The sequence below is a fragment of the Tenacibaculum xiamenense genome, from assembly GCF_964513065.1.
GTDB classification, from domain to species: domain Bacteria; phylum Bacteroidota; class Bacteroidia; order Flavobacteriales; family Flavobacteriaceae; genus Polaribacter; species Polaribacter xiamenense.
The window spans coordinates 403,701-461,371 of record NZ_CAZEQU010000033.1 but is presented as its reverse complement, the minus strand read 5'-3'; the positions used below and the strand labels follow the sequence as shown (position 1 = coordinate 461,371).

Genomic DNA, 57,671 nt, shown 5'->3' with positions numbered 1-57,671 from the left:
TCCTGTTTTTTAATCGGGTAAAAAGGGTTCAAAATATGTTTCTAGGAGTTCTTTTGCTAATGTTGAGTATAAGAATAGGGAAGTCGGTATATATAGTCTTTACAGATAGGGAGGATGTGAATCTTTCAATATTACAAATCGGACTTTCAGGATGTTTCTTAATTGGAGTTTCATTATTTTACTATATAAAATCTTCTTTGGAAAATAAAGAAGCCATACCAATAGTATGGAAGCTTCATTATTTGGTGCTATTTTTAGTTATAGTCTCTATAGGAATTGTTTTACCGTACGAACTAAATCCAAAATTTTGGAAAAATTACTTTATTAAGTTTATTTACTTCTCTTGGGGAGTGTATTTACTGGCTTCTACTTTTGAAATTCGTCTAATATTGTGGCAATTGATTAAAAGAGAAAAGATATCGACTAAAGAGCAATGGCTAGCATCTGTTCTTTTAGGTAACCTCTTAATTTATGCTGCCTATATAGTAGGGTATTTTCATTTGTATTATGTTGCTACTTTAGTCTTTTCATTGGTGTTTTATGCTTTAGTAGTATTCCTTTTGTTTAAGAAAAATAGAAATATAATTTTTCAGGAAATTCCTGAAAAGTATCGTTCTAAAAAAATAGAAAAAGGAGAAGTTGAAATTTTAAAGAGAAAATTGAATGAGCTTATGCATGAAAAGAAGATATATAAGAATACTAATTTAAAATTGCAGGAACTTAGTAAACAATTAGGAATAACACCACATAAATTATCGCAATTGTTAAATGATAATATGGGAAAGAGCTTTGCTGAGTACCTAAATGAGTTGAAAATAACTGAAGCAAAAAAATTACTTACTGAGAAGAGTGATTTTACTTTAGAGGCGATCGGTTATGAAGCGGGTTTTTCTTCTAAATCAAGTTTTTACGCCACGTTTAAAAAAATGGTAGGAAAAACACCATCAGAGTTTCAAAAATCGGTTTAGAGGTAGTTATACGTCCACAATTATAATTCTAGACGCCTAAATTATAACTGAGAATTTAATTTTAAACATAGTTTTTCATTTTTGAATAGAACATAAAACTTAAAAAAATGAAACAAGTGTATTTTGTGATGTCACTCTTTTTTGTCAACTTAATTTTTGCTCAGAGTAACGAAAATCCCAATCTAAAATTAATAACAAACACCTTAAACCGATATATAGAGGGAAGTTCATATAACAACAGGGAACTTTTAAAAAGCGCCTTTGTGTCTGACGCCACATTGTACTTAACAACTAGATCTGGTTTTCAAAAGCTTTCGGTTGATCAATATGCAAACTTTTTCAATCCTGAGAAAAAAGAAGAGTTTAACGGTCGAGTAGGGAAAGTATTGGATATAAATACTTTCGAGGATATAGCACAGGCAAAAGTTGAAATTTTGTTCTCGAAAACAAATGTAGTTTATGTCGATTTATTTTTATTAAAGCAAACAGAATCAGGGTGGAAAATTATTAGTAAAACCGCCACACGTTTAAAAGAAAAAAGAAAAAAAGATAAGATTTTATTTATTGTGTCAAATGCCCATTTTTACGGAAACTCTGAATTAAGAACGGGGAATAGTTTTTCTGAAATAGTAAATGCATATGATGTTTTTACTAAGAATGGTTATGAAATAGATTTTGTTAGCCCAGAAGGAGGTGCAATTCCTTTAGCGTATGTTAACACTTCTGATGAGTTATCAAAGAAATATGTTTACTCACCTGATTTTATGAATAAACTCAAAACTACTTTAGCGCCAAATCAAGTAAAGACTTCAGATTATAAAGTGGTTCAATATATAGGAGGAGGGAGTTCAATGTTTGGTGTTCCAGAAAATAAAGAAATTGCTAAAATTGTTATGGATATTTATGAAAAACAAAATGGAATTATTTCTTCAGTGTGTCATGGAACGGCAGGTATTGTAAATCTTAAAACGAGCGATGGAGAATATTTAGTTAAAAATAAACGAGTGAATGGATACCCTGACGATTATGAACATAAAGACAGACCATATTTTAAAACATTCCCATTTTTAATTAAGAAAACAATTGAAGAAAGGGGAGGGATTTTTAAATTTTCTAAACCTAATACTCCTCATGTTGAAGTAGACGGTAGATTGGTTACTGGGCAGAATTATAAATCATCAAAACCTTTATCTGAAAAGATTGTTTCTTTACTCTCTGAAAACGAATAGATTTATTTCAAAAGGTTTTCTAAAGCTTCTTTTAAATCTGGAAACTCGAAGGTATATACGGATTCAATTTTATTTGCAGATATTCTACTTCCAGCCAATAATATGATTGATAATTCTCCAAGAACTGTTTTTAGAATGAAAGAAGGCACATTCAGTGGAAACAAGATTTTACCAGTAGCTTTTGCTAGTGCTTTAGTAAATGAAATGTTAGTTTGATGATTGTTGGTAGTGCAATTATATATTCCTGATAACCATGAGTTATTAATTGTTTTAGCGTATATTTTACAAAGATCATCAATATGGATCCAAGGGAAATACTGTTTCCCATTACCCAAAGCTGTTAAAAACAAGGGGGTGTTCATCTTAGAAAGAGCACCACCTTCTTTACTTAGAACAACTCCTGTGCGCAATATGGTAACAGGAATGTTAAGCGTTTCAAATTGTTTTGCTGCATTTTCCCAATCTATACAAACTTTAGAAATAAAGTCGTTATATGGAGCATCGTCTTCCTTAAAAATAGTATCAAAGGTATGAGCACCATAAAAGCCTATTCCAGAAGCTGAAATAAAGCCTTCTAGCTTAATATTTAATTTCTTTACATAATTGAATAAAAGATTGGCTGAGGCAACACGACTGTCAATAATTTCTTGCTTTCTTTTCCCACTCCATCGTTTATCAGCAATTCCTGCACCGGCCAAATGAATAATGTGGGTAATGTTTGCAAAGGCATTTTCATCGATTATTCCTTCCTTAATATTCCATGAAAACTCGTTTGCTTTTTTGGGATTTCTTGTTAAAATCGAAACTTCATGTCCTTTGCTTTTTAACAAGTTTTGTAGTTGCATTCCAACTAAGCCGGTTCCTCCAGAAATTAATATTTTGCTCATGTTACAAAAATACGAAACTTAACAGCGGTTGAGAAATTTATATGATTTGATAATTGATAAATGTATGAACATAAAACTTTATAATTTTAACTCAACACTCAACACTCAACATTCAACACTCAACATTCAACATTCAACATTCAACACTCAACATTCAACATTCAACATTCAACATTCAACATTCAACATTCAATTTACCGTGATTTCTGATTTAAAGCACACAATTCAATAATTTTTGTTATTCTATTTAGGCGTGTTTGCTCTCTTTTTGCTTGATTTAACCAATACAAATACCCTTTTTTATATGAAGGAGCGAAGTTTGTGTAATTTTCATATGCTTTTTTGTTGTTTTTGAAAGCGGTTTGCAAATCTTCAGGAACAACTAGGTTTTCAACATCGTCCAAAGAGCTCCATGATCCATCTTCTTTAGCCACGTTAATTTTAGACAGCCCTGATTCATGCATTAGCCCTTCTTTTATTAGCTCTTCGATATAGGTTTTATTAAGCTTACTCCAAACACTTTTTTTCTTTCTTGGAGAAAAGTATTGCTGTCGTTTTCCATTACCAAGACTTTTAACTGTAGAGTCTATCCATCCATAGCAGAGGGCTACTCTAACGGCTTCTTCCCATCTCATACTTGGTTCTTCACACTCCACTTTATAAAAGATTAAATAAATTCCATTGCTTTGATCGTAGTTTTTAGATAACCAATTTCGCCATTCGCTTTGTGTTTTAAAGTAAAATGTTTCTTTTATCATATGTTAGGTTAAAATAAACTTTATATGCGTTAAAAATATCATTTTAATACTTTAACTATTCCTGATAGTACCAAAATGGTATAATAACGTATTTTTTAAGGAGGGTATCTTTTTTCCTAAGAACTTTTCTTCTAACAGTCAAAAGATGCTTACCGTCTGATAGTCCTTTTGTAGGTAAATAAGTTTCAAACCCAGTTTGCCCCTTAATATTGGTACTAATTAGAAAATCCGAAGAACATTTTATTGTGTCAATATAAACTTCATGCATTGTATTGAAAACACTAACATATTTTCTGGCCAAGCTATCTCTTTTCTTTCTCGACTGAAAATTACTTCCATTTTGAAACTTAACCTTTGTTCTAAATCCTCTACGATCGTTTTTAGGTTTTAGCGTGGGATGAAATCTGTAAATTTTATCTTCTAAACTTTGACTAAAGGAAATGAACAACTTTAAATAAGGCTCAGTTATTGTTTTCGATTGAATGCTGGCTTTATCGACAATGTCTTCATCGTTAGTCAATAAATCTTCATACTTTGCTTTATCTAAATAAAGCATTGAACTCGTTTTAATATTATCTAAATGATTTGAAGTTTGGTATCGCGAAGATGTTAAGATGAAAATAAGAATATACATAGGAACTAAGAGAAAACTAATTCTCTTTGTAAATTTATCATCCAAAAAATTATAAACTAAAGCTCGGTATAGAAAGGATAGTGTAATAAAGCTAAATACCCAATAAAAGGGGAAATATATTTTAGAAAGCCACTTTTTCTTTTTAAGAAAACCTTGTGTCATAAAATCGATAAAGGTTAATATCATACCAATACTTATAAAGACAAGTAAAATGGCACCTATAGCAACTCTAGGACCTTCTGGCAGGCTTTCATTCTCAATAAAGAAAAATACGACCGCAATTATAGACAATACAACGAGTGCAATTGATATCACATAAAAAATAAGAAGAAAGGAAATAGCGAATAAAACACTACAATAATTTTCGAGTGTGGCTACATATTTATCAAAAGAAACAATTTTCTTTTTTAAATACTTCGTAAATCTACTATGGTACTTTAAATCATCAAACTCTATCTCACCAGACACGTACCTCAAACCAAGGGCACCAATCCACAACCCTCTTAATACTACATGAATTAATAAATTGAATAACAATATACCACAGGCTACTTTTGATATAAGTAACAATACGAAACTATAAATTTGGTCGTCGGCTTCAGCTTTTATCAAAGCAACTTGAATTTCTGGAAATGCACTTATGAGACCGAAAATAGCAAAACCTGAAATTATTAATTCGAGTTGCCAACTTTCCTGTTGAAGTTTATCAAGTAAACTTTTAAAGTCTTGATTATCATGGTTAGCGCTCATGGTTGTTTTCTTTTGGTTAAAGATACATAGTTTTATAAAACAACAAAACCATCACTGATTAGAGATGGTTTTATTGTTTTAAAAGCACGTGTATACTATTCCTTTTCAAGGTTTTTAGTAAGGTGAGACCCTATAAATAAACCAAGGCCTCCCATAAAGAAAATTAAGGCTGGGTAAATAGCTTCTTCCTTCAATAAAGTATATGTTGTTAAAATAAGTGCTAAAAACACGCCTAAACCAATTCCCATTAGTAATAAAGAAAGATTTAAAACGATAACTCTTCCTGTTAAGGTTGTTTTTCTTTGTCTTTCACCTTGCATGAATATTTTCGCATCCACACCTTTTTCAATAAGAGCTAAACGTTCTTTGTTTCTTGTGGAATAGAACAAATAAAAAACTCCAAAGATTACGGCGAATAAGAACATAAATACAATTGCAACTTCCATAAATATTATTTTTAATGATTATTTTATTGTGTTTGGTGGTATGACATTATCTTTGTTGTAAAGGTTACAAAAAAAATAAAAAATATTTTTTGAAAAAAATTGTAACCTTTTTTGAAAAGGAATAGTCAAAACAAAACAATGACTATTATAAACGACCAAACATATATTGACAAGACTCTGAATGGAGATGTAAATGCTTTTTCTTATCTTATTGAAAAGTATAAAGTAATGGTGTTTTCGTTGGCTATGAAAATGCTAAAAAATAAGGAAGAAGCTGAAGAGATAGCTCAAGATACTTTTATAAAAGCTTATAAAGGCTTAAAGAAGTTTAACGGAGAATCGAAATTTTCAACATGGTTGTATAAAATTGCTTATCGAAATTGTTTGGATAGCTTGAAAAAGATTACAAGAAATTATAATACAGAGGCTATTGATGAAACAAATAGTAATAAGATAAAGGAAACAACTGATATTTTAGAGTCGATTGAAAGAAAGGAGCGAGCCAAGGTAATGAAAGCTTGCATGGAAAAATTACCTGAAGAAGAACGGTCTATACTTTGGTCTTTTTATTTTGAAGAGTTAAGTTTGAATGAAATTACGGAAGTTACGGGATTGTCTATAGCAAATGTTAAAGTAAAGCTACACAGAGGTAGAAAAAGGCTTTTATCTATAGTTAAAAGAAATGTTGAACCAGAATTAATAAAGCATTATGGGAGAAAATAAACATGTTGATGAGCTGGATAATTTTATGAAAAAATATGTAAAGGAAATTGAGGTTGAATCTCCTTCGATTGACTTTACTAAAAATATAATGAATTCCATTAATACTATGGAAAATAGTGAGGTATTCAAAGCAAAACCATTGATTTCAACAAAGGTTTGGATTGTTTTGGGTGCGATTTTAATTGTATCAATGTTTTTCGTATCAAAAGGACAGTCATTCAGTGAAATGGTTACCATTCCAGAATTAGAAAACCTTCCTAGTTTTGATATTTCTAATATTTCAATACCTATTAATGTTTCCGATACCATGTTATATACCTGCTTCTTTTTTACCATTATGGTATTTGTTCAGATATATATGCTAAAGGATTTTCTTACGAGAAGGTCTAATTTATAAAGTGTTGTACAACTTATAAATGAAACTTTTGTAAATAGTATCATTACATTAATATGGTTACTACCAGAACGAATATCAAAGTTGTCCTATGTTTGCATAGTGATGGTTTTATTAAATTTTACATTTAAGATTTAATAAAAAAAGTAAGAAACGAACAGGTAATTAGTTCCTAAAGCAGTTCTAAATGTTTGTTCTTTTTCCTAAATGCGTAAAAGCATGAAAAGCTCATTAGATAAAAAGCCTGAATTTATTATAGAAATTTAATTAGTTATATTTTGATTGGTGTTACATTTATATGGGCATCTTGAATACCCTCGCATTTTCCTTTAAATGTTATGAATTTTGTTTCATTTGGTTTTAGTGTTATTATTTTACCTCTAGACTGAAATTTGTCACCTAAAGAATACATTTTTCTACCCAAATCAGCAACAATTCCTCCTAAGCCTGATTTTGTACCGTAACTTTCTATTTTTGCGAAGGTTTCTAATTTAAATTTATACGTTTTTTTTGAAGTGTTTTTAATTTTCACAATCATAGTATAATTTGTTCTATAATTTAAATCATGACCTTTATTAATTACTGCCCTATACCTATCTTTTCCAAATAAAACAGTTTCTTTTTCAAAATAAACCTCGTTATAAGAAGGAATTATCTTAGTATTATAATATACATTAGAAGATAATCTATAACTAATATCTTTTAAAAAGATTTTTCCTTGTATGTATTTATATTTTTTATTGTAAACATCATCAAAACCATAATATGGACTATATTTTAACTTCAATTTTTTAGGAGAATAGTTTTCTATATATGCTAATGAATTGTATTTTTTGTTTTCGTAATTTTTATAGAAAACTTTATTTATTAACTCTGTCCTTTCTTTAGAATTAAATGTGCTTTTTTGTTTTCCAAACACTTTTGTCGTAAACTCAAAAAAAGAGACATTAGAAACAAATTTTAATTTTTCAGCTAAACTTAAATCATCATAGTATTTTCTTAAATAATTTTTAATTTCATCTATGGTACTTTTATCCTCTCTATATTGAAAAATCATAAACTCCTTTAATCTAACATTGTTCTTTAGTAATGTATCTATTTTGAAAGACATAGAATGTCTATTTGAAGGGTAGAAGAAGTAAACATTTTCAAAATTTTCCCCAAAATTAGGGCTCCACTTGCCCTTTCTTTTTTCTTCTAGTATATAAACATATTTATACTCTTTTTCTTTTTTAGTTAAAGGTTCAGCTTCAAATACAACTTTCATTACCTTATTGCGAGGATAAGGTGTTTTTACCCATCCTTTTTCTGTTTGAACGAAATATGAATTTTCTATATTCTTTGAATATCTAGGAAAAGAGGCAAGTTTATTTTTTAACCTTTTAGCATAAGAAGAAGAAGGGTTTTTATCGATATATTCTTGAATGCTTCTGCGAGATTCTTTGCTAATGATACTATCAAATTCTTGTGCTTTTTTTATTTCTTTTACTTTTTGTAGGTTTTCTTTTGCTTTTTGTAAGTTTTCACTAGAAACTTCAGAAGAATATTTATTAATGTATATATTATATTCTTTAATGCTATTCTTTTCTAATGCTTTTTCAAAGTCTTTTTTTTCAGTTTTTATATAGGCTTTTCTTTTATTAAACAAACTACCATTTTCTCTAAAAATCAATATGTACTTACTATAAGCTTTTAGCTTGTTTTCCAAGAGGTTTTCATTAGCTAAATAAAAATTTTCAATTCTTTCAGTTTGAGAAGGGAATGCATAAATTAAAGCGTTGTATTGTGAATATGTGGCCTTAGAATTTAATAAGTATTTTGGTAAAATAAATTTTTTAACTTTTTCAATTTTTATTGAATCATCCGTAAAAACTCTCAATTCTTTTATATTCCCTAAAGCTTCAGAGGGAATGGAATTTTGTAAAGTAGAAAATTTTTGTAGCGCAAATAGATTGTGATTTCCTTTTGGATAAGTATCAAAGTAACTCTTTAATTCTTTTCTAGTGGAGGATTTAGAGATCAACATTAATTCAGTTTGCGATTTAATTTCTTGATGATTTGGACCATCATTGAAAATGTTTAAATAATTTTTATTAAAATCATAACTATCAATTTCAGTTAGAAATTCTAATATATGAGCTTGAAGAATCTTTTTATAATATTTATCTTTCTTCCCATTAGGGTATTTAATTAAGTATATTAAGAATAGATACTTTCTAAAAGCAACATAGTCCTTAAATTTTTCATCTCCATTTTTAAATTTCCAATCGTCATTATGTTTTTTTAAAGTCTTGTTTATCTCTCTTCTTAATTCTTTTTCTTTATACTTTTCATAATTTTCTTCTATGTAATAATTACTCTGACTTTTACTATAAGTGATTTGTCTTTCCTTCGAAAAGAAAGAAGGTGTTACATATAAGGTAGTTTTTGGGGAGCAATTATATAGATTAAATTCACCAAATCGATTTGTATAAACTTTATTTAAACTCCCATGTTTATCAGTGTATTTAATTTCAGTATATGAAACAGGAATATTATTTATGAAGATTCTACCTAATGAATTAAAATCCTGGCTATAAAGATTGTTAGCTAATACAAGCAACAAAAATATATAATTTTTCATTTGAAGAGTTTTATACACATGTCTAGTACTTGCAATATAATTAATTACCGTTAAGATATGACTTAGTTGTGGAATTATCCGTAGGGTTATTCCGTTTGGAAATCAGTCTTTTATTTTTGCATGGTATAAAACCATAAATTATAACCGCTATAAGAAATGTTTTAGTAAAGCTGTCCTAAATAGGTTTTGATCTCACCTTTCTCGACTTCTTTAAAATATGAGATGGTTGTATATGAATTATACATTAGGTTATATAGCATTGTCCCAATAACAATAACACTATTGTCTTTTAGTTTTATATAAACAAAATTGGGATTTACAAATGCAGTGTTTTCTATATCGAGCTTTTTGAATTTCATATTATTTTTTTTTTCAAATTCTGCAATATATTTTTTTCTTGGATCGGTAACAATTTTAACAGATTTGTCAGGGTTTTCCTTATAATTTCGTACATAATAAGTTATCCCAATAATATTTTTACCGTCTTTATGATGTACCAAATACTTTCTATTGTCGATATCACCTTTACGTCCAAACTCATCTATATTAAAAATATCTTTAGCTTTATCAAAAGTGATGGGAAGTTCAAACATTTTATCATTTAACTCCAATGCACTTTCCACAGACTGATTATCAAAATACCCATTTTTTTTCTTAGGGTTGCATGAAACTACTATCAATCCTGTAATTAGAGTAATTATTATATTTTTCATATTAATTTATATACTTTGTTGTGGTGTTGTTTCCTAATCTAATAATTAAATTTTCGTCCAATCAATTTTTATTTTTTAGTTTTATTCTTTCCCAAATTTTATGTTTGGACAAATTATCAAGTTCTACTAGCTCATTTTTTTTAATAAAATGATACAATTGTTTAAACATGTCTAAACATTCATTCAAATACTTTATTTCAATTTCCTTATGTTCAGTTTTCTCTAAATAATCTAAAGACCTTTTCACAAATAGAATTACTACATCATATTGCCTTCCCTGAGTTAGAAAAAATATATGATTAACGTAAGTTAGAAATTCGTATTCAGGTATATTTCTTTTAAAATATTTTCGAGGTGTTACTTTATTTATTCGTTCTATATAATAATCAATATTGAAATTAATAGGAGACCAATCTAAAAATAAAAATTGATCTAAATTCTCACCATTCAGGTTCGTTAATTCTGTATAGTGTCCGATGGGGACATCACAATCTGGCCCATAAAGTTTTTTTGAGTATATGTTTATTTTCGTAGCTATTATTGGATGATTGTCTTTATCTATTTGAAATTCGTACCTACCAAATTCGAAAATTAAATCAGTTTTTTTATTTCCTTCTAAAAAATCGATACCGAGTTCTTTGTCAAACTCAATACAAGCATCAAGCTCGTCATGAACAAACTTTAAAGCCTTTTCTTTAAGAAAATGCTTTTCAGCAAATTGCAGTAATTGATTTTGAATTGTCATATTCAATGAAAGTTATGGTTTAGTGTATGGTGAGTAGGGCAGTAAAAAGTGAAAACCTCACAAGTTTGTATTGAGCTAAAATCCTATGTTTGGCTTTTACAGTCCTATTTGCTATGTACTGTGTTTTTTCATTCTTTTTTTGTGGTGATATTGCATATATCGTTTAGTAAAATAAAGCATAGCCTGCCGATAAACGGCTATAGTTTCATGTACTTTTAAGATTGGTCTTTACTAAAATCGGTCTTTGATGTAGGCCAAGATACCCAAACTGCCATGGCAAAAAATATTATTAATCCAATAGTACCTGATCCTGGTATAATATAACCACCCCATGGGCTCGGTATCATTTTAACTACTAATATAGGGATTAATACCATTAACAATGGAGAAGCAATTACCATCCAACGTGCATAAAGTGTTTTTCCAGATAGGATAAGTACAGCGATCCATAGTGAAGATAAAATTACTGTAGGCATAATTATCATATGAGTACCGTCAAGAACTTGCATCAGCTGTTCGCTTAGTAAGCTATTTGAGCTGTTATTTGCGGACTCAAATCCGAGGGCATACAATATAGCAGCATAATGGTAACCGGGGAATAGAGCAAGTGCATATCCAAGCAAAATTACTGGTATTGTTGCTAGAACTCGTCCAGCGGGCTCTAATGCACGATAAAGCGGCCATAACCCTAATAAATATAAAGGCAAAGTAGCATAGCCTAAAAGACTTCCCCAGTAAAGAGGTTCATAAGCTAGCTTACCTGTACGGATTACATCTATGATACCAACTGCTGATCCAGGTGCAAACTCACCCCGAAGCATGTGGTCAGAAATATAGGTAAGAACTCCTCCAAAAATTGCTAGAAGCCCTGCTGTCTTGAATAAAGTTGTTTGTTTTTTCATTTATTAATTTTTTCATATTTGTTCAATAGCTTGCAGGTAACAGTCTCTTAATAGTCGTCAGTTACAGGTTTAATTGCTTTTTTTAGATTAAGAACTACCAAAGTTAGTAATTCCGAGGAGATTCGAACCTAGTCGTATCCGCAGTAATTGCGGTTAGATATTGTTACTCACAGTATTTTTTAATTTATTAGTGTCAATTCAATTGCAGGTAAATGATATTTATTCTCAAATTTTCGACTTGTACTTTTACTTTGCCAAACCTTTCTCCATTTACCTTGGTTGAATATCCAACTATTTTCATCTGTCTCTGCTGGAATAGTTCCGATTGCAGGCTCATAAGATATTCCTTCAAGTTTTTTTCTTGAATCTTTCATTGTATAATTATACTCATGTTTATTTTCTTCAATTATAAGCCATTCAATAGCTATAAAAAAACCTCTTTCAGGAAATTCAATATTTAGCTCAGAAACATCTATTTCAGTTGTTTTCTTTCCTTTTTTAGCAATTCCAACTATATTTTGGTCATGAATATAGTTTTCTGGTTCTCCATTTTTGTTTATGTTATAAAGACGAATATTAAATTTAGAATCTTTTACATTACTTTTTGTTAGAATTCTTATTTTTTTCAAAAAAGGCGTATTTGCATATTGTTCATTATATTTAAAAAACCTAGCAGTAATCCAAGGTTTTATTCCACAACCAAAGTAATGATTGATTTTAGACTTTTTGAATTCTCCAATTGTTAATTCTTGTGTTGATTTTTTTGAACTGATAATTATCTCGTCCAATTCAGTTGTTATAGGTTTTAATTCAAGAGGTTCTTTTATTGAATCCGATGATATTTTTTTTGTCTCAAAACCGATTGCAGAAAAAATAATAATTTTTGTATCATCAATTTCTAATTTAAATTCTCCTTTTTCATTTGAAGTTGTTCCAACATTTTCATTTTCTACCCAAATATTTACGTAAGGTATTTTTTCCTTTGTTTGGTTATTAATAATCACCGATTTTAACTGACAAAAACTTAGAATTGGAATATGTAAAAATGTTATTACTAGTAGTTTTTTCATATTATGGGCAACAATAGTGTATTGTTATTTGAGAATTTTTAGTTGTAAAGTTAATTATACACGATGTTGTAGCAAGTTTTTATCGCCAGTACTTTTCGTATTTACTCTTTAATTATTTTATAAACCGATTTTTGATTAGAGCTTTTATTTTTAAGAGAAAAAAGATAAATACCTTTGGTCAAAAAAGATAAGTCTAATTTCTTTTCCGATGTTGTTTTTTTTAGAATTGACTTACCATTTATAGAAAATAACTCTATATCATAGATTTTTCCTTCTTGATTATTCCAACTTATAGAATGTAGAAAAGGATTAGGATATATTTGTAATTGATTCAGATTATTATCATTTACAATGTCTTCAATATCGAGAGTTCCAGAAACATTATTGTAAACGGAAATTAATCCTTGAAATGGAGAAAAATTGTCTATAAACAAGTCTTTTTTACCATCATTATTATAATCATATAAAAGTAAATCTCCTCTTGGGTTGGGGTCTGAAAAGTCATATGAAGCTGAGTAAGAATCAATTTCAACTTTTGAGAAGCTTAAGTAATCTGTTGTTGTATAATAAAAAACATTGTTATTGTAAGAAGTGTAATTCCATGCATATATTTCATTAACTCCGTCACCATCACCATCATAAAATTCGATGTCTTCAATATTTAAATCCTCAATGACAATTGATTCAAAGTTATTATTTCCATCATTTTTAAAAAATAAAAATTTAGTATCGTAATATGGGTTCGGATTTGTGTTATATATAAAAAAATCTAAATCACCATCTTGATCAAAATCATGAGTTTTTATATGACCTCTGCCATAATCACCACCAATAAATAAAGCAACACTACTTGCAAATAAATTACCATTCTGATTCTCTAATATGCTTACTTCTGTATACCATTGATTATTTTTATAATAATGACTTAAATCTAAAATATCTATTTGATTATCATTATTGAAATCAGCGAATGCTAATGAGGTAGATGAAATATTATCTCCATTATTAATGGGCAAAGGCTGTAAATCGTCAAAATTGTTTCCATTATTATTTCTTGACCAATTATATACAGTACGACTTTCTTCATCTCTACCTGAGAAGAGGAAATCCTTAAATCCATCACTATCAATATCAACAAAAAAGATGTCTGCCGTTAAATTATCTGTAAGAGAAATTGATTGAATAAATTCAAAATTATCATTACCTAAGTTTTTATAGATTTTCGCGTAATTGCCTCCCATAAAGTCAATAACATCACCTAAGCCATCATTATTGATGTCAGTAATATGATTTATAGTATAAGTAGATGCGTTAGGATTAGATATTACACCTATTAAATTTCTCATGCCACTTAATTCGCCGCCAGTTTTTTTCTCGAAAAAACCTAACCCATTTTGAGTACCTACACAAATATCATTAACGCCATCTCCATTCATGTCTATAACAGAAAAATCGTTTGGTCTAACGAGTTGTTGAATACAAATAGTTTTATCAATTGGATTATTTATATCATTATTAATGAAAATCATTTTGTTTTCATTAAAGTTTGAAGTAAAAGTGAAATCTAGATTGCTATCATTGTTAAGGTCTAAGAAATTAAACTGGTTTAAATTAAATGAATTTATTTCAAAATTAGCCAATACTATCTCGGCATTACTAAATACACCATTCTGGATATTGAATTTATATATATTATGATGGCTCTCTGTAGTTAATAATGCAACATAAACTGAATAATCTCCACTTCCTTCATTTTCAATATAAATTGAACGATTATTTTCGTAATTGGTGTTGAATGGAATATGGTCAACAACCATTAGGTCATTTAAAACGATAAATTCTTCTGTAATTGCATCAAAATTGAAATATTTTGCCCAAACGGCTCCATTTTTCATATATAATATATCCTTGTATCCATTTCCATCTAAATCAATTAATCCAAATGACTCCAGAGAAGATGTAGCATTTAAGTTAGTTGGTTGAATGAAACTATCAGAATCTTCATCATATAAGTGAATTTTTAATTCATTATAATCCCATATATAGAAATCTAAATCACCATCATTATCAAAATCTTCAATTTTATGGATATAGTTGAATGTTCCTACTGGAATTAAAAATTCAGCGGGTTCCAATCCGCCTGACTGATTATTAAGTAGTACATAAGCGTCATTGTTATTATTAATGGTAATCAAATCCATAAAACCATCACTATTATAATCAACTTTTATAGGGTGAATTGTATATGAACCGTTAAAACTTTGAACGTTTTGTTCTTCACCAAAAGTATCATTTTGTAAATTATATAAAACGCCTATGGTATTATATTGTTTGTAAGTTATTAAATCGGGAAAACCATCATTATTTAAATCTAAAGATACAATAGGGTTTATGCCAGAACCAAGAAATTTTGATGGATTAGTATTAAAATCACCCCTTTCATTCTTTTGAAGCAAAAAATTCCCAGAACTAGTACCATGTTTTATTAAGTCTAAATCACCATCAAGGTCGAAATCATCGTAAATAATATTAACGCTTAAAGAATCATAATCGTAAATATTGATTTTGTTTTCAAAATTTACTTGTCCAAATACTGTGTTAAAAATGAATAGCATTGAGCTAAAAAGTAGTATTTTTTTCATTTAATTTTTTTTAATTATTATTCAATAAATGCTGCAACGTTTTGGTTAAGCCGCGTTTTAATGCAGTTTAGTTTTTCTTAGCTATAGATATTTATTATTTCAATATTAGAATAAATCGTTATCTGAACTTACTTAATTGTAAGGTTACAACTTTCTTATTTTGCATATATTCCTGCAAGGATAAAAAAAATAGGTGTAATAATTAAAAGTGCAAATCCAATTTTTCTAATTAATATTTTCCTATTCAATTTATCAATGATTTTTTCATCAGAAGTTAAAGAAATAGCTTTTCTAATATGTTTGAAACCATAATGAGGTTTATTACAAATTATTTCAGAGGTTTTTATTTTAGATATAACCAAACTTGGGTTTGATACTTGAACTAAAAAAAATCCTAAAACCCAAGAAGAAATCATTAGTATAGAAAATATTTTATTCATTTATTTATAGCAATGTGTTAATACATGAAAAGGAGCGAATTTAAATCGAAAATTTTCATAGCAAATTGAATTTCAAATTTAGTAAAATGTTTTATTCAGAGTATAAATAAAGCAATTTTTTTAAGCTTTTGTGAGCAAATGTTACTTTGGTTTACTAATGAAATAATCTAATTCTCTAGATATTATTGAGTCAATTCCATTTAATCTTCTCAAACTAAGATTCAATTTGATAGTGTCTTTCAATTTCTGATCTATTATTTCAACAAAACTTCCATATTCATATTTAACTTGTCTACTAAATTTATAACCATATTTTTTCAGGTTATTATTTAAATCAATGATGTTTTCGTTATCAATTACAGTTGAACATAGCTCTTTGAAGCCCATATTTTCTTTGACTTTTAAAGTGTCTAAAAAATAAACAAATCCTTTAGCTACAACATTATTTAAGTCGTCAACATAGACTTGATAATAATTCCTTAACCGTCCTTCTTTCTGTTGTAAATTATAATAACCACAACCTACACTTATTTTGTCATATCCATCATTTTTAAGATCTCTAATTGAAATGTCAAAGATGTCATCAAAAGCATTATAGGTGGGAGAGGGGTTGCAACTATTTGATATTATTAGAATTAGTATTACCAGGCTCTTTTTCATTTGTTGAGAATATTTTCTAACGTTTAGTTACATGTTTAATTTACAAAATTTAGAATTAAACAACTAGCTTTATAAAAAATCACTTTCCTTTGGTATATCAAGGAATAGCAGTTAACTATAAACTTTATTAGCTTTTAGTTGAGACACATTTGATTGAACACATATTATTATTACTATTATTCCGCTTTTCAATTTCACAAACTTGCTCAAATTCTGCATGAATTATGATTCCATTCTATTCTATCAATGTTATTATAATATGGCATTATTAATTCCTCTAATTTTTTTCATTGTGATTTTGTCAAAGAATGTCCTTTCGCTGGATACGTTTTGGTTGGTCTAATAGCCAATTCAATTAGTAATTCTTTTATTATTTCGTTTCGGTCAATTCCACGTGATAATATTTTGAAGGTTGTGTTATTCTGAATAACAGGTCTGTCCCAATTCGAATTCTCAAAGAGTTGGGAAGAAATTGAAAAAACATGAGTAACTGCAATCCAATCATCAGGAATAATCTCGATAATTGCTTTCACATCCTTTCTCGAGATGGAATGATTTGGTTCGTTATTTATTTTTTCGGTTATGATTTTCATTCTTTTGAACAAATAAAGCTAACTTTTAGTGTAAAATGCATTTTTTACATTTTTACACCTTATTATGCGCAGATTTTATTCGTGTTTTTCGTAATAATACTTTTCTATTTTAAAGTTCATTCCGTTTCCTAATGATACTTTTGAGGTTAAATTATTCTCATCATCGTATTCAAATTTTTCTTCCCATTGTTTTAAAACAATTTTCTTTCCATTTAGTATTACATTTCGTTTTCTATGATACTTTTTTCTAATTAATCTTCCTTTCGAATCATATTGATAAGAAGTTTTATATTTCTTTCCATTAATCTTACTGATTAACTTTTTTAATTTTCCGTTTTTATATTCATATTCGGATTCTGAAATTTGTTTACCAGTTGAATTAAAGCTTTGGGTACTTGAATATAAATTATTATTGTTGTAATTGAACTTATAGCTCAAGTAAAATTCGTTAGTTTTTTTATTAAGGTTATATAGCTCAATATTTTGATCTTTTTCGTTATAGGTCCTTTTTTGATGTCCTAATACTTCTCCATTTTTCTTCGTTTGTTTATATAATATTTGATTACCATTTTTATCATATTCATAATGTAAAATCGAAGACACTGTTCCATTTTCTTTATATCCAGTTTGCTTAATCATTAAATCTTTTTCGTTGTGCTCAATAATGTATTTAAAAACAATTTTATTTCCTTCTAATCTTAAATCCTCTATATGATTTCCTTTTTTATCGTAAATATCAATTCCTGTTTTAATACTGTCGCCTTTTTCATTGTATTGATAAGTTGTGATTTTTTCGATATTGTTTTTTTTAATTAACTCTTTTTTCTTGTAACTCTCATTTTGGGCATTAAGAAATGAAGTAGATAGAAGTAAAATTATCAGTAGATTTTTCATAAAAATTTCATTTGTTTTTGGAATTTGCACATAACGGTATTGTATAAGAATAATAACGGATTTTATGCACTTACTTTTCGGTTTGTTACTGTCTTCTGATTTATAAATTCATTTATTTTTAAGCGATTAAACCGCTATTATCTCTATACAATGTTGTGCTTTCGTTATTTTTTTGATTTATTAAATTCAATATTGACTATTCGAATCTTAACTTCTTCATTAGTTTTTTCCACTCTCCAAAATGAATTATCATTATCAATAAATAAGTTATCTGAAATAGTGTTCAATTCAAATTTTGTACTATCAATATTTGTTTGATAAAATAATTTATTGTTATTGTCAGAAATACTGATTATATAATTGGGATAATCATTATTTGTCCATTGTCCTATTATGGAGTTGTTGTCATTTAAGTCAATTCGTAAATTACTTTTCTCCAAACTGTTATTTAATAAACTGTCTATTTTTTTGAGTATTTTCTGAGCCCTTATTTTGTCTTTCAAAATAAATCCAATATGTTGACTTACTAAAACATAATAATATTTCGCCTCATTTTTGTACCTGAAATCATTAAGCATAAAGTCTATCATTTCATTATTTTGATTATCTGGTACTTTTGAAGAATACCATTCGTAATTATTCACTCTTTTCTTTTCATTCTCAATTGAGATACTTTTTATAAGTTCTATGTAATCTTCATTAAACTTATTGTCGTAAAAATTGCTTAATGCGCTAACTGTGGATTTATATTTATTTGGTATTGAGTTAATTTCAGAAATTAGGTTATTATATGCAACTCGTTTTTTTCCTCCTCCTAAATACCAAGTAGTGGCATTAGTAAGATTTGGGTAACTCGATTTCGAGTAATCTTCATAAGTTAGTTTTTCGTTTATAATTAAATCAAATATTCTTTGCTTATAAGAGTAAAATTCGAGTTGATTATTAGACATCGCAATAAAATACTCTAAATCTTTGGCTACTTCCCTCATCAAACTAGTAGTCCTTTTTTCTACTTGATAATCCTGATTTTTATTGTTGATGTATAATGCGATTAATATTCCCAAAACCACAAGTAAAATCTCTCCAATAGCATATTTTAAATACCTTCCGATTTTTTTTGTCATTAATAAGTTCTGTCTAATTTTTCTAAAAAGTGTTATCATTGATTAGCGATTTGTCATAATGAATCACAACGTTAAGTGTATGATTAGTTGCGCTATTTTTTCTCAAATGTAACTAAAAATTAATAGCTTTAGTTTTAGCGGATACTTTATAAAGTAACTTAAACCTAGCAATTAATTATACATTTTGCTACCAACTTTTTACTTTTCAAATTCGATGTTTTCAAATTGTTTATTTAAAAAAATAAATATCCTATTCCATGAATCTATTGAAGCTAAAGCGTTTCCTTGAAAATTGCCACCTGATTTCCAAGTTTTGATATTTGAAAAATCTACTTGCGGTATAAATGGTAGTTCATCAAATTGGTGACCTGCATTTTCATATGAATAATGGTTAATTTCATATTTAAATTTATACTGTTTCGCCCTAGCTTGAATTTGGTTACTCATCATTGTAGATGGCCATTGTTGGTCATCTTTTCCAGAGAGTAATAAAATCGGACATTTTATATTTTCTACTTGAATCAAACTTTCTTTAATCCTTTTCGTGTTTTTAAATGCACTTAACATATAGGGAAGTTGACTTTGTGTTTTACCTTTGCTACTCTTTAAGTATCTAATAGCTTCAATTAATCCTCCTCTAGCTCTAGGTATACTTTTATCTTTATATTTCCAAGAGGACTTGAAATAGCGTTTAGAACTCCAAGTAACACTTGAACCAACTTCAGAAACTAGAGCGTTAATGTCATTGTATTTTGATGCATACAACAAAGCATACTCGGCACCTTTAGATCTACCAATAAGTGCAATTTTAGAAGAGGCAACACTTGGCTGAATTTTTAACCAATTTATAGCATTATGAAGATATTCTAAAGGAACATCCTCTAATTGTTCAGGTAGGTTTTTTGTGCCAAAATATTTTAAATCCAATACATTAAATCCTTTAGATGCTAAATATTTTGATTTTCGATGTTGAAAATTACCACCAGAGCCTGCTAATAAAACAATTGTAGGTCTTGGACTATTTGTTTCATTCTGATAAAAATTGGCAACTATTTTATTACGAATTTCTGTTTTTGAAATGTTGTAATTCTCTATGTTTTCATAACTTTTTCTTAGAATCGAAGTAGCTAACGTGTCTCCGTTTGCTGTGCTAAAAACAACATTAAATAGTAAGTTGGTATTAAAATTAAATGAACTTATTTTTTCAGGTTTTAAAGACCAAAAAAGACCCATTGAATGAATTCCCTTGTATGAACTTGCTTCTAGAGGTTCTTGCCTTTTAGGATTTATTTCTCCCAACTCATTTGCCTGAAAATAAGCTGTTGATTGCCAAAGTATATCTTTCGAATCTCTTACAGATAGTTTCAAAGACCCAAGTTGAAACGGTTCTAATTCTCTAACATGTATATTTACTTTATCGTCAGCATATGAAACTTTTGGGGTTATGGTTAATATTCCTTTTTTACCAGTTTCAATTTCTAAGGTTTTACAGGGTTTTGTATTAGAATTAAAAAGTTGACTGTTAATTGGGGAAGAAGGATAAGGCGTAATACATATATAAATTAGACTCATTAAAATGACAACCAATAAAATGGTAAGAGAAATAATTTTCAATACATTCTTTATAATAATTAATATTTTCATTAATTCATAGTCAATCTGTTAATGCCTCTTGTGTTTTAATTGCTGGTAACTTGTTATATCCCCACAGATATAACCTTTATCCTCTATATATTTCCGGATAACCACATAAAACCATTGTTATTATCCGAGATTTTTATTTTACTAAATTATGTCAAAAACCTATTTGTTTTATCTTATAAATCGAACACTGGTAATTTTCCCATTATTCATTTCATAGATAGCAACGGCTGTGAATTTACGCCCATTCGCCGTAACCAATTCTTCATCTATTACCACATTCCCTTTTACAACTCTCTTGGTAACATGTGCATTTAAATCTGTTACTTCTTTGAATTTTGTTCCATATCTTTTTCTCATTTCATCTTTTCCAACATAATCTAAGGTATTTGGAAATGTGTATATCTTTACCTCATTTGCAAAAGGCTTTAAGAAAGCTTCAATATCTCTATTGTTGTAGGCATCTAGTTGTTCTTGTGCTAGGGCTTCGGGTGATTTTTCTGCAACCATGGCTAATTTTGTTCCGTTTTTATTAACTGTTATTCTTGAAATATTATAGATATTCTTGTTCTTGAACTCGTAAAAAAGGGTAGGAGTCATATCTTTTTTAGGGCTAAACTGTAATAGTTTGGTTCCAGAAGCTATTAAAAGCGTTCCATTGGGTAACCAGCATACATCTTGGTTATTACCAATATTAACTATCTTTTCAGTTTTAAGAGACTTTGGGTTTAACGACCAAACCTCCCAAGATTTTCCAACTTTTTTCGTAAAACTAACCAACTTGGTATTTGGAATTTTATGAATAGAACGTCCGGATTCCTTGGCAACAAGATAGTTTTTCCCTTTTTTAAGGTCACTTTTATACAGGTGTAAAGAATCATTAATAATTACCGAAGAAATCAATGTTGATTTATCATACCAAGTAGGGTAGGCCACAACAAAATCTTCAATCAACATTTTGTGATCTCCTGAATTGTAATTGTATTCATATATGGCTTGTTTTCCATCGCTGTCAAGACGCACTGCCGAAACATTGTTTGAGTTGGGAATGCGTTGAGGAGAATATTCGCCACCTTGTTCAGTTTTATTTATAAACGATGTTTTACCATTTGAAATTGAATATTTTCGAATGTCTGGATACTTATTTCTTTCTGAAGAAAATAAAATCGTGTTATCATCATAAAAATGAGGTTGACTGTCATAACCATCATTATTCGAAATATTTATTGGGTTTGATAATACCCATTGATCGTTTTGGCTTTCCTGAAGGTCAAACAAATAAATTTCAGTATCTATTTGAGCATGCATGGATACTGTTAATAGTATGAGTAAAGAAAAAGACAACTTTTTCATATATGTGCTTTAGTTGATTAAATTATGAGTCAATAATATATAAAATCGAATGTTTATAAAATAAATTGATGTTAAAAAACATTATCACAACTAAAAGAGCTTACACTCCCGTTATGATGGTATCATTCAAGACTCGAAATTTAACGAATCTTTAGTTAAAATTAAGATTGTTATTTATGAATACCTACCCAAAAGAATGTTTTACCGACTAAATTACTTCTACTATAGATTAGAATTTTACTTAAATAAGTAAAGTGATTATTTCGTCGGAAATTTTAAATCATGAAAATACAAAAACAACTACTGCTATTATCTATTGCATTATTTATTAACACTGTTTGTTTAGGACAAATTTCTTTTGAAGCTCGTGTTAATCTAGCTTATGAAAAATCTTTTAATTCTGGTGAAAACCATATTAAAGATTTAATTAAGGATTTAGAACATGAGTTTTCGAAAGATAAAAACCTCAGAGACGCACATTTTATCGCATATGCACATTATCGTGAGTCTAGTTTTCTGAAAGATAGAGATGAGAGTAAGGCCTTTGATACATTAAAAAAGGGAATATCTCTTTTACAAGCTGAGAAAAACAAGAACTCTAATGATTATGCTTTATTAGGATTAATGACAAGTTATTCCATAGTGTTTCAATATGAAATTGCTGCAATTATATCGTCCAAAGCAACGAAGTACTACGAGAAATGTTTAGAGCTAAACCCAAATAATTTTAGAGGGTATTTAGGTCTTGGTAAAAGTGATTTATTTAGACCCGTTCGATATGGAGGAGGGTTAAAGGTCGAAGGCTATTTAAAGAAAGCACTCTTATTATTAAATAAAAAAAACAACAGTTCTGAAGATTTGCAATGGGGAAAATTTGAAGTATACTATTATTTGACTAGCTATTATATAAAATCGAATAAAATTAGTGAGGCGAAAGTTTATGGTAATCAAGGGCTTAAGAAATTCCCGAAAAACAAGCGTTTAATAAGTCTTTTAGAAAAAATAAAGTAATGAAATCAATATATTTATCTTTCTTTTTTCTAGTGGTTTCTTATTGTACATTTGGACAAAATATAGTTGAAGGAAAGATTATAGACAAAAAAGGAAACTCAATTCCTTTTGCAAATATTTACCTTGAAGGAACCTCTGAAGGAACGATATCTGATGAAAAAGGGAAGTTTGAAATAAGAACAGAACTTAGTGGAAAGCAAAATTTAGTGGCCAGCATGGTCGGATATGAAACAAAAAATATTGAAATCATTATTATTGAGAATGAAAAAATAAATGTTACAATTCAACTAGAAGAAGGTACTACTTTATCAGAAGTAGTTATTTCTACAGGAGTTTTTGATGCAAGTGACGAAAAGAAAGCTACTATATTAAAGCCATTGGACATTGTAACAACCCCAGGAGCAAGTGGAGATATTTTTGGAGCATTGGCAACATTACCTGGCGTTGCTCCAATACAAGAAGAAACAGGATTATTTGTTAGAGGCGGCGAAGCTTCTGAAACCAAAACAATAATTGATGGAATCTTGGTTTCTAAACCTTTTTTAGGCGATACACCTGATGTACCTGGAAGAGGAAGATTCAACCCTTTTTTATTTAAAGGAACTATGTTTAGCACTGGGGCATATTCAGCCCAATATGGGCAGGCACTATCTTCGGTTTTGATATTGAATACGAACAACATTCCTGAAAGGAATAGGGTAGGTATCGGAATAAATATGGCAGGAGTCACCGCCTCTATCGTGAATGTTTGGAATAATAAAACAGCGCTACTTACCAATATTGGGTATTCTAATTTAAAACCTATGATGGATTTGATACCTCAAAATAGGAAGTGGATAATGGCTCCAAATGGTGTAGATGCATCTTTCGGTTATAGGTATCGTTCAGATAAAGGAGATTTGTTTAAGTCTTTTATACAATATCAATCGAATGCTTTAGGATTGTATTTACCTAATAATGAAAACTTAAGTACCACCATTCCTTTTAAAAGTAAAAACCATAATCTTTTTTGGAGCAACTCTTTAAAAGGAAGGTTAACAGATGAGTGGAAGTATCAGTTAAATGGTGCTTATAGTTATGATAAGAGTGTTGATAAATATGATATCTATAATAATGAGATTATTGAAAATTTAGCACAAGGTAGAGTTACACTAAAAAGAAATTTTGAAAAGTTGACGTTGACTTTTGGAAATGAATCGCAGTTTTTGTCAAAAAAATACCGTTCTTCTTCCATTAATTTAAGCAATAATCAAACAGCTTTTTATGTTGAAAATGATGCTAAAATAGCTGACAAACTCGCTTTAAGAATTGGATTTAGGTTTGAATATGCAAGTATTTTAAAGAAATGGAATGCTATGCCTAGAGCGAATATGAGTTATAGATTAAAAAATAATTCAATGGTATCACTTGCATATGGGAGGTTTTATCAAACACCTGATTATGACATTTTTTTAGGACAAAATAACTTAGATTATGAAGAATCAACCCATTATCTTATAAATTATCAATGGAAATCGAAGGGGAAAACTTTTAGAATAGAGGGATATTATAAAGATTATGACAACCTTATACTTTTTGAAAATAGTACAAATAATGATGGTTATGGGTTTTCCAAAGGGATAGATGTCTTTTGGAGAGATCAGGAAACTATAAAAAACCTTACGTATTGGTTTACATATTCTTATATAGATTCTGAACGATTGTATAGGGATTTTCCAACACAATCAACTCCAAAATTCATTTCTAAACACAGCTTTAATTCAGTTTTTAATTATAATCTTAATCAAAGAACAAGAGTAGGGTTTGCCTATACTTATGCTTCAGGAAGACCTTATAATGACGTTAATAAACAGGAATTTTTAGCAGAAAGAACTATTGATTATCATAATTTAAACATAAGTGGTAGTTATCTCTTTCCTTTTTTCGGGAAATTTAGCGTTTTATATATGTCTTTAAGAAATCCTTTTCAGATAAAACAAGTTTTTGGATATAGATACTCTTCCGATGGAGTTGTGAAAAAGCCAATCACTCCATCAACAAATTGGTCAATATTTGCAGGGGTTTCTATTAGATTAAATTGAGTAAAACAAAATGAAAAGAAAAGTTTTTATACATATTGCTTTTTGGTTGGGATGCTTAGCTGTGTGGAGTGCTCAAGACTTGGCCTATTATCCTTATTATAGCAAAAATATTGTAACAAATTTATTTAAGTTATTTCCTTATTTACCATTTGTGTATATAAATCTATATTTTTTAGTACCTAAATTTTTACTTAGAAAAAAAGTGAACCACTATTTGTTATTGAGTAGTTTAGGGGTAATTTTTACAACCTTTCTAACTTCTTGGAGTTTAATTTTTTTTTATAATTATATTAGAAAATATAAAGGTAAAGCCGTTTTTTATAGTAGTTTGGAAGGTGGGCTTTCATTGTTAAGTGATGTTGTTATAATAGTGTGTTTATCAATGATATTGTTACTTATAAAAGAGTGGTTTGAAAAGGACAATTATACCAAAGAAATTGAAAAAAAAAATATGGAAGTCGAACTTCAAATGCTTAAAAATCAATTAAATCCTCATTTTTTATTTAATGCACTCAATAGTATTTATGTAATGCTTGGAAGAAAAACGGAGGTAGGTAAAGAAATGTTATTACAGTTTTCTGATTTACTGAGTCATCAATTATATGATTCTCCTTTAGAATTTGTACAACTTCAAAAAGAAATAAATTATTTAAAGAGTTACATTTCACTTGAAACAGTTAAACACGAGGATATTGCTAATGTTAAGGTTAATTTTTCAATCTTAGATTCTAATTTAAAAATAGCACCAATGTTGCTTTTGCCACTGGTTGAAAATGCTTTTAAGCACGGGCAAACCAGTAAAGGGTACTGGATAGATATTGAAGCAAAGGTTGAATCTGATAATTACTTGCATTTTATTATTGAAAATAGTTATATAAAAAATGCCGCTTCAAAAGAATCGAAGGGGATAGGGTTATCGAATTTGAACAAGCGTCTACGCTTATTATATCCAGGTAAACATAGAATTTTGGTTGAAAAAAATAATGACACTTTTAAAGTAAACTTAACTTTAAAGCTTAATGAGGTATAGTTGTATAGTATTAGATGACGAGTTATTAGCGCGCAGAGGAATAGAAGATTACATTGCTAAAACGTCATATTTAGAACATAAGAAGTCTTTTGGAGATCCAGAAGAAGCATTGAGGTATCTTAACTTAGAAAAGGTAGATGTGCTTTTTTTAGATATTCAAATGCCTGATATAAATGGTTTTGAGTTTCTTAGCAAACTTAAACAAGAAATAAATATAATATTTACTACTGCACACAGAGAATTTGCCTTAGAAGGTTTTGAATCAAATGCATTAGATTATCTTTTAAAGCCAATCTCTTATGCTAGATTTTTAAAGGGCGTTGGTAAGCTCAGAAATAATGAGAGAAACGAGTTAATAAAAGATGAAGAACATCAAATTTTTATTAAATCTGATGGAGTAATCGTAAAGCTACTTTTAAAAGATATTACCCATTTTGAATCTGCTAATGATTATATTATTGTACACAAAAAAAATGAAAAATATTTGACGCTTAGTTCGTTTAAAAAAATAGAGGAAAAGATTCCTGAAAACTCCTTTTTAAGAGTTCATAGGTCTTTTTTGGTAAACCTTAAGTATATCCATAAAATTGAAGGGAATTTACTCCATATAGAAAACAAAAAAATCCCGATAAGCAAAAATTATAAAAATGAGGTATTAAAAACGATCATCGGTGATAAATTAATAGAAAGAAAATAAAACATATTAGATATTTAGATACCCAAACATAATTAAAGCCATCTTTATTCAGAAGATGGCTTTTATATATAATTTAAACAGGTTCAATCAGATTATTTTTGATAAGATTGAATCCACTTGTCTATTTTGTTTTCTAATAAAGCTAAAGGAATGCAACCCGTTTCTAATACTTGATTATGAAACTCTCGTATATCAAATTGATCACCTAATGTCTTTTTAGCTTTGGCTCTTAATTCTCTTATTTTCAACTGTCCTATTTTATACGAAAGTGCTTGTCCTGGATTAGCCATATAACGTTCTATTTCTGAAATAATACTGGCCTCTGGTTCGGCCTCATTGTCTAAAGAATATTGAATAGCTTGCTCTCTTGTCCAGCCTTTTGCATGTAATCCAGTATCAACAACCAGTCTAATTGCTCTGTGCATTTCCATTCCTAGCATACCAAAATATTGGTATGGATCGGTATACAAACCTAATTCTTTACCAAGATTTTCGGTATATAAAGCCCAACCTTCACCATAAGCACTATACCACAAGGTTTTTCTAAAGCTAGGAAGATTCTCGTTTTCTTGAGTTAACGAAATTTGATAATGATGACCAGGAATAGCTTCATGTAAAAATAAAGCTTCATCAGAAAACACATTGTATTTACTTGCATCGGGTATCGGTGTGTAGAATACACCAGGTCTGGTTCCGTCTAACGATCCTGGATTATACTCTGCACTAGCAGAAGCTTCTCTAAATTTTTCAGTTTGTTTAACAACGAATGGAGTTTTAGGCTTATTACCAAATAACTTCTCCAATTGAGGTTTCATTTTTTCATGAATGGCATTGAAGTTATCAATAATTTGACTCGGCTCAGTATAGGGCATAAGCTCTTTATTGCTGCGAACAAAATCAAAAAAATCTTTTAAAGAACCCTTAAAGCCAACTTCTTCTTTTACCTTTTCCATTTCCGAAAGAATTCTTGCAACTTCTTTTAATCCGAGTTCATGAATTTCTTCTGCCGTCATATTAGTCGTAGTGTAATTTTTAATGGCATGTTGATAATATTCTTTTCCTTGAGGAATTCCATCAATACCGCTACCTTCTCTTCCTGCCGTTAAATAATCTGTGCTTAAAAAAGCATGTAAGCTTTTAAACGAAGGAATCAATTTCCCAACCAGAAAGCTCGAATATTTCTCTGTTAATTTGTTTTTATCTTCTTCCGAAAAGCTATCCGGAAACTTCGTAATAGGAGTATAGAATAGGTGACTAGATAGGTCAACAATGCCTTCTTTGTTTTGATCAACTTGGCTTAAGCCTTCAAATTGAGGAATTACTTTCTTTATTAATGATTTTGGCAATACATAACCGTTTTGAATTCCTTCTTTCATTCTAGTTTCCGCCCATTGTAACCAAACATTATATTGCTGTAAACGCTTTAACCATTTTTCGTAATCTTCAACCGTTTTAAATGGTTGGGCGCTACTTCCGCTAGCAAGTTGCCCAACTGTTAAATTAATGGTCCACATTTGATTGATTGGCAATAAAACGTCGTTTTTAAAGCTTGCTTGTGCTAAAGCCATATCGCAATCCCAATTTAGCACGGCTTTACTCATTTTCTGACTTTCAGTTAAGTCTTTGTCATTAATTGTCTTGAGTTTTTCTTTGAATGAACTATAAAATTCATTTAACTTATCTTGATATTCATCTGAAAGAAAATTAGGGAATTGATCATTAAAACGATTGTCCCCAGCAAAGGTTGCATTAATGGGATTTAGCAATAATTTTCCTTCATTATAATCTTTTAATAATTTATCAAAATTCTCAGGAGCCTTAGTAGTTTCAATTGCCGCTTTTTTATGTTCTTTTTTACAAGAAATTAATAAGAGCGAAGCTATTATTACAGAAGCTAATATTTTTTGCATGATATTATTTTTGATCTGTAACAAATATAAATAAAAGCTTAATGATTGTTTTGTATCGACTTAAAATAAGCTATTTCCCTGAAATTAAATAAGTACTTACAATATCATTATTAAACAAAACATGAAGTTTATAACTTCCTTTATTTTTTAAAGAATAGCTTAGTTTAACCTGTTTTTTCTTGTGGTTAAAGCTAGTTTTTGGAGATATGAATTTTATTAAATTCCCTTTTTCAATAACCATATCAAAGCTGTCCGATTGCTCTAATTCACTTGTGAAAATAAACTCAGACAACTGCTTTGTTGGTATTTCAAGGGCTATTTTTGAAGGTGATATAGGAAATGTGCTATGTTTAAAAGTTTCATTATATATTATTGGAGATTCTAAATAGCTTGTTGATGACTCATTTGAGTTTAAAAGCCAAGTTTCATCTAAAGGGAAGTGGTTTTTAGAAAATAACTGAGGGCTGGTTAAAAAATACCCATCGTTGTAATCTTTAATAAATTGAAAAGACTCGTTAGCATAACCACTAGACCATGTTGGATCGCATAAATACCATTTATTGTTAATTTTTACAGCATTCCAGGAATGGTTTATTAGTTCAAACGAGTTTAGGTTTGTCGTGGCAGTTCTGGCATAACCATGAATAATCTTACATTTTATACCTGCTATTTCAGACATATACTTCAATAAGTAAGCATAACCAGTGCACATTGTTCTTTTTTGTTTTCTGAGTTTTTTAAAAACTTTTGGAAGCATGGATAGCTGCCATTCTTTTGATAATTCGGTTTTGTTTTTTAGTTTTTTGTTCTTGGCTAAAATTTTTTGAGATAATCTATGATCTCCGTTAATGTTAGCACATATCCATTTATATATGGCTCTAAACTTTTCTATGTCCGTTTTTAAAGAATGGGTAAGATTGTGAGTTAGCAAAGGAACGTTTTTCAAGCTTTCACTTTCATACAATTTAGCGAGGTTATCTGCTTTTGTAAAGTTAACATGTTTAAAATCCGAAACCTGAGCTTGGATGTTTATAACAGCGATAAAAAGTATGAAAGTAAAAGTTTTCATAGGCATATTTATTCTTGTTTCAGTTTGAAGGAGGGGATAAATTTTCAATACGATTTATAAATATATTTGTCGTGTCCTTGTTTGTTCGAACATAAAGACGTTTATTTTTAATTTTTCTTTTTCTTGGTAAATGTTTTTTTGATAGCAACTTCCCCAACCAATATAACTTCACCAAGTATGGCGTCATTTTCCATAACCAAATTGATGTTTTTGTTTTTTTTAGAAATCACAATTTCTTCAGTTTTTAACCCAACAAAACTAAAAATCAATACATCTCCATCTTTTAGTGGTTTTGGAAACTTGAAATTACCGTCAAAGTCAGTTTCTGCTCCTATAGTAGTTCCTTTTAGAAGTACGGCAACTCCAGATAGAACACCCGTTTCGTCTTTTACAGTACCAGAAACTATAAAGCTTTTAGGGTTGTGGAATGATTTTAATTTTTCTTTAGCCGTTCTTATTTCAATTTTAGGAGTGTTTTTTTGTGCCGTAAGTTGTTGTGGAAGAAAGAGTGAGAGAAACATCATTCCTAAAGCCTGAAAAATGCTATGTTTTTTCAATTGAGGAGGTTCTGCATAGAAAGTATTCAATTGACTGTTTTTAAATTTTCCACAGGTATTTTGCGAGTTATTTTGTTTAAAATAACTCAGTATTTCCTGAGAGGACATTTTTGTAAAATCGATAACTTCTTTTTGACAGGAATCACAAAAGCCTCCCTTTTGAGTAGGCTCAAAGCTTTCGAAGTTTTCTTGACATGGAGATTTGATTGAAATTGAAAAGTTCTGTTTCATATTAATTTGCATAGTTTTTAAGTTGAATATGAATCAAACTTATTTGATATTTATAAGAGATCAAATGCAAAATGAGTGAACGAGTAATACCATTACGTGAAGAGTTAATTTTATAGAGTGTAGTAGCTATATGTAGTACAAAAAGCCCCAATTCGATAGTAGATTTGAATTGAGGCAAGAGATGTGTTTTTCGTATGAATGTGCATTAATCGTTATGATTGTATTTATGCTTGTAAGCAGAGTAAGAATATGCACTATTGTGAGAATGTGTTAATTGCGTATTTATTGGAATAATGCTGCTCGTAGGAAGTTTAGTGTTATTATCTAAAGTAATAGGGTAGTTTTCGGTTTCAATTTTCTTAAAAATATTAATATTCATTAAAACCAACGTAGTATTGGTATATTGTTTATTGTCTTTGATTTCACGATATTGGTAGTAGGTAATAATATTGTCAGGCTTTAAAAAGTATATCATTAAAAGGATAGAAGAAATAGCCATTAAATGAATATATTTTTTTTTTGAAACTAACAAAAGACCATTTTGAGGTGTTTTTTGAGTTTCTAGAAAGGCTATTACAAAATTGGAGATAGTTTTGGTAACCGAGGTATTCAGATATGCAGTTCTTTAACTCGGTACATGGTTCTTTTGATTTGTTAGCTCTTCCTTCCACATGTTTCTCGTAGTAATTTTTCATTGTTTTCGCAGTAACACTAATATGCTTATATTTATCAAAAATTTGTTGTGTTAGTACTTTCTCTTCGAAGAAATCGAAGCACCCAGTTTTATTCTTTCTATGGTTTTCGGGTTCACTTTTAAGCTTTGAGTAAAGTTTTTCTAATAATTCTCGTGTCATCAGTAGGTTTTTATTTATTGGTTCAACCAAATGTAAGAAGGTGATTCATATTAACTTAAAGGAAACCCGTAAAAAATGGAAAATCTTTTCCATTTCTTTTCTATTTATTTTCCACACAGAACTTTACAAAACCGATAGTTTTGACTCAGAAACTAGCAATAAAAATTACTAGCTAGTTTTTACAAAAGATTTATCTGATGTCTTTAGAAGGGAAGTCTAATTTGTCAATCGGTATAATCTTTTACTTCCCATTTAAAGAGTTGTGCACCTCTTAAAAACAAATGCTTTTTGGGCATACTAAACTGAGTTGGTTTAGCCACTCAGCATGCAATTTTTATGCAAAAATTTTAAATGTAGGAAAAAATGAGAAAAATAGTTTTTATAGCGATATTATTGGTAACTGGTTTATTTACGGCATGTACAGATTCATCTGAGGAAATGTTAAACCAACCACAGCAAATTGATGTAGAAGAAATGAGTACAGGAGGACAAGGATCGGGAATTCATGATCCAGATCCTGAACCTGTAGATCCAAAAGAAGGAAATCAAAAAGTTGATAATTAAATGACTTTATAATTACTTTTATAAATGAATTCAAAGGAGGGGCTTAAATAATAAAACCCTCCTTTTCTTTTTTTGTATAGAAAATAATAAGTTTTATTTTTCTTTTATTGTTTTTTGTTTATGTAACACTTTAATATAGAGGGAATCCTTAAATTTAATTAGGAAATTAAGCGAATAGATTTTTTAGTGCCTTCAGAATTTAATATTTTAGAAAAATGAAACATATGAAAGTAATAATCCTTTTCTTTTCTGTTGTTTTATATGCTAATCTATATGGACAGAATAAAGAAAAAACGAACTACGATAAAATAATTGATAGTATAAGAAAGGAACTTATTGAAATTGATACTGAAGAAGAATTAGAATATAAATACTACTCACTAGGCTACTATTTTAATAAAATAAATCAATCAGATAGTGCTTATAAATATATATCCAAGTCGAAAGATATTTGTTTAAAGTTGAAGGATACCTTAAAAACAGTTCAAAGAATGTTTAGTCTAGCGAAGATTGAATCTAAAAAGGATTTTTTTTCCAAAAGTGACTCTACAGCAATTCAAGCTTTGAGGTTTTTAGGACGGAATAAAGGTCGATACAAAATAACTGTATCATTATATAATACTTTAGGAGTTAATGCCAATTATCAAGGAAATTACCAAGAAGCTGTTAGGTGTTATAATAAGGTATTAGCAATAGCTAAAGACTCCGTTAATATTATTTGGTATAAAAGTAATATTGCTTCGAATTTAACTTCACTTAAAAGTTATGTTAAGGCTAACGAAATATACGAAAATATTAAGTCCAGTCATTATTTTGATAGTATCCCCAAGGGCTTCAAAGCTGTCGTTTTTGATAATCATGCCTATACTAAATTATTAAATAATGAGGAAATAGATGAATCTGACTTTATGAAAGGTCAAAAGATTAAACGTGAAATTAATGATTTTGATGGGTTGATGACGAACTATCTTTATTTGTCAGAATACTATCAGAAAATAGAAGATATTAAGAATGCAAGAAAATATGCTTATTTAGCTCATGATTTGGCTTTAGAACTAAATATAACAAGCACAAGAATTATGGCGATAGATAGAATTTTATCCCTGGAACCAGAATCGAGAGCTAGGGAATTAAGTATTGAAAAATCGAATATTCTAGATAGTATTCAGAAACAGAGAAATGAATTCGCTACTACAATATATAATTATAAAGATGAAGTTAATAAACGAATTATAGCAGAAAGTAATTTGTCAAAAACACAGCTTCAAAAGCAAAAATGGATTTTTGCGGTTTGTTTTGTTATTGTCGGTTTTATTGTCTATTTCTTTTATAAAAGAGGACAAACGAAAAAGGAGAAAATTATTGAAGTATATAAAACAGAAACTCGTTTGGCCAAGAAAATTCATGATGAATTGGCTAATGATATCTTTTTGGTTATGAATAAAGTTCAACAAAATGAAAATTCTGATGGAACGGTATTAAATCATTTAGAAAAGATTTATATGCAAACAAGAAATATTTCGCATGAAAACAGCCCAGTAGTAACAGGGAAGAAGTTTGAAGGCTTTTTTAAACAGTTACTTTCAGAGTTTTCAACCAACCAATGTCGAATTATTAGCAAAGGTATTTCTGATATTCATTTAAATAAGTTACCTAAAGAAACGCAAATTGTTTTTTACAGAGTTTTTCAGGAACTATTAATTAATATGAAAAAGTATAGTAATGCAAGTTTGGTTGTAATTAATTTTAGAGAGGAAAAAGACCTTATTCATGTGACTTTCAAGGACAATGGGGTAGGGGTTGATGCAATAAAAATAAAAAATGGGCTCCAAAATATGGAAACCCGTATTAAATCTATAAATGGTTCTATTACATTTGATTCTGAAGTCAATAAAGGCTTTCAAGTGAAGTTTCAAATAAAAAAGTAATTATGTTTCAAAAAGTATTAATCGCCGAGGACACAGACTATATGTCAAGTGGAATAAAAATAGCTTTAGAAAGCTTTCAAATACCTCAAATAGAATACGCTCAGTATTGTGATGAAGCTTATTTAAAACTAAAAAAAGCTTGGTTAAGTAATGAGCCATTTGATCTATTAATTAGTGATTTATCATTCGTAGACAATTATAGTCCACAACAATTAACTACTGGTGAAGAATTGATAAAAAAAGCTAAAGAGTTACAACCAGATTTAAAAACCATTGTTTTTTCTATTGAAGATAAACCTTACCGTATACAACATTTATGTAAAGAATTACTTGTAAATGCTTACGTATGGAAATCTATTCATGGACAAAAAGAATTAAAGAGAGCTATAAATTCTGTATATGGAAATGATTTCTTTATTACTCCTAAACTAGCACATACCTTAAGAACTATCGAAACTTTTGAAATTACAGAGTACGACGTATCTTTATTAAAACACTTGGCCAACGGCATGGATCAAAGAGATATAAGTAAAGATTTTAAAGAAAAGAACATGAAGCCATCAAGCATAAGTTCTGTCGAAAAAAGATTGAAAATTTTAAAAGAAAACTTCAATGCCAACAACCCAACACAATTAATAGCAATAACTAAAGACTTCGGCCTAATCTAGATTGAGTTGCTCTGTGTGTTATAATTGTATATCTTACAGGGTGTTAATCAAAAATCTAGCTACAAATGAAGAAATTGTATTATGTAGTAATAGGCTTGTTTGCTTTTGCCTTTATCGCCTATTTATTTATTAAGAAAGAACCTTTACCAACTTATAATGTAGATAGGTATTATATTGAAGGAAAAGAAAATGAAATTCTTGCAAAATTTTTACTGGCTAAAGACAGTAGTGTTATTGAATTAGATGAAGGACATTTTTTGCTGGGTCAAAGTTTAATACTTGATGGAGTAAATAATGTAACCATTCGTGGTAAAGGAATACATAAAACAGTTTTAAGTTTTAAAGGTCAAAATAAAGGTGCGGAAGGTATAAGAATCTCAAATGCACAGAATATCACTCTTGAAAATTTAACGGTTGAAGATGCTAAAGGTGACAATATCAAAGTAATGGACACCAAGGGCATTATAATACGTAATGTACAAAGCTCTTGGGTAGGAAAAGTTAGTGAAAAAAATGGAGCCTATGCTTTTTATCCTGTATTGTGTGAAAACGTAACTATTGATGGTTGTATTTCTATTGGTGCCTCAGATGCAGGTATATATGTTGGACAATCACAAGAAGTTACTATAAGTAATAATACTGTATTTTATAATGTTGCAGGAATCGAAAGTGAAAATTCTACTAATGTCAAGATATTTGGGAACGAAGTGTATGAAAATACAGGAGGTATTTTGGTATTCGATCTGCCAGGTTTAACTCGATATGGAAAAAATATTGAGGTTTTTAATAATAAGATTTACAATAATAATATTAAGAACTATGCACCAGAAGGATCAATCGTAGGGCAAACACCTTCAGGAACAGGGGCATTGGTGTTAGCTACGGAAAATGTACATTTTCACGATAATGTGTTTACTAACAACAAAACTACTTCTATAGCATTATCAAGTTATCTTTTGATTTATGAAATGGGAAAAAGAGATGCTGAAGAAGAAAAATCTCCCGATGAATTAGGTAATGGTGTTGCTTCAGCTGATAAACTTAATGACGAGTTTTTAAAGGACAAAAAATACAATCCTTACAATCGGAAAATTAAAATAGGGGTCAATAGTTATTCGAATTCTCGTTGGTTTCCAACGCTCAACAATGATTTTGGAAAGCTATTACTATTTAAGAAACCATTCCAAACAATTGATATTTTATGGGATGGGGTTGTTTCTCCCAATACCGATTATACAATATGTATTGATAACACAAAGGATATCAATTTTTACAATGCTGATTTATTAAACGACTTCAAAAATGCTACTACCAATGAATCGTTATATAAATGCCGTTAGTTTATTCATACTTTTTTGTTTTAGCTGTAAACAAGTAAATTCCGAAAAAAAAGAGGTTTATAAGAAAAAGCAATTAGGAATTTCGGGCTTACTGACTCCAGCAGATACCTTGAATTCTTACGATATAGGATTCAAACGATTGTCGGATTATGATTTTTTTGAAAAGCCATTGCATCTATTAAAACCAGTGAGTAAAAGAGTGATTCCTTATGAATTAAACTCCCCTTTATTTACCGATTATGCATCTAAAAAACGTTTTATTGTAATCCCAAAAGATAAAACCATTTCTTATAAAGAAAATGGAGTCCTAGATTTCCCTTTAGGTACCATAATCATAAAGAATTTTTACTATACATCGAATGAGTTAAATAAGCCTAATGATCAAATTATTGAAACAAGATTACTCATTTTAGACAGTGCTTCTAAAAAGTGGGTTCCATTGCCATACATATGGAATGAAGATCAGACCGAAGCTTATTTATATATATTAGGGAAAGACATAGATATTGTTAGAAAAAATGAGAAATCTGAGGAACAAGCCTTCATGTATTCAGTACCAAACATTAATATGTGCAAAAACTGTCATGTAAAAAACACCAAAATAGTTCCACTAGGACCAACGGCAAGGCAAATTAATAGGTATAATCAAGTGTTTGATAGCAATCAAATAGATTATTTGATCACTAACAGTTTTATTGAAGGAATTAAAAGCTCAGCAAATAGCCCTAAAATCCCCAACTATTTAGATGAAAAAGTTTCCATAAATAATAGAGCAAGAGCTTATTTAGATGTCAATTGTGCTCATTGCCATCGGGAGGGAGGGTCTGCTAAAACTTCTGGGTTGCACTTGAATTATTTACAAAACGATATGTATAAGGTAGGTGTAAATAAGCCCCCCGTTGCCGCAGGAAAAGGCTCTGGTAATTTAGATTTTGATATCGTTGAAGGAAAGCCTAATGAATCTATTCTTATGTATAGAATGAAACATTTGGAACCGGATATTGTGATGCCCGAAATAGGTAAAAACACCTTACACAAGGAAGGGGTTGAGCTTATTGAAAAATGGATTATTTCTTTAGATAAAAAGAAATGACTTTTACAAAATTGAAATAGAACAAGAAGGTGTTTATTGAAGCTTTATTTATTTCAATGCTGGTATTTTTTATCAGTTTTAACAAATGTATTAATTGTTTGGTTTCTAGGTTTTTCAACAATATCGGCGTTTGTTTGTTAATTACTTTATAAGATTGCATTGGTAAAAAAATAACGTAAATAGTATATTAGCGGTTCATTCACGAATTTCAACTTTTTTATGGCTCAAGAAACAAAATATACCGAGGATAATATACGATCACTGGATTGGAAGGAACATATTAGAATGCGTCCTGGGATGTATATTGGAAAACTAGGAGATGGTTCTTCTCCTGATGATGGTATATATATACTTGTAAAAGAGGTGTTAGATAACTCCATTGACGAATTTGTCATGGGAGGTGGAAAAACTATTGAGGTATCTGTTCAGGGCAATAAAGTGATCGTAAGAGATTATGGACGTGGAATTCCTTTAGGGAAAGTGGTGGATGTAGTTTCTAAGATGAATACAGGAGGTAAGTATGATTCTAAAGCCTTTAAAAAATCAGTTGGATTAAATGGAGTTGGAACGAAAGCGGTAAATGCCCTTTCAACATATTTTCGTGTAGAATCTACCAGAGATGGAAAATCTGCTTCTGCGGAGTTTGAAAAAGGAACACTTACAAATCAAGATTTACTTGATGAAACTTCAAGAAGAAGAGGTACGAAAGTTACCTTTATTGCTGATGATAGCATCTTTAAAAACTATAAATATCGTCCGGAATACATTGTTAAACTTCTTAAAAACTATGTATACCTTAATCCTGGATTAACCATTGTTTTCAATGGAGAAAAGTTTTATTCTGAAAACGGTTTAAAGGATTTATTAGAGGATAACAACAACGTTGAAGACATGTTGTATCCTATAATTCACCTAAGAGGTGACGATATTGAAGTAGCAATATCACATAGTAAAACACAATATTCAGAAGAATATTATTCATTTGTAAATGGGCAAAATACATCTCAAGGAGGAACGCATTTGGCTGCATTTAGAGAAGCTGTAGTAAAGACAGTACGTGAGTTTTACGGAAAAAACTTTGACGCATCAGATGTTAGGAAATCTATTATAGGAGCCATTTCCATTAAAGTTATGGAGCCTGTTTTTGAAAGTCAAACAAAAACAAAATTAGGATCTACAGAAATGGGAGGAGACCTGCCAACGGTTCGTACCTATATCAATGATTTTGTTAAAAATAAATTAGATAATTATCTTCACAGAAACTCTGAGGTTGCAGAACAACTTCAAAAGAAAATACTTCAAGCGGAAAAAGAAAGAAAGGAACTTTCTGGAATTAGAAAATTAGCAAGGGATAGGGCTAAAAAGGCTAGCTTGCATAATAAAAAGCTAAGAGACTGTCGTATTCATTTTGGTGATACCAAAAAAGAAGCGTACTTAGAAACTACGCTGTTCATTACGGAGGGAGACTCGGCAAGTGGTTCTATTACTAAGTCCAGAAACGTAAATACCCAAGCAGTATTTAGTTTAAAAGGAAAGCCATTGAACTCATATGGATTGTCGAAGAAGATTGTTTATGAGAATGAAGAATTTAACCTTTTACAATCTGCTTTAAACATTGAAGATGGTATGGAAGGGCTGCGTTACAACAATATTGTAATCGCTACCGATGCCGATGTCGATGGTATGCATATTCGATTATTATTAATAACCTTCTTTTTACAGTTTTTTCCTGAGGTAATTAAAGAAGGACATTTATATATTTTAGAAACACCACTTTTTAGAGTTAGAAATAAAAAAGAAACCATTTATTGCTATTCTGAAGAAGAAAAACAAGCAGCAATCAATAAACTAAGAGGAAAACCTGAGATAACACGATTTAAAGGGCTTGGTGAGATTTCTCCGAATGAATTTGTTCACTTTATTGGTGATGATATTCGTTTAGACCCAGTAATGTTAGATAAAGAAATGTCTATTGAACAGATGTTAGAGTTCTACATGGGAAAAAACACACCAGATAGACAAAAGTTTATTATCAATAACCTGAAAGTGGAACTTGATTTACTTGATGAGGGAGCTTAAGCAAGTAAAAGCAATGCAAAACCAATAATATTTCCCTAACCTAAATAAAACGGAGCTTTTTTATGAGCGAAGACAACAACAATTACGAGCACGAAGAAGAAGAATTAAATACATCAGGAGAAAATACAGAAACGATTACCAAGGTTACAGGAATGTACAAGGAATGGTTTTTAGATTATGCTTCATATGTAATTTTAGAGCGTGCCGTTCCTTCTATAGAAGACGGATTTAAACCAGTACAACGTCGTATCATGCATTCTATGAAAGATTTAGATGATGGTCGATATAATAAGGTTGCAAATATCGTTGGACATACCATGCAGTATCACCCTCATGGAGATGCTTCTATTGCTGATGCCATGGTGCAAATGGGGCAAAAGGAACTCTTGATTGATATGCAGGGTAACTGGGGAAATATCTTAACAGGTGATAGAGCTGCGGCATCTCGTTATATTGAAGCGCGTTTGTCTAAGTTTGCTTTAGATGTTGTTTTCAACCCAAAAACAACCGAATGGCAACTTTCTTATGATGGAAGAAAGAAAGAGCCTGTAAATCTTCCTGTAAAATTTCCGTTGTTATTAGCACAAGGTGCAGAAGGTATTGCAGTTGGTTTATCAACTAAAATTTTACCTCATAATTTTAATGAACTTATTGATGCTTCGATAAAATATTTAAAAGGTAGAAGTTTTACTATTGTTCCTGACTTTTTAACTGGGGGTGTTGCCGATTTTACGAATTATAGTGATGGTAAAAGAGGAGGGAAAGTAAGAGTAAGAGCGAAAATATCGCAATTAGATAAGAAGACACTTGTTATCAATGAAATTCCTTTTGGAACTACAACTACGTCATTGATTGATAGTATTCTGAAAGCAAATGATAAAGGGAAAATCAAAATTAAGCGAATTGAAGATAATACGGCCGCTGAAGTAGAAATTTTGGTGCATCTACCTCCAAATGTATCTCCTGATAAAACTATCGATGCGTTATATGCCTTTACCAATTGTGAAAACTCTATTTCTCCCTTGTGCTGTATCATTGAAGATAATAAACCTGTATTTATTGGAGTTTCCGAAATGCTGAAGAAGTCAACAGATTTTACAGTTGAGTTATTAAAGCAAGAGTTAGAAATAAAGTTAAATGAACTTGAAGAACAATGGCATTTTTCTTCGTTAGAAAGAATTTTCATAGAAAACAGAATCTATCGTGATATTGAAGAAGTTGAGACTTGGGAAGGAGTAATTGAAGCTATTGATCTTGGGTTAAAGCCACATACAAAACATTTAAAAAGAGAAGTTACTGAAGAAGATATTGTACGCTTGACAGAAATACGAATTAAGAAGATTTCAAAATTTGATATTGATAAGGCGAAACAATTTATTGAGAGTTTAGAAGAGCAAATTACTGAAGTAAAGAATCAATTAGATAATTTGATTGATTTCGCCATTGATTACTTTAAAAACCTAAAAGATAAATACGGTAAAGGAAAAGAGCGCAAAACTGAAATTAGAATTTTTGATGATATTGTTGCCACAAAGGTTGTCATGCGAAATTCGAAATTATATGTGAATCGCGAAGAAGGATTTATAGGTACTTCACTTAAAAAGGATGAATATATTTCTGATTGTGCTGATATAGATGATGTAATTGTGTTTCGAGAAGATGGAACCATGATTGTAACCAAAGTTGCCTCTAAAACCTTTGTAGGTAAAGGAATCATGCACATTGCTATCTTTAAAAAGAAGGATAAGAGAACCGTTTATAATATGATTTATAAAGATGGTACTCGTGGACCTAGTTATATGAAACGTTTTAATGTTACAAGTATTACACGTGATAAAGAGTATGATTTAACCAATGGAAGCAAAGGTTCAAAAGTATTATATTTCACAGCTAATCCTAATGGAGAAGCTGAAGTAATTACGATTTTGTTAAGAGCTGTTGGTAGCATTAAGAAATTAAAATGGGATATTGATTTTGCCGATTTAGCAATAAAGAGTAGAAGTGCCAGAGGAAACCAGGTGACCAAATATGCCATTAAAAAAATAGAATTTAAATCGGCAGGAGTATCAACATTAAAACCAAGGAAAATATGGTTTGATGATACCGTACAGCGCTTAAATGTTGATGAAAGGGGAGAGCTTCTTGGCGAATTCAGAGCGGAAGATAGAATTTTGGTTGCTACGCAAAGTGGAAAAATCAAGGCGGTAATTCCTGATTTAACGATGCACTTTGAAAATGACATGATTGTTCTTGAAAAATGGAATCCTAAAAAACCTATTTCAACCATTTATTTCGATGGAAACAAAGAAAAATATTATGTAAAGCGTTTTTTAATCGAATCTGCAGATAAAGAAGAGGTGTTTATATCTGATCACGAAAAATCGAAGTTAGAAATTATTGCTACGGATTTTCGACCTATGGCAGAAGTAATTTTTTCAAAGCGTAGCTTGGAGAAACTAGAGGTTAATTTTGAAGAATTTATCTCTATTAAAGGAATTAAAGCTTTGGGTAATCAGTTAACAACTGATAAAATTAGAACGGTTAACTTGTTGGAATCGTTACCTTATGATGAACCTGAAGAGAAGATTGAAGACATTGAAGTAAAGGAAGAAGAAGAAATTCAAGAAGAAGGTCTTCCTTTAGAGATTGAAGAAACCGAAGCAAAAGAGTTTGATGAAACAAAAGAAGATAAAGCTAAAAAAGCGTTAGCCCGCGCACTTCAAAAGAAGAAAAAGAATGTTGCTGATGATGACGATAGTCAAACAGCATTGTTCTAAAATAATTTTATAAGTTTGAAGTAGGAATTATTTTCTGCAAAACATCTGAATAAATGAAAGCAATTGGATTAATTGGGGGAATTACTCCAGAATCAACGATTATGTACTATCGTGTACTTAATCAGTTGGCTTCAAGGAAATATGGAAGCAAACATTCCGCTAAAGTCATTATGAATTCTGTTGACTTTGGTGAAATTTCAAGATTACAGCATGAAGGAAGATGGGATCTTTTAGATGATATCATGGCTAATGCAGCTATAAGTCTAGAAAAGGCTGGTGCTTCTTGTATTCTTATTTGTGCTAATACAATGCACCTTACTATTAAAGCAATTAGAAAAAAAGTAACAATTCCTGTAATTCATATTGCTGAGGCTACATCTGAAAAAATAAAGGAAAAACGACTTACAAAAGTTATTTTATTAGGTACCAAGTATACAATGGAAAAGAGATTTTATATTGATATACTCGAAAGCCATGGAATTGATGTAGTAGTTCCAAATAAAGAAGATAGAGAAATAATACACACGGTTATTTATGACGAACTTTCTAGAGGAATTTTGAATGACGACTCTAGAAGTAATTATGTTAATATTATATCAAAGTTGGTAGCGAAAGGAGCCGAAGGTGTTATTTTAGGATGTACGGAAATTCCATTATTAATAAAGGAAGACGATGTAACTGTTCCTATTTTCGATACCACAACAATTCATGCCACTAAAGCATTTCAACTTTCTATTTAATGAAAGATTTTTTATCTAAATATCAATTCAATTTAGATTCCTTCTTTGGAATATTGGGCTATGTATTGGTCGTTATTTTTGTGGCTTGGATACTATCAAGAGTAATTCGATATTTTATAGTTTTATTAATTAGGCATAGAAAAACAGATAGATATGGTAGAACTAGTATTCAGTTTTTCCGTAATTCTGTCAAGTTTTTTATAGGAATCTTTGGTATCGTTTATATTATAATGACGGTTCCATTATTCCGAAGTAAAGCAACCTTTATCTTCTCTGGGGCTGGTATTTTGGCTGCTATAATCGGTTTTGCTGCACAAGCGGCACTGTCTAATTTAATTGCTGGAGCATTCATTGTTATATTTCGCCCTTTTAGAGTAGGAGATTATATTAAGTTAGATGAAGCACGAGTTGGTATTGTTGAAGATATTACATTAAGACATACTGTAATTAACAACTTTGAGAACAAACGATTAATTATTCCTAACTCTGTTATTAGTACAGATTCTGTTCTGAATCATACCATTGAAGATTTTCAAGTATTAAGTTTCAATAACTTTAAAATTGGATTAAGAGCAGATATAGATCTTGCTCGCCAAATCATTCAAGAAGAAGCCATAAAGCTTCCTAAAGTTATTGACAATAGAACTCCTGATCAAATAATAGAGGGAATAGATCAAATTGATGTTCGAGTAATTGATATATATCCCGATCATATTCATATCAGAGCCTATGTGTGGGTCAGCGAACCTTTTTTGGAATTCAAAACAAAATGTGCTTTAAAGGAAGCCGTACATAAAAGGTTTATAGAAGAAGGGGTAGATTTACCGATACCTATTTTTGAACGTATTTTAAAAGATTAAATGACTGAAGCGTTACAGTTTGGTAATATCTCAACATTTTAATGCTCTTAAATACTTATTTTATACCTTATTTTCAGTCTTTTATGTCTTTTTTTATTTAAGTAAAGTGAAGTTTTTTTAATTTATCACTACTTAGGTTATTTCTATTTCTTGGATAAGAAAATAGAAGCCAAAGTAAACGTAACCAACAAAAACTAACAAATATTTACTTTATGAAGAATTATTGTATTTATGCAATAGTATTAATACTATTTGCATGTAAACCTCAAGAGAAGAAGAAAGAAGAGACGAAAGTTAAGATACCCTCAATTACGGCAGTTCCTATGCCGAGTACCCTAGTGTCTGGGCAAAATTTCCCAACAGATTCAACTACTATTAATAATTGGGTTGCAGAAAGCAAAATAGTGAATAACCTAGAAACGAATAAAGACATTATTACACATGGTTGGGATATTTGGAATGCTTTAACTGAAGAAACGGATCAAAAAAACAATGATCAGCCATTAAGAAGGTTCGAAACTTGGTATACACCACAAGATATTCAAAAAGCGCTTAAGGCTAAAACACTTGGTAGTGCAATCAAACTAAATAGTTTAGATAGGTTTGATACTGGAAATCTAGAAATTCCGCACCAAAATCAGCATGGTTTAAAAGTTAGGAGCTCTGATGTAGTTGGGTTTGTAAAATGCGATCCATCTTCGGCTCAACACATTTATGATAAAGAACTATACTTTTTTGAAGTACTAAAAAGCATGATCCGACCTGGAAAAATAACAAATATCCCGGCATTTCCTGCCTCAAGTGTATTGATAAAGCCAGTCTTTTATCCATTAACTAAAACCGATTCATTAAGTCCTAACACATATTCATTACCTGTTTGGCCTGGATATCACGGTCAGGTTCCAATGGACTCAATTATTAAAAATGGTTTTGGTTCTAACTCATGGAATAATAATATTACAATAACAACAACAGGAAAAACGGATAAAGAGAAGAAGGTGTATTCAATAAATGATTTTATCCATTTTAAATTGAGTAAAACACAAGCGAATAATATTGTTAATGTTATTGATAACGGAAAAGCGAAGGAAGGGGATTATGCAGTTCTAGTAGCAATGCATGTAAATACCAGAGAGAATAGAAGGTGGACATGGCAAACATTTTGGTGGTCGGAAAACCCAAACTCTCCCCAAAGCCCAAGTTCTTCTAACATAGCAGAGTTAAAACCAAGTACTTTAGACAGAGCATCAAAACATTATTCAATGGCTTTGGCGTATAATATGATTAGTCCAGCACAACCTTATAGCGGAGGTTCGAATGCCATAACCGATAAAGAACCTAAAAAGGAATCTATTTATGCTTTTAATCCTTATTTAGAAGCGGGGTTCAATGCTGATACTTTTGATGTTTCTGCTTCTTCTCAAAATCCAAATAATTCTGGAGGGAATGATACTATAAGAAAGTACTATAATGAAGGTTATCAGAAAGTTGGAGCGATAAGGTTAAGTGAAAAAGTGTATGAAGGAGGTAAATTAAATAGAGTAGGTATTGAAACTAATTGTATGAGTTGTCATGGACAAGCAAGGTTATATGATGTCAAATCAATCGAAGATTCTTATCAGTATTACATAACGGATCAATACTTTGATTTAGATGCTCCATACTTTAAAAGTACGGTAGTATTGGATTTTGCTTGGAGTATTCAAGGAAGCTTAATTTATAAAGATTCGATAAAAAAATAAATAAAAAAAATCCCGATTCAATCAATGGAATCGGGATTTACTTTTATAATCTTCTGTTGTTTATGTGCTAACTTATTTTATCTCTTCCTAAACAAAAAACCTAGTCCCATTCTGCTCAAAAACTTCTTTTCAAATTCCCAAAAGAATTTAAATTGCCCAAAAAGCCATCCTACCATTGGTAAGGTTGTTTGATAAATTGGAAAAATTAACAAAATTCGCAATGGCCAATAAACCCATGGAGTAACTGTTTCAGGTGAAAGACCTATAAAAGCTGTTATAGGCTTTGCTACCCAAGCAGCAAATGATCCGTTAATAGCAAACACAATAAAAATGGCAATTAAATCCAAATTGCTACTAATTCCCCAACGTTGTTTTAATTTTTCCATGAGGCAAAAGTATGTAAATCTTAAAAAGAAGACAAATCCAAATAGAATAAATAGTCTAGTGGTTTTTATATATTAATTTAACATAATTAATGATTTATTAATAAGTTTGCAAGTATGATTTTTATCATTTTTTAATAGAATCGTTGTAGCCATATTTGTTGTATAATCTATTAAGGTGAATATGATGACTATTAAATCAACATTAATTATTTAAAACGATATTTCTATGGTTGTTTCGGGGGAAAAAACGGTAGCTAGTGTTGTTGTGGAAAACATAAAAGCATCGGAAGTTTTCATGAAGTACGGGATAGACTTCTATTGTAAGGGAGATATAGCCATTGCGAAAGTATGCGAAAATTTAAATATTACGTATTCCGATTTGAAAAAAGACCTTTCCGAAATTGATACAGTAAAAGATGTATTTGAGGATTATAACAAGTGGTCTTTAGATTTTTTAGTTATTTATATTGAGAACACACATCACACTTATATTAGGAAAAGTTTACCAGATATTTTAAAATTATCTAAAAAACTGAATGAAAATGAGGATACTAATGGAGAAAAAGCCTCAAAACTTCATAAAATGCTGATTCAAATGAATGAAGTTATTCTTGATCATTTAGATGAAGAGGAGGGAAGCCTATTTCCTCACATAAAAAAGCTTATTGCAAACTTAAAAGACGATAACCAATCCGAGTATCTTTATGATATAAAGATTAAACACTTAATCAATCCATTAAAGGATCAGAGAGACCTTATTGCTCATTTAATAAAGGAAATAATTTCACTTTCAAAAGCTTATTATGCCATTGATACTTCCAACGAAACATCTAAAAAACTGAGCTTAAAACTTCAAGAATTTGAATTGGATTTGCAAAGACATTTTCACTTAGATAATAACATTCTTGAACCGAAGGCCATTCAATTAGAAAATGATTTAAAAGAAAGGTGATATCATAATTACCTTAAAATTACATGTATTTCATTGTGAAATCATCCAAGAATAAGCCGTTATGCTTTACTAATCCTACTGAATCTAATTTCATTTTCTTTTTTTTTTAGAATATTTACCAACAGTCTTTTACAGCTATTATTTATGGAGTTTACCAATACTTTTCTGTTAAATACTGACTTTTAGGGTTCTGAGTAGATTTAGATCCAGTCGAATCAGCTGTAAAAGTGTTATGCGATACATGGGAAGGCATCTAAATTATTATTTTTAATCCATTTTCAACCATGAAATATACCTTACCAACATCTGGTAATTCTTTATAGTCGATACCCCATGGTTCACCAATTTCTTGCATTTGACAGGCTTTTAAAAATAACTTCTGAGATTTTTCATTAAGTGATTGATAATAGTTATTTAAACATTTCTCAGCATCCTGCATACTAAATATCTCAGCTAGATAAGGCAAGGATATGTTAAAACCGAATTGATTGTATTTGTCCAAAAAATCTGTGCCAGTCCAATAATGACTATGAGTTGTATAATCGAAATCGGTACCAAAGAGAGAATATTTGTAATTTGACGAAATATGGCTTGTCAACCCTTTTTTAATCCATGTATCTTTGTATTTTGAAGTATTATTTTCAAAAATATCAATGTATGGTATCAATAACCGTTCAGTATGTTCTTTTATATCCTCGTAAGCCTGATTAATAGAGTGGCTTTCTCCAACTTCGTAATGATAACCTAAATTCCACAGGTTAAAATGAAGTAATGTTTCATCAAACGGAATAAAACTAATAGAAAGAATAACTGATAGAGAAATTTTGTTTTTTGTATTTCCCGAAAAAGATTCGAAAGATATACAATATCTATACTTTTTCGTTTGTTTTTTTGCTCCCCATGTTTTTGTGTACTTAAATCCTAATTCTGAATAGTGTTGGGCTATTTTTCCTCCAATAACATCAAATAATTCTTTAGCTTTCATTTTTTCATAATATTGGTTAATGTTTGGTATACCAGTTTTTTTATATCCATTCCGCTTTAATTCCGATCTTATTCATTTCGTCCACTATATTATTTTTAGCATAACATAATACTGCTTTTTTTAAGTTTGGAAATTGTTTCACATCATCTATAATCTCGATATCCCAATAGTCTTCCCATCCTTCTCCAAATCTTAGGAGTTGCATGTAAATATCATTTCCACCATCTTGATAGATTTCAGTTATTGCAGATGCATATTTTTTTGGAATAGGTAAATCCTTAAAATATTGGGTTACCTCAGGTATGGGTTCATAACCTTCTTCCTCAAGATCAATATCCCTCTTAGTATACCAAACAACAAATTCAAATAAATCAAATTTGGGTTGAATAAGGCCTTTGTTATACATTAATTCCTGAATGATAGATAACTTAAAACCAAAATCTGAAAATTCAATCAATTCTTCATTTAATTCTTTAATCACATACTTATCTTCAGGTATTTTCTTAATTGTTGACTCCTTAAAGGCAGCTATTTCAATGGCTTCAATAGTGTTGTCAACAGAATCAAACCAAGCACTAATATTATTTAAAACTAAGGCCCCAGATGAATCTCCATCAAAAAGCTTAATTCTTTTATCCTTATTGGTTTTATAGTAATTTATAATTTCTTCATTATCAAAATAAAATTGCCCTTTGAAAACCTGCTTAGGGCTAAAAGCAAAATCCTCTTCTTTTAATTCGAGCAGTAAACTTTCTACAACTTTACCATTTTTTGAATAAGCAAGGATACCTAAATGATCCCAAGTAAATATTGTGTTATGCTTAGTTTTTGTTGTTCTTTTATTTACTGAAAGTAACTTATTTAAAAGTTCAATCTCAATAGGGAAAGACAAAGAGATATCGTTGATGCTAAAGTTTTCTTTAGATAGATTTAACCTAATCATAGTTATTTTGTCAACGTTTTAGGGGATGGTTTGTTGTGGTGTTTTAATGCAGTTTAGATGTTGTTGGGTGAAGTTATATTTTTTTCATTCCCATTATCATTTCGGCTCCTCGTTCTTTCACCGAAATAATTAACTTATTTTTTGTTACTGAAATTAATTTTTGTTCAGCAATACCATCTAAATCATTAGTTTTCATAATTCTTCGTTTTTTATCAAATTCCCATTTCCCAACATATTTTTGTCCATTTTCCATTCCTTCTTGTTTTCCACTTTTATGAAAAATTACCCAGTTCATCTTTTGCATTTCAGAAGGTAGTTTCATTTTTTTTCCAGCCATTTCCATATATTCAATTTGCCATTTCCCAGAAGTTATCAAATCTTTTTCATTTTTCTCTTGAGAATTTATATTATGAATAGAAGTAATAATTAATAATGTTAGTGCTATAATTTTTTTCATATCTATTTATTTTTTGTTATTAAGTTTTGAGTTGGTTTTTTAATAACACTCAACTAGCTATATCCAAACAAATATAATCTTTATCCAGTTTGTTTATTCTGATAACTGAACCTTTTACTATAAGAAATTAAATACACTTTCTTATTTGTGGTATTAGAGGCTTGAGTGAAAATTGCTATAATCACAAATACAAGAACTCGTTTCATTTATTGTCTTTTTTTATCAATCCAAAAACTAAAACGGTTGCATAAGCCCACATTAGCCAAGAGCCAAAAGTAGCACCGTCCGTTTCGGGAAGATTAGGAAATACCCAAGCAAAAAATTCAATACAAAACGTGTCAAAAATCATTCCTGGCAAAACCATAATTGTAGCGGATTGAACTGCTTGTAATTGGCTCAATTTATATCTATTAAAAACCCAATTTGCCACAAACCCTAAAAATGGGATTATTGCCAAGTAAAGTCCAGTTAAAACTAATGAGTTGTCAGTAAGAAAAAAATATTGTCCTGCAATTCTAAAAGCAATTGTTGCTAAGAGCCAAATGCTGAATCCGATTATTAGGCTAAAAATTTTATAGTTCATTTGTTATTTCTTAGTTAGGTTATATTGTACATAGTTTTTTATTCTTTACATATTACTCCGTCTTGTGAAATTTTTTGCCCTTCGTTTGTTGTCATTGTTGCTGTATAATACATACACTTATTTTCAATTTTTTTTTTAGTTACGACAATTCCATTATTTTTATTTACCCACTCTTTTTCTTCACTCAATTCCGCTTTCGAAGAGTCATAAGTCAATCGATAAGTACAATCGTCAATCCATTCAATAACTTCATATTCAGGTATTCCATTTCCGATTCCGTTTTTCCATTCGATTTGAGTATTTTTCTCTCGAACTACAATCCATTTTTTAATAGATAAATTTCGTGTACCTGTTAGTTTTATAATACTGTCATTCGCTTCGATGGTATATTTGCCCATTTCTTTAGTTTCTGGAATATAAAAAGTACCAATTCTAAAATCAGAGCAAGTTAACTTTTGGGCATAAGAATTTAATCCGATTAAGCTCAATGTTATAAGTAGTAATTTTTTCTTTTTCATATTATGTAGAACGTATTTGTGTATGATTTTTTTACGGGAAAAGGGAGCTGGTTTTTTTATGTGTTTGAAATGTAGTTGGTTATATTGTGTTTTTCGCGTTAGGATTTTTCCGTAATTAATTATACGCTTTGTTACCTATAATTTTATTTCATAATTATAATCAGATTCACTGTTCCAAAATTCAGTAATCTTTTTCATCCCATTAGAATTATCTATTTTAGAATTCTGGTTATTCTCTAAAGTTTCTAACAGTTTCCTGTCTGAGTTGAATTTTTCCTCAATAGTTGAGATTTGTAATGATATTTGAGATTCAGTCAATCCTCTTTGCTTTAAATCTAATTTTATTGACTCTATATCAATTGAAAGATAATTATTTATACTAGCAATCATTCCATTGATTAAATTAGAATCCATAATCATAAAATCAAATTTAACAGGAGTTCTCTCGATCGAAATAGTTTTGTCATAGTAATGTTTTAACTCAGTGTTCTGTATAATTTGTTCTTTTGTCAAATTTACTTTGCCATTTGAGTTTGTAGGAATGAAACTGTAAGTATAATAACTTGAAGAGTTTATATAAATGTTCAAATGACAGAGAACATTTGCAATTTTTAACTTATCACCTTTACTATTAATTAATTGAACCGAGAAATTATTAGGTAAAATTGGATGTTTTTTATTTTTCATAACATTTGTCGATGTTTTTGCATTCTCAATTTCCTTGTCATTTTTTTTAATGTCTTTACAGGATAGAGCTAAAAGAAATATCAGTAAGTAGAGTTTTGTTTTCAAATTGTATGATAACGTTTTACCTAAGCCTTGTTTAAATATAGTTTAGGCGCTGTTGTAGGTGGTTATTTTTTGTTCCATTCAGGTGAAACACAAGAAATAAGATTGTTTTTATCGTCAGTAGCTCCAATATAGCCATAACCTTTTTTGTAATAAAAAAAATAGGTTACGTTAGTAAACTCTCCTTTAATGACTAAAAGGTTTTTATAATCACAATACGGAGTTTTCAACTTACCATTAAAAGATTTTATACTGTAATTGCTCTTCTTATCAGCAGTTTTCCAAGATTTTCCTTTTTCGAATTTTGAGTCAAATCTGATTGTTTCTGTATCACAACATTTTTCATATTGATAAATTACTCCATTTTTTTCTCTTAATAGAAGACTTCCTGCGTTTCCGGCTTTCCAATTTTGAGCAAATTCAATGTACTTTTTGTTCTTAATTTCTTTACTTCCAATGATTTCCTCAAAATAATAAGAATCCAGCCATAGTATTTTCTTTTTTTCTATAGTTAAAGGAAAATAGTCTTCATTTTCAAGTTCAGAGCAGAAACTTTGTCCCTCGGTTTGGGAGAACAATGGAAGACATATTAATAAAGTAAAGAAAGTGAATATTGATTTCATTCGTATTTTTATTTTAATTACCTGCGACGGTTTGGTGTATGAGAAATAGCGAACTTAGATCAACTACTTTTCGGAGAACAATATACTTTAATTAAATGAGAAACGATTTGAGTTATTATCCAAACCGTTATTGTTTATACACAATGTTACCCACAGTATTTTTATTGAATGTATTTATTTGTTTTTGCAAAAATTATAGTAAAACTAACGGCTAAAATTCCGTGTAAAATCACAGCCCCTAAAGCCATTGGTTCGCTATAAATTTCAAAATTAGGTAAAGCGGTATATAAACTTCCTAAAGTTCCAAGTCCGTGAAAAACAGTAAATCCCATGGCAACATACTTAGCAGTTTTAGAGAGAACACCTGCTTTAAAAAGAATAAATAGCCCTAAAATTCCTAAAGCTGTTAATGCCGCACCCATAAACCGAAATGTGATTGTCATTTCTATGGTTTGTGTTGCTATTTGTTCAGCAGATTGAGAGGCAGATACTCCTTTTATATAATTGTTCATACCGAATAATACTTCGAAAAATGAGTGGATACTAAAAATAATGGTTGCAAAACGTTTCATATGTCTATTTTATATTTGAATTACAGAAAACTGCCTTTAATTTGCTGTACCAATTTTGTTCCATCTGGATCTGCTTGCGTTTTTAAACTACAAAATTGTTCTGCCCATTGTGAGGTTCTAATTCGTAATGGTGGATTTTCTACTTTTGAAATATCTAATAATATCTCTGCAACTTCAGCGCCGGTTTGATAAGTTTGTGCCTCGCCCTGGCTAGCTCTTTTTTGTATTCCTGCCATATACGACTGAAAGATTGGTAAATATTCACCTGTAGCTAATGCACCATCTACGGCTGTTTTGCTAATGGCAGAGTTCATAAATTCGGTTTTAATACCACCTGGTTCTACGCAAGTAATTTTGATGTTAAATGCATCTGAAACATAGGTAGCTAATCCCTCCATAAAGCCTTCAACTGCGAATTTAGCACCACAATACAATTCGTTAAATGGTTGACCAACTAAACCTCCTATAGAGGTAACACTAATAATTTGTCCCGATTTTTGTTTACGCATATAGGGTAATACGGCTTGTGTGCAAAAAACAACACCATGATAGTTAACATCTGTTACCCACTTTATTTCTTGTTCAGTAGCTTGTTCTGTGGTTTTTGCAAAACCCGCACCAGCATTATTTACCAATACATCAATTTTTCCATCTTTTTCGATAATGGTTTTTAGGGCAGTGTTTATTGATTGTAAGTTAGTTACATCTAATTGAAGTATCGTAATGTCGAGATTTTCATTTTCTGTTTTTTCTTTTAGTGTGTCTGCCTTTTTTAGATTACGCATAGATGCATATACTTTGTAACCATTTTTAGCAAATAAAACAGCGCTTTCAAGACCTAAACCTGTTGATGTTCCTGTAATTAGTACGTTTTTTTTCATATTCTATTATATTTGGAATGAATGTTCATTCCAATTTTTGATTAAATTTTTTATTCTTTAATAGCATCCCAAACTAAATTCATTTGATTTTTAAGAGATGCATTTTTCGTTTCGGTTTGACTGTAATACCATCTTAAATAAGATATTATAGAACCTGCTATAAATGTTAGTATTTCATCTGACGGAATATTTTTAATAATACGTTGTTGTTGTCCATTATGTATTAATTCAATTACTGGGGCGATAGATTTTCTTCCGAATGCTTTGCTTTCGTTTGTAATAATAGGTGATGCTTGTACCTGTTCTATAAATTTGAAATACATAGGATTCTTGATAAAAAAGGAAATAGCCGACTTAAAATAGCTTTCAAACTGCGTTCGGATTGGTTTTTCTCTATCAAAATCTGTGAAAAGTGACATTTCCTGAGCCTTAATGCTAACATAAACTTCGTTAATTAAAGTCTCTTTATTAGGGAAATAGTTATAAATAGTACCCATTCCTGTACCTGCTACCTTAGCAATGGCAGACATTGGTGTATTATGTATTCCCTTTTCAGTAAGAAGTTCTAGTGCAGATAGTAAAATGTTTTCTTTTTTATTCACTGTGCTAATATAAGGAATGGAATATTTATTCCAATGTGTTTTTAAAAAAAATGATTTTTGATATAAAGGCTAACCGTTTGGTGTATGATTAGTAGCGGGTTTAGATGCACTATCTTTTCTGTTATAACGGACCATTTTTATTTTTACTTTATTTCGCTCTGACCATTAAACCGCTATTGTTTTATACAATGTTTGACGTTGTTATTTTTTCATATTTTTTTATTTCCCTAAAATCCTTTTAAGGTATCTATCCATTTTTTAGTCAGCAATGCAAACTGATTTCGTTCTTCTGAGTTTTTCTTGTTAGGATAAATCAATGCTTTAAATTTTCATTGTAAAGTTCAATACTTAGTTTAAACTATTTTATGATTAATTTTGTGGAATATTCATTATTTGTTTTGTCTATAGCTTTTATAAAGTATAATCCTTTTGATAGGAAATCAATTTTTAATTTACTGTCTTTTAGCTTGTTCGCATTTTTGTAAACTCTTTTACCAAGAGGGTTGTATATTTCAATTAGTGATAACTTTAAAGTTGTATCCCAAGAAATGAAATGATTGCTAGGATTTGGGAAAATTTTAAAAATCTCTTTTTTAGAAATGAAATTTTCTGTAGATAATGTTGTGTCGTTTAAAAAGTACTTTATGCTGTTAGTAAAATAATAACTAGAAACAATATCTAATTTTCCATCATTATTTAGGTCTCCTAAAGCTGCATTTTTATCTAAACTTTGTTGTTCTCCTAAACTTTCGATATTAACGGCGTTTTCAAATAGGTTACCATTATTAAGATAGTAAAATATTCTTTCATCAAAAGGTGAATAAGCCTCGCAAGAAGTACCTATTATATCCAAATAATTGTCATTATTGATATCTGCCAATACTACGGATTGAAGGCTTTGCACATCTATTTTAATTTGCTCGAAGGTTAGCCCTGTTTCATTAGATACATTGTTTTTAAAAAAATTAAAATCAGAGTTACCGTAATCATTATCACCAGAAGCAACAATGTCTAATGTGCTATTATTATCTACATCTCCAAGATCAATATCATCGCAAGCAATTGAATTAGCGATGATATGTTTTTCAAAATTACCTGTACCATCATTTTCTAACCAAATGAGACTTCGGTTATCTCTTTCTCCAACAACAATATCATTATCGCCATCAGCATCCATGTCTCCACATTTAAAGGAATACGCTTTATAGTTGCCGTTTGTAGCAGTATAAGCTGATTTTATTGGTAGAAAATTAAAGTTTTGATCATTAAAAAGAACACTTATTGGGTTTGTTCCAACTGAATGAGATAATACAATATCCATTAAATTATCGCCATTAACATCACTTAATTCAATATGTTCTACACTCTTGTCTATGTCTATATTCTTTATGAATTCAAAATGAACACCATTTTTATTTTCATAAATTTCTATAGCATTTACAGCACTCGCGATAATATCTATAAAACCATCAGAATTAAAATCTGTAAACTGTAAATCGGTAATAAAACCAGTAATATCTTCTGATATTAATATGTGAGAAGAAAAAATATTGTCCCCTTGGTTTTTATTCCAAACAATAGATTGAAAACCAGATACAATATCATTTTTACCATCATTATCTAAATCGACAATTTTAACAACGTTTGCTGCGCCTATATAAAAATCAATAATAGTTTCTTTATAACTGTTTTCTGTACTGTTATACTTGAAGGTTGCTATTTTTTGATTTTTAGCATCGTTGTATTTATAAGAGGCCGTAATTATTTCCAAATCTCCATCGTTTTCTAAATCTTCTATTAGTAGATATTTTACATTTTTAACGCTAGAAGAAATTTCTTTAAAGTTAGTAAAAGTACCATCTTCATTTTGTTGAAACCACCCTAGTTTGTCATTACGATATTTTGTGGTGGCTACTATGTCTTTAAAGCCATCTTTATTTAAATCTACTATTTTAAAATTTAAAAAATCTTCTATGGTGTTACCTATTATTTGTTTTTCATAAGAAAAAGAGTTTCCATTTTCATTTAATTGATAGGTGATATTATCGTCATAATTTGAAATAAGAAAAACGTCTAAAAAACCGTCATTATCAATGTCAAAAAAATCGAAATCAAAACCTTCACCAGAACCGCCTGCTAAATATAATTTTTCACCAAAATTTATACCATCAATATTTTTCACCCAAGAAATACCGCCAGACTCATTTCCACTAATAATGTCTAAAAAACCATTATTGTCTAAATCTGCTAATTTAATTTTTGTTACTCCATAACTAGTATTGAATAAAACTCTTTTAGAAGTAAAATTGTTGTTTCCATCATTAGTAAATAAACTTACGTTATCATCATTATTAGAGCCAACAATTAAATCTATATCTCCATCTTTATCAATATCTTCTGCAAGAATGGCAGATGGTTTGTCTATCGTATCGTCAATAATAATTTTTGAAGAAAAATTATAGCTACCTAAGTTTTTATACCAATAAACGATGTCGGTATTACTATTGGTTACAATAATATCTGTGAAACCATCTTTATTTAAATCTTTACAAATTATGTCGAACTCAGAATAATGAGACCTGTCTGCATCAAATTCTAAAACTTCTCTTTGATAGTGCTGTATGTTTCCATTTATGTTTTTGTAGAAAACAATTTTATTATCATAATAAGAACCTACAATAATTTCTTTAAAACCATTATTGTTTAAATCTGCGGAAGCTAATGCAGAAACATTATTAGAAAATGTTGTTTTGTCTATTAAAGTTTGTCCTCCTGTAAAGTTTACTTGAGAGAAAGAAAGGTGGTAAATAAAGAAAAGGAATAGGGTAACTTTTTTCATATTATATTTTTTTTCAAAGATATTATTTTGGTTAATTACTGCAAACGTTTTGCTATGATTTAGTTGTTGAATCATCCTCAGGATTATTCCACTTAGAAATCAGCCATTGATTTATACTTTTATTTTGATGTGACACAAAACCACAATGAATTATGGTCAATTTTGTACACTGGCTTTTATTTCCATTTGTTTTCAAACTCTTCTTTTTCTATTGAAAACTCTTCAAATTCAATCAAATCAAGATTATGATCGGTAAGTCCACCAAATTCGTCCTCAATATTTTGATTGTCATATTTCAAGACTTTTCCGTTCTCATAAGCCTCAATTTGTCTTAAAACTTCTCCATTAATATCTGTCTCAAAAAACCAAATCAATTTCCCCCAACTGTCATATTGATCTCCACGCGTTTCATTCCAATTTCGTTTGAAGTATTTCATTCGGTTATTTCTACCAGTTTTAAATCCAAATCTTTGATTATTTGGTCAATGTCAAATTCAAAACCTTTTGGGATGTTAACAGTCGCAATACTACCAAGGTCTAATTGCCAAAATCCACCTCTCTTTGTCAATTCCTCTCCGAGCATTCTATAATCAGATTCTTTATGGTTTGGTGTTAATCCAAATCTACGAGTAATGAATTCCGATTCCTTTGTGATTTTTGTTATTTCGTGTTTTTTCTCTTTGTTTATTTTCGTTTCGAATTCCGTTCCCAAAGTCAATTTAGAGTTGCAGAAGTCGTTGTCAATCATCCGAAATTTATTTTCAGATATTTGTTCAACATAAAGAGTAGTGGTTACTTTCTCTTCTTTATGATAAATTTCAATTTTAACTTTGTTCATTTTTATTGCTGCTAACTGTTTTGACTAAGCTGCGTTTTAATGCAGTTTAGGTGTTGTTGTGTGGCGTTTTTCAGAATAGATGTCCATAACCTACATATTGTATTAAAAATAAAATCAATAATATGATTAATTTTTATCTTTCCAGCGAAAACTAAATATTCAAGTGAATCATTATTTTGCAGATAATCAAAAGTTTTTGATTTAGTTTCAAATGGTTCAATTTTCAATACTAAATCATCTCTCGTTTTTATATAGTTTTGTTTTCTCTCATTTTGGCATGAAA

The 57,671-nt window shown here is 29.8% G+C and carries 55 protein-coding genes; 19 read left to right on the top strand and 36 right to left on the bottom strand.

Features of this window, described 5'->3' with window-relative positions; translation table 11 throughout:
• Positions 1-59 precede the first annotated feature (59 nt).
• Both ACKTTV_RS13055 and ACKTTV_RS13050 read left to right on the top strand, forming a co-directional pair.
• Complete coding sequence (locus ACKTTV_RS13055) at positions 60-968, top strand: AraC family transcriptional regulator (RefSeq protein ID WP_408031287.1); 909 nt, start codon at positions 60-62, stop codon at positions 966-968.
• 107 nt (positions 969-1,075) lie between these two features.
• Positions 1,076-2,197 carry a nuclear transport factor 2 family protein gene (locus tag ACKTTV_RS13050; RefSeq protein WP_408031286.1) on the top strand — a complete coding sequence of 374 codons (1,122 nt, stop codon included), beginning with the start codon at positions 1,076-1,078 and terminating at the stop codon, positions 2,195-2,197.
• A 2-nt stretch (positions 2,198-2,199) separates the two neighbouring features.
• Here the strand turns inward: ACKTTV_RS13050 and ACKTTV_RS13045 are convergent, their stop codons facing one another.
• From ACKTTV_RS13045 to ACKTTV_RS13030, 4 genes are all read right to left on the bottom strand, one after another.
• Entirely contained in the window at positions 2,200-3,084 is an 885-nt protein-coding gene (locus ACKTTV_RS13045) for a TIGR01777 family oxidoreductase (protein ID WP_408031285.1), read from the bottom strand.
• Positions 3,085-3,278: 194 nt separating this feature from the next.
• The gene (locus ACKTTV_RS13040) at positions 3,279-3,842 is read right to left on the bottom strand and encodes a YdeI/OmpD-associated family protein (RefSeq protein WP_408031284.1); all 564 of its coding nucleotides are present in this window, start codon (positions 3,840-3,842) and stop codon (positions 3,279-3,281) included.
• Between the two features lie 55 nt (positions 3,843-3,897).
• Positions 3,898-5,226, bottom strand: coding sequence for a hypothetical protein (locus tag ACKTTV_RS13035; protein ID WP_408031283.1), 1,329 nt, complete (start codon positions 5,224-5,226; stop codon positions 3,898-3,900).
• 95 nt (positions 5,227-5,321) lie between these two features.
• Positions 5,322-5,672: a DUF6249 domain-containing protein gene (locus tag ACKTTV_RS13030; protein WP_408031282.1), complete on the bottom strand. Its 351-nt coding sequence runs from the start codon at positions 5,670-5,672 to the stop codon at positions 5,322-5,324.
• A gap of 138 nt (positions 5,673-5,810) precedes the next feature.
• On the opposite strand from ACKTTV_RS13030, the gene ACKTTV_RS13025 reads away from it, so the two are divergent.
• Both ACKTTV_RS13025 and ACKTTV_RS13020 read left to right on the top strand, forming a co-directional pair.
• Positions 5,811-6,395, top strand: coding sequence for an RNA polymerase sigma factor (locus ACKTTV_RS13025; RefSeq protein WP_408031281.1), 585 nt, complete (start codon positions 5,811-5,813; stop codon positions 6,393-6,395).
• Complete coding sequence (locus ACKTTV_RS13020; protein ID WP_408031280.1) at positions 6,382-6,792, top strand: hypothetical protein; 411 nt, start codon at positions 6,382-6,384, stop codon at positions 6,790-6,792. Before ACKTTV_RS13025 ends, ACKTTV_RS13020 begins: the two co-directional genes overlap by 14 nt.
• Positions 6,793-7,060: 268 nt before the next feature.
• On the opposite strand, the gene ACKTTV_RS13015 is transcribed toward ACKTTV_RS13020, so the two are convergent.
• From ACKTTV_RS13015 to ACKTTV_RS12955, 13 genes are all read right to left on the bottom strand, one after another.
• Positions 7,061-9,412, bottom strand: coding sequence for a hypothetical protein (locus ACKTTV_RS13015; protein WP_408031279.1), 2,352 nt, complete (start codon positions 9,410-9,412; stop codon positions 7,061-7,063).
• Between the two features lie 161 nt (positions 9,413-9,573).
• Positions 9,574-10,125: a hypothetical protein gene (locus ACKTTV_RS13010; RefSeq protein ID WP_408031278.1), complete on the bottom strand. Its 552-nt coding sequence runs from the start codon at positions 10,123-10,125 to the stop codon at positions 9,574-9,576.
• A 61-nt stretch (positions 10,126-10,186) separates the two neighbouring features.
• Positions 10,187-10,870, bottom strand: a complete 684-nt coding sequence (locus tag ACKTTV_RS13005; RefSeq protein ID WP_408031277.1) for a hypothetical protein — start codon at positions 10,868-10,870, stop codon at positions 10,187-10,189.
• A 215-nt stretch (positions 10,871-11,085) separates the two neighbouring features.
• Positions 11,086-11,772 carry a DUF6796 family protein gene (locus ACKTTV_RS13000; RefSeq protein WP_408031276.1) on the bottom strand — a complete coding sequence of 229 codons (687 nt, stop codon included), beginning with the start codon at positions 11,770-11,772 and terminating at the stop codon, positions 11,086-11,088.
• Between the two features lie 179 nt (positions 11,773-11,951).
• A complete protein-coding gene (locus ACKTTV_RS12995; RefSeq protein ID WP_408031275.1) occupies positions 11,952-12,842 on the bottom strand; it encodes a carboxypeptidase-like regulatory domain-containing protein in 891 nt (296 codons plus the stop codon).
• Positions 12,843-12,943: 101 nt separating this feature from the next.
• A complete protein-coding gene (locus tag ACKTTV_RS12990) occupies positions 12,944-15,484 on the bottom strand; it encodes a T9SS type A sorting domain-containing protein (protein WP_408031274.1) in 2,541 nt (846 codons plus the stop codon).
• A 155-nt stretch (positions 15,485-15,639) separates the two neighbouring features.
• Positions 15,640-15,924 carry a hypothetical protein gene (locus tag ACKTTV_RS12985; protein WP_408031273.1) on the bottom strand — a complete coding sequence of 95 codons (285 nt, stop codon included), beginning with the start codon at positions 15,922-15,924 and terminating at the stop codon, positions 15,640-15,642.
• A 141-nt stretch (positions 15,925-16,065) separates the two neighbouring features.
• Positions 16,066-16,584 carry a hypothetical protein gene (locus ACKTTV_RS12980; protein WP_408031272.1) on the bottom strand — a complete coding sequence of 173 codons (519 nt, stop codon included), beginning with the start codon at positions 16,582-16,584 and terminating at the stop codon, positions 16,066-16,068.
• 287 nt (positions 16,585-16,871) lie between these two features.
• Positions 16,872-17,177: a hypothetical protein gene (locus ACKTTV_RS12975; protein WP_408031271.1), complete on the bottom strand. Its 306-nt coding sequence runs from the start codon at positions 17,175-17,177 to the stop codon at positions 16,872-16,874.
• 75 nt (positions 17,178-17,252) lie between these two features.
• Positions 17,253-18,071, bottom strand: a complete 819-nt coding sequence (locus ACKTTV_RS12970) for a hypothetical protein (RefSeq protein WP_408031270.1) — start codon at positions 18,069-18,071, stop codon at positions 17,253-17,255.
• A 164-nt stretch (positions 18,072-18,235) separates the two neighbouring features.
• Complete coding sequence (locus ACKTTV_RS12965) at positions 18,236-19,195, bottom strand: hypothetical protein (RefSeq protein ID WP_408031269.1); 960 nt, start codon at positions 19,193-19,195, stop codon at positions 18,236-18,238.
• A gap of 198 nt (positions 19,196-19,393) precedes the next feature.
• On the bottom strand, positions 19,394-20,839 hold the full coding sequence (locus ACKTTV_RS12960) for an acyl-CoA thioesterase/bile acid-CoA:amino acid N-acyltransferase family protein (protein WP_408031268.1): 1,446 nt from the start codon (positions 20,837-20,839) through the stop codon (positions 19,394-19,396).
• 168 nt (positions 20,840-21,007) lie between these two features.
• Complete coding sequence (locus ACKTTV_RS12955; RefSeq protein WP_408031267.1) at positions 21,008-22,189, bottom strand: nuclear transport factor 2 family protein; 1,182 nt, start codon at positions 22,187-22,189, stop codon at positions 21,008-21,010.
• Positions 22,190-22,471: 282 nt separating this feature from the next.
• On the opposite strand from ACKTTV_RS12955, the gene ACKTTV_RS12950 reads away from it, so the two are divergent.
• Genes ACKTTV_RS12950 through ACKTTV_RS12935 form a run of 4 tightly spaced genes read left to right on the top strand, consistent with a single transcriptional unit; the run spans position 22,472 to position 27,008 of the window.
• Positions 22,472-23,200: a hypothetical protein gene (locus tag ACKTTV_RS12950; RefSeq protein WP_408031266.1), complete on the top strand. Its 729-nt coding sequence runs from the start codon at positions 22,472-22,474 to the stop codon at positions 23,198-23,200.
• Positions 23,200-25,281, top strand: a complete 2,082-nt coding sequence (locus ACKTTV_RS12945; protein WP_408031265.1) for a TonB-dependent receptor — start codon at positions 23,200-23,202, stop codon at positions 25,279-25,281. Before ACKTTV_RS12950 ends, ACKTTV_RS12945 begins: the two co-directional genes overlap by 1 nt.
• A 10-nt stretch (positions 25,282-25,291) precedes the next feature.
• Positions 25,292-26,311, top strand: coding sequence for a sensor histidine kinase (locus tag ACKTTV_RS12940; RefSeq protein WP_408031264.1), 1,020 nt, complete (start codon positions 25,292-25,294; stop codon positions 26,309-26,311).
• On the top strand, positions 26,301-27,008 hold the full coding sequence (locus ACKTTV_RS12935) for a LytR/AlgR family response regulator transcription factor (protein ID WP_408031263.1): 708 nt from the start codon (positions 26,301-26,303) through the stop codon (positions 27,006-27,008). Before ACKTTV_RS12940 ends, ACKTTV_RS12935 begins: the two co-directional genes overlap by 11 nt.
• Before the next feature lie 92 nt (positions 27,009-27,100).
• On the opposite strand, the gene ACKTTV_RS12930 is transcribed toward ACKTTV_RS12935, so the two are convergent.
• The 5 genes from ACKTTV_RS12930 to ACKTTV_RS12910 all read right to left on the bottom strand — a co-directional run bounded on the left by ACKTTV_RS12930 (position 27,101) and on the right by ACKTTV_RS12910 (position 31,629).
• The gene (locus ACKTTV_RS12930; protein ID WP_408031262.1) at positions 27,101-28,918 is read right to left on the bottom strand and encodes a DUF885 domain-containing protein; all 1,818 of its coding nucleotides are present in this window, start codon (positions 28,916-28,918) and stop codon (positions 27,101-27,103) included.
• A 70-nt stretch (positions 28,919-28,988) separates the two neighbouring features.
• A complete protein-coding gene (locus ACKTTV_RS12925; protein WP_408031261.1) occupies positions 28,989-29,987 on the bottom strand; it encodes a transglutaminase domain-containing protein in 999 nt (332 codons plus the stop codon).
• Positions 29,988-30,094: 107 nt separating this feature from the next.
• Complete coding sequence (locus ACKTTV_RS12920; RefSeq protein ID WP_408031260.1) at positions 30,095-30,775, bottom strand: carboxypeptidase-like regulatory domain-containing protein; 681 nt, start codon at positions 30,773-30,775, stop codon at positions 30,095-30,097.
• 205 nt (positions 30,776-30,980) lie between these two features.
• Positions 30,981-31,250 carry a hypothetical protein gene (locus ACKTTV_RS12915; protein ID WP_408031259.1) on the bottom strand — a complete coding sequence of 90 codons (270 nt, stop codon included), beginning with the start codon at positions 31,248-31,250 and terminating at the stop codon, positions 30,981-30,983.
• A complete protein-coding gene (locus ACKTTV_RS12910; protein ID WP_408031258.1) occupies positions 31,228-31,629 on the bottom strand; it encodes a hypothetical protein in 402 nt (133 codons plus the stop codon). The genes ACKTTV_RS12915 and ACKTTV_RS12910 overlap by 23 nt, the downstream gene beginning before the upstream one ends.
• 363 nt (positions 31,630-31,992) lie before the next feature.
• Here ACKTTV_RS12910 and ACKTTV_RS12905 point away from each other — a divergent pair, with 363 nt between their 5' ends.
• The 10 genes from ACKTTV_RS12905 to ACKTTV_RS12860 all read left to right on the top strand — a co-directional run bounded on the left by ACKTTV_RS12905 (position 31,993) and on the right by ACKTTV_RS12860 (position 45,420).
• On the top strand, positions 31,993-32,193 hold the full coding sequence (locus ACKTTV_RS12905; RefSeq protein WP_408031257.1) for a hypothetical protein: 201 nt from the start codon (positions 31,993-31,995) through the stop codon (positions 32,191-32,193).
• Positions 32,194-32,417: 224 nt separating this feature from the next.
• Complete coding sequence (locus ACKTTV_RS12900; protein WP_408031256.1) at positions 32,418-34,121, top strand: tetratricopeptide repeat-containing sensor histidine kinase; 1,704 nt, start codon at positions 32,418-32,420, stop codon at positions 34,119-34,121.
• A 2-nt stretch (positions 34,122-34,123) separates the two neighbouring features.
• Positions 34,124-34,789, top strand: coding sequence for a response regulator transcription factor (locus ACKTTV_RS12895; RefSeq protein ID WP_408031255.1), 666 nt, complete (start codon positions 34,124-34,126; stop codon positions 34,787-34,789).
• Positions 34,790-34,854: 65 nt separating this feature from the next.
• Entirely contained in the window at positions 34,855-36,129 is a 1,275-nt protein-coding gene (locus tag ACKTTV_RS12890; protein WP_408031254.1) for a parallel beta-helix domain-containing protein, read from the top strand.
• Positions 36,104-37,222 carry an SO2930 family diheme c-type cytochrome gene (locus ACKTTV_RS12885; protein WP_408031253.1) on the top strand — a complete coding sequence of 373 codons (1,119 nt, stop codon included), beginning with the start codon at positions 36,104-36,106 and terminating at the stop codon, positions 37,220-37,222. Before ACKTTV_RS12890 ends, ACKTTV_RS12885 begins: the two co-directional genes overlap by 26 nt.
• A 219-nt stretch (positions 37,223-37,441) precedes the next feature.
• The gene (locus ACKTTV_RS12880; protein ID WP_408031252.1) at positions 37,442-39,301 is read left to right on the top strand and encodes a DNA topoisomerase IV subunit B; all 1,860 of its coding nucleotides are present in this window, start codon (positions 37,442-37,444) and stop codon (positions 39,299-39,301) included.
• Positions 39,302-39,363: 62 nt separating this feature from the next.
• Positions 39,364-42,078 (top strand): DNA gyrase/topoisomerase IV subunit A, encoded by a 2,715-nt coding sequence (locus tag ACKTTV_RS12875; protein WP_408031251.1) that lies wholly within the window; start codon positions 39,364-39,366, stop codon positions 42,076-42,078.
• Between the two features lie 53 nt (positions 42,079-42,131).
• Positions 42,132-42,818 (top strand): aspartate/glutamate racemase family protein, encoded by a 687-nt coding sequence (locus tag ACKTTV_RS12870; RefSeq protein ID WP_408031250.1) that lies wholly within the window; start codon positions 42,132-42,134, stop codon positions 42,816-42,818.
• The gene (locus ACKTTV_RS12865) at positions 42,818-43,678 is read left to right on the top strand and encodes a mechanosensitive ion channel family protein (protein ID WP_408031249.1); all 861 of its coding nucleotides are present in this window, start codon (positions 42,818-42,820) and stop codon (positions 43,676-43,678) included. The genes ACKTTV_RS12870 and ACKTTV_RS12865 overlap by 1 nt, the downstream gene beginning before the upstream one ends.
• A 212-nt stretch (positions 43,679-43,890) precedes the next feature.
• Entirely contained in the window at positions 43,891-45,420 is a 1,530-nt protein-coding gene (locus tag ACKTTV_RS12860; protein ID WP_408031248.1) for a hypothetical protein, read from the top strand.
• 77 nt (positions 45,421-45,497) lie between these two features.
• Here ACKTTV_RS12860 and ACKTTV_RS12855 read toward each other — a convergent pair whose 3' ends face one another.
• A complete protein-coding gene (locus ACKTTV_RS12855; protein ID WP_408031247.1) occupies positions 45,498-45,806 on the bottom strand; it encodes a DUF6787 family protein in 309 nt (102 codons plus the stop codon).
• Positions 45,807-46,032: 226 nt separating this feature from the next.
• Here ACKTTV_RS12855 and ACKTTV_RS12850 point away from each other — a divergent pair, with 226 nt between their 5' ends.
• Entirely contained in the window at positions 46,033-46,758 is a 726-nt protein-coding gene (locus ACKTTV_RS12850) for a DUF542 domain-containing protein (protein WP_408031246.1), read from the top strand.
• A gap of 253 nt (positions 46,759-47,011) precedes the next feature.
• Here the strand turns inward: ACKTTV_RS12850 and ACKTTV_RS12845 are convergent, their stop codons facing one another.
• From ACKTTV_RS12845 to ACKTTV_RS12785, 13 genes are all read right to left on the bottom strand, one after another.
• The gene (locus ACKTTV_RS12845) at positions 47,012-47,743 is read right to left on the bottom strand and encodes a hypothetical protein (RefSeq protein ID WP_408031245.1); all 732 of its coding nucleotides are present in this window, start codon (positions 47,741-47,743) and stop codon (positions 47,012-47,014) included.
• Positions 47,744-47,783: 40 nt separating this feature from the next.
• A complete protein-coding gene (locus ACKTTV_RS12840; RefSeq protein WP_408031244.1) occupies positions 47,784-48,686 on the bottom strand; it encodes a DUF6892 domain-containing protein in 903 nt (300 codons plus the stop codon).
• A 73-nt stretch (positions 48,687-48,759) separates the two neighbouring features.
• Entirely contained in the window at positions 48,760-49,143 is a 384-nt protein-coding gene (locus tag ACKTTV_RS12835) for a hypothetical protein (RefSeq protein ID WP_408031243.1), read from the bottom strand.
• Between the two features lie 202 nt (positions 49,144-49,345).
• The gene (locus ACKTTV_RS12830; protein ID WP_408031242.1) at positions 49,346-49,726 is read right to left on the bottom strand and encodes a DUF5367 family protein; all 381 of its coding nucleotides are present in this window, start codon (positions 49,724-49,726) and stop codon (positions 49,346-49,348) included.
• Positions 49,727-49,764: 38 nt separating this feature from the next.
• Positions 49,765-50,244, bottom strand: a complete 480-nt coding sequence (locus ACKTTV_RS12825) for a hypothetical protein (protein ID WP_408031241.1) — start codon at positions 50,242-50,244, stop codon at positions 49,765-49,767.
• 135 nt (positions 50,245-50,379) lie between these two features.
• Positions 50,380-50,931, bottom strand: coding sequence for a hypothetical protein (locus ACKTTV_RS12820; protein WP_408031240.1), 552 nt, complete (start codon positions 50,929-50,931; stop codon positions 50,380-50,382).
• Positions 50,932-51,098: 167 nt separating this feature from the next.
• Positions 51,099-51,656 carry a hypothetical protein gene (locus ACKTTV_RS12815; RefSeq protein WP_408031239.1) on the bottom strand — a complete coding sequence of 186 codons (558 nt, stop codon included), beginning with the start codon at positions 51,654-51,656 and terminating at the stop codon, positions 51,099-51,101.
• 161 nt (positions 51,657-51,817) lie between these two features.
• Complete coding sequence (locus ACKTTV_RS12810; RefSeq protein WP_408031238.1) at positions 51,818-52,228, bottom strand: hypothetical protein; 411 nt, start codon at positions 52,226-52,228, stop codon at positions 51,818-51,820.
• 20 nt (positions 52,229-52,248) lie between these two features.
• Positions 52,249-53,109 (bottom strand): SDR family oxidoreductase, encoded by an 861-nt coding sequence (locus ACKTTV_RS12805; RefSeq protein ID WP_408031237.1) that lies wholly within the window; start codon positions 53,107-53,109, stop codon positions 52,249-52,251.
• 50 nt (positions 53,110-53,159) lie between these two features.
• Positions 53,160-53,711, bottom strand: coding sequence for a TetR/AcrR family transcriptional regulator (locus tag ACKTTV_RS12800; protein WP_408031236.1), 552 nt, complete (start codon positions 53,709-53,711; stop codon positions 53,160-53,162).
• A gap of 358 nt (positions 53,712-54,069) precedes the next feature.
• Positions 54,070-56,550, bottom strand: a complete 2,481-nt coding sequence (locus ACKTTV_RS12795; protein ID WP_408031235.1) for an FG-GAP-like repeat-containing protein — start codon at positions 56,548-56,550, stop codon at positions 54,070-54,072.
• A gap of 176 nt (positions 56,551-56,726) precedes the next feature.
• On the bottom strand, positions 56,727-56,987 hold the full coding sequence (locus tag ACKTTV_RS12790; protein WP_408031234.1) for a hypothetical protein: 261 nt from the start codon (positions 56,985-56,987) through the stop codon (positions 56,727-56,729).
• A complete protein-coding gene (locus ACKTTV_RS12785) occupies positions 56,984-57,388 on the bottom strand; it encodes a hypothetical protein (RefSeq protein WP_408031233.1) in 405 nt (134 codons plus the stop codon). The genes ACKTTV_RS12790 and ACKTTV_RS12785 overlap by 4 nt, the downstream gene beginning before the upstream one ends.
• Positions 57,389-57,671: the final 283 nt, after the last annotated feature.

Excerpts from the sequence above, each read along its gene's own strand:
- ACKTTV_RS12910 (WP_408031258.1), bottom strand. The coding sequence starts at position 31,629 with ATGACACGAGAATTATTAGAAAAACTTTACTCAAAGCTTAAAAGTGAA.
- ACKTTV_RS12925 (WP_408031261.1), bottom strand. The coding sequence starts at position 29,987 with ATGAAAACTTTTACTTTCATACTTTTTATCGCTGTTATAAACATCCAA.
- ACKTTV_RS12930 (WP_408031262.1), bottom strand. The coding sequence starts at position 28,918 with ATGCAAAAAATATTAGCTTCTGTAATAATAGCTTCGCTCTTATTAATT.
- ACKTTV_RS12875 (WP_408031251.1), top strand. The coding sequence starts at position 39,364 with ATGAGCGAAGACAACAACAATTACGAGCACGAAGAAGAAGAATTAAAT.
- ACKTTV_RS12825 (WP_408031241.1), bottom strand. The coding sequence starts at position 50,244 with ATGAAAAAGAAAAAATTACTACTTATAACATTGAGCTTAATCGGATTA.
- ACKTTV_RS12785 (WP_408031233.1), bottom strand. The coding sequence starts at position 57,388 with ATGAACAAAGTTAAAATTGAAATTTATCATAAAGAAGAGAAAGTAACC.
- ACKTTV_RS12795 (WP_408031235.1), bottom strand. The coding sequence starts at position 56,550 with ATGAAAAAAGTTACCCTATTCCTTTTCTTTATTTACCACCTTTCTTTC.
- ACKTTV_RS13015 (WP_408031279.1), bottom strand. The coding sequence starts at position 9,412 with ATGAAAAATTATATATTTTTGTTGCTTGTATTAGCTAACAATCTTTAT.
- ACKTTV_RS12820 (WP_408031240.1), bottom strand. The coding sequence starts at position 50,931 with ATGAAAAATAAAAAACATCCAATTTTACCTAATAATTTCTCGGTTCAA.
- ACKTTV_RS12915 (WP_408031259.1), bottom strand. The coding sequence starts at position 31,250 with ATGATATACTTTTTAAAGCCTGACAATATTATTACCTACTACCAATAT.
- ACKTTV_RS12855 (WP_408031247.1), bottom strand. The coding sequence starts at position 45,806 with ATGGAAAAATTAAAACAACGTTGGGGAATTAGTAGCAATTTGGATTTA.
- ACKTTV_RS12890 (WP_408031254.1), top strand. The coding sequence starts at position 34,855 with ATGAAGAAATTGTATTATGTAGTAATAGGCTTGTTTGCTTTTGCCTTT.
- ACKTTV_RS13055 (WP_408031287.1), top strand. The coding sequence starts at position 60 with ATGTTGAGTATAAGAATAGGGAAGTCGGTATATATAGTCTTTACAGAT.
- ACKTTV_RS13035 (WP_408031283.1), bottom strand. The coding sequence starts at position 5,226 with ATGAGCGCTAACCATGATAATCAAGACTTTAAAAGTTTACTTGATAAA.
- ACKTTV_RS12920 (WP_408031260.1), bottom strand. The coding sequence starts at position 30,775 with ATGAAACAGAACTTTTCAATTTCAATCAAATCTCCATGTCAAGAAAAC.
- ACKTTV_RS12985 (WP_408031273.1), bottom strand. The coding sequence starts at position 15,924 with ATGAATAAAATATTTTCTATACTAATGATTTCTTCTTGGGTTTTAGGA.
- ACKTTV_RS12865 (WP_408031249.1), top strand. The coding sequence starts at position 42,818 with ATGAAAGATTTTTTATCTAAATATCAATTCAATTTAGATTCCTTCTTT.
- ACKTTV_RS12995 (WP_408031275.1), bottom strand. The coding sequence starts at position 12,842 with ATGAAAAAACTACTAGTAATAACATTTTTACATATTCCAATTCTAAGT.
- ACKTTV_RS12860 (WP_408031248.1), top strand. The coding sequence starts at position 43,891 with ATGAAGAATTATTGTATTTATGCAATAGTATTAATACTATTTGCATGT.
- ACKTTV_RS12950 (WP_408031266.1), top strand. The coding sequence starts at position 22,472 with ATGAAAATACAAAAACAACTACTGCTATTATCTATTGCATTATTTATT.
- ACKTTV_RS13020 (WP_408031280.1), top strand. The coding sequence starts at position 6,382 with ATGGGAGAAAATAAACATGTTGATGAGCTGGATAATTTTATGAAAAAA.
- ACKTTV_RS12990 (WP_408031274.1), bottom strand. The coding sequence starts at position 15,484 with ATGAAAAAAATACTACTTTTTAGCTCAATGCTATTCATTTTTAACACA.
- ACKTTV_RS12965 (WP_408031269.1), bottom strand. The coding sequence starts at position 19,195 with ATGACAAAAAAAATCGGAAGGTATTTAAAATATGCTATTGGAGAGATT.
- ACKTTV_RS13000 (WP_408031276.1), bottom strand. The coding sequence starts at position 11,772 with ATGAAAAAACAAACAACTTTATTCAAGACAGCAGGGCTTCTAGCAATT.
- ACKTTV_RS12880 (WP_408031252.1), top strand. The coding sequence starts at position 37,442 with ATGGCTCAAGAAACAAAATATACCGAGGATAATATACGATCACTGGAT.
- ACKTTV_RS13025 (WP_408031281.1), top strand. The coding sequence starts at position 5,811 with ATGACTATTATAAACGACCAAACATATATTGACAAGACTCTGAATGGA.
- ACKTTV_RS12955 (WP_408031267.1), bottom strand. The coding sequence starts at position 22,189 with ATGAAAAAGTTGTCTTTTTCTTTACTCATACTATTAACAGTATCCATG.
- ACKTTV_RS12815 (WP_408031239.1), bottom strand. The coding sequence starts at position 51,656 with ATGAAATCAATATTCACTTTCTTTACTTTATTAATATGTCTTCCATTG.
- ACKTTV_RS13030 (WP_408031282.1), bottom strand. The coding sequence starts at position 5,672 with ATGGAAGTTGCAATTGTATTTATGTTCTTATTCGCCGTAATCTTTGGA.
- ACKTTV_RS12870 (WP_408031250.1), top strand. The coding sequence starts at position 42,132 with ATGAAAGCAATTGGATTAATTGGGGGAATTACTCCAGAATCAACGATT.
- ACKTTV_RS13005 (WP_408031277.1), bottom strand. The coding sequence starts at position 10,870 with ATGACAATTCAAAATCAATTACTGCAATTTGCTGAAAAGCATTTTCTT.
- ACKTTV_RS12850 (WP_408031246.1), top strand. The coding sequence starts at position 46,033 with ATGGTTGTTTCGGGGGAAAAAACGGTAGCTAGTGTTGTTGTGGAAAAC.
- ACKTTV_RS12970 (WP_408031270.1), bottom strand. The coding sequence starts at position 18,071 with ATGAAAAATCTACTGATAATTTTACTTCTATCTACTTCATTTCTTAAT.
- ACKTTV_RS12840 (WP_408031244.1), bottom strand. The coding sequence starts at position 48,686 with ATGATTAGGTTAAATCTATCTAAAGAAAACTTTAGCATCAACGATATC.
- ACKTTV_RS12895 (WP_408031255.1), top strand. The coding sequence starts at position 34,124 with ATGTTTCAAAAAGTATTAATCGCCGAGGACACAGACTATATGTCAAGT.
- ACKTTV_RS12905 (WP_408031257.1), top strand. The coding sequence starts at position 31,993 with ATGAGAAAAATAGTTTTTATAGCGATATTATTGGTAACTGGTTTATTT.
- ACKTTV_RS12805 (WP_408031237.1), bottom strand. The coding sequence starts at position 53,109 with ATGAAAAAAAACGTACTAATTACAGGAACATCAACAGGTTTAGGTCTT.
- ACKTTV_RS12940 (WP_408031264.1), top strand. The coding sequence starts at position 25,292 with ATGAAAAGAAAAGTTTTTATACATATTGCTTTTTGGTTGGGATGCTTA.
- ACKTTV_RS12835 (WP_408031243.1), bottom strand. The coding sequence starts at position 49,143 with ATGAAAAAAATTATAGCACTAACATTATTAATTATTACTTCTATTCAT.
- ACKTTV_RS12790 (WP_408031234.1), bottom strand. The coding sequence starts at position 56,987 with ATGAAATACTTCAAACGAAATTGGAATGAAACGCGTGGAGATCAATAT.
- ACKTTV_RS13050 (WP_408031286.1), top strand. The coding sequence starts at position 1,076 with ATGAAACAAGTGTATTTTGTGATGTCACTCTTTTTTGTCAACTTAATT.
- ACKTTV_RS12935 (WP_408031263.1), top strand. The coding sequence starts at position 26,301 with ATGAGGTATAGTTGTATAGTATTAGATGACGAGTTATTAGCGCGCAGA.
- ACKTTV_RS12845 (WP_408031245.1), bottom strand. The coding sequence starts at position 47,743 with ATGAAAGCTAAAGAATTATTTGATGTTATTGGAGGAAAAATAGCCCAA.
- ACKTTV_RS13045 (WP_408031285.1), bottom strand. The coding sequence starts at position 3,084 with ATGAGCAAAATATTAATTTCTGGAGGAACCGGCTTAGTTGGAATGCAA.
- ACKTTV_RS12885 (WP_408031253.1), top strand. The coding sequence starts at position 36,104 with ATGAATCGTTATATAAATGCCGTTAGTTTATTCATACTTTTTTGTTTT.
- ACKTTV_RS12830 (WP_408031242.1), bottom strand. The coding sequence starts at position 49,726 with ATGAACTATAAAATTTTTAGCCTAATAATCGGATTCAGCATTTGGCTC.
- ACKTTV_RS12980 (WP_408031272.1), bottom strand. The coding sequence starts at position 16,584 with ATGAAAAAGAGCCTGGTAATACTAATTCTAATAATATCAAATAGTTGC.
- ACKTTV_RS13040 (WP_408031284.1), bottom strand. The coding sequence starts at position 3,842 with ATGATAAAAGAAACATTTTACTTTAAAACACAAAGCGAATGGCGAAAT.
- ACKTTV_RS13010 (WP_408031278.1), bottom strand. The coding sequence starts at position 10,125 with ATGAAAAATATAATAATTACTCTAATTACAGGATTGATAGTAGTTTCA.
- ACKTTV_RS12975 (WP_408031271.1), bottom strand. The coding sequence starts at position 17,177 with ATGAAAATCATAACCGAAAAAATAAATAACGAACCAAATCATTCCATC.
- ACKTTV_RS12960 (WP_408031268.1), bottom strand. The coding sequence starts at position 20,839 with ATGAAAATATTAATTATTATAAAGAATGTATTGAAAATTATTTCTCTT.
- ACKTTV_RS12810 (WP_408031238.1), bottom strand. The coding sequence starts at position 52,228 with ATGAAACGTTTTGCAACCATTATTTTTAGTATCCACTCATTTTTCGAA.
- ACKTTV_RS12945 (WP_408031265.1), top strand. The coding sequence starts at position 23,200 with ATGAAATCAATATATTTATCTTTCTTTTTTCTAGTGGTTTCTTATTGT.
- ACKTTV_RS12900 (WP_408031256.1), top strand. The coding sequence starts at position 32,418 with ATGAAAGTAATAATCCTTTTCTTTTCTGTTGTTTTATATGCTAATCTA.